Genomic DNA, 57,671 nt, shown 5'->3' on the forward strand with positions numbered 1-57,671 from the left:
GGACGCCTTGTTGCAGTCGATGCAAGATGGCATCGAAGGTGCCGTCCTTGCTCCAATTGTTGAAATGATCATAGACGGTCTGCCACTTTCCAAATCGTTCGGGCAAGTCACGCCAAGCCGCTCCGGTACGCAAAATCCAAAAGATCCCATTGAGGATGACACGGCGATCTTTCGGAGGCCGACCGACCGACTTACGTTCAACCATCACTAGATCCGCAATTAGTTCCCATTGATCGTCGGTTAAGCAATGCCGCCCCACCATGATTACCTCCTCCCTTTCGTTCGAACTAACTTACCTCTCATTCGTACGAGATAACGGGCAACATGGTTTTCAGACAGAGCCTAGTGCAGAACTGCGACGTAAATCCCTTTTGTTAGTGGCCACTCCCCGATGACTGACCGCGACGAACGCTGGTTTAAAACTCAATGCGGTCGTGACGTTCAGCTTAATGCAATCCATATTCGCCCCTTCGATCACGGTTTTCTCGAAGGTCGGGCCGAAACCGTTCGTGAACACGTGGCCCCAGAGCTTGCAGACACTGCGCGCGAGTTGATTCGTGGTACCGCTGCCGTGTTCGTTGACACAATCCCGGGGCCTGACGATTCGTATCCCGCGCTTGTCTACTTTTGTGACTTTACCTGCTATAGCGCTGTAAACCCCGCGGCCGATTGTTCTTCGTTGACTGCTGTTTGGTTTGCGGACGACCTATCGAAACCGATTCCGGACTTCTTGCGTTCACGTGTGGCAAAACTTGATTGGGCCAAGCACGCAGCCGACGGTTATTGGTAGTGCACTGTGGTCACTAACTACATAGCCGCTTCGTGGCGAGGATGCCGTCGGGTGTTTGAGCTCGCTCGGTTGACGTCACCAAGTGTTAGTGGAATGTCGCAACAAGTTGCGCTGAGTACTCCTTTGAAATGCTTCGTTGAGGGCTGTGTTATCACGTGGTCAGAAGGAAACAGGAAAATGGGTGACAGAAAAATGCGGATGCTGGATGTCGGGGGCTGACCATTTTCCTGTCCCACAGTTTCCTGTAAATTCAACATTGCTTGAGTGGTGAGTGGAGCGACGCATCGCGAAGCCAAATTTTGGGTCGACTCAACTGTGTAGCAACCTGCGGTACCTCGTCTCACAACATCGCCTAAGATCCGATGTCCAACGAGCGAGTCTCCAGCATCGAGCTTGGCAATTCTAGAGCACGACGGCGAGTCGTTCATGATCCCGTTGCCGGATCGAGTTCAATTTCTCGCATCGGCGTAGGGCCGCGGATCACGACATCGAACCTGCAGAGTCACAAGACTTGTGGCGACGTCGAAAGGAATGATCTATTCGGTATTTCCCGTCGACAGATGATGCGACGCCAGCCAAATGTCACGCCAGCCAACATGGCACGGCTGTCGAGCGAAGGCCGCTGTATCGTCTTTTTCCGCCTTGCGCGTCTTTTATTTCGGGGCGTGGCGGATTCGTGTGAGGGTCGAACATTACCTACCCTGCGGGCGGCGCGGCAGACGCATGCTGGTGTCAAAGTAATGGTGTGACCGTCTCGCGTGCCAGCGCCCGTGACTGTAGGTGGTGTCCTGCCCCGCAGTTCCCGCTTTGGGTTGCTCATCCTGCCAAACAGTGTCGTTCGGATGCGTTTTCTGGTTTGGGGGGCGAGCGTCATGAAAGGGGGGGTGAATTGAGATCCGATGCCAGTGGTTGGATCTGTTAGCGATGGCGGGGGGGAGTGTCCATCCCGTTGCATCGAGCTGTATCGTAATTATGGTTTTGGAACCAATGGTTCGCACCGAGCCGGTTCGTTTATGAATCAACGTCGATCCGCTGCTGGGATCGGGAATCGATCTTTCCCTGTCCGGTCGTGTCGATCGGCGAAAAACAATGAGACAAGTGAACTTGAACATCCCACCCACTATGACAGTCCGAGATCCCCTGCCCCGCGTTGGACTGCTGCCCGCCCACTTCGGTCTTGGCATGACACTGCTGTTGTGTGGTGCGCTGTTAGGCTGCAAGGAAACGAGTTCCGGCCCCCCCGAAATGCCTCCGCCGACGGTCACCGTTGCCAAGCCGGTGACCAAGAAGATTGTCGAATGGGACGCGTACACCGGACGGCTAGAGGCGGTGGATTTTGTCGAAGTCCGGGCACGCGTCAGCGGTTACCTCAAGTCGATTCATTTCAAAGAAGGCCAAATTGTTGATGTCGGCGATTTGTTGTTTGTCATCGACCCACGCCCCTTTGAAGCGGAGCTTAATGGGGCGGTCGCGGCATTGAATCAAGCCCAGTCGCAGTTGAAACAGGCCAGAGCGAGTCTGGAGAACGCGAAAGCCAAACAGCATCAGTCCGAAGCGGGGCTGCAGTTAGCCAAGACGCGAATCGAGCGAGCTCGGGCACTCGAGGCGCAGAACGCGGTGTCGATCGAAGAACTCGATCAGCGTGCCGCCGAGTTCCAGCAAGCCGAAGCGGACTTGGAAGCCAGCAAGGCGGGTATCAGTGCGGCCGAAGCCGAGATTGCGACCGCCGAAGCGGCGATCGAATCCGCCCGCGCTGGGGTCGAAACGGCGGAGTTGAATTTGGACTATACCCAGGTTCGTGCCCCCGTCAGCGGCCGGATCAGCCGCCAATACGTGACCGAAGGCAACCTCGTCAGCGGTGGCACGGCGACGTCCACTCTGTTGACAACAATCACGTCGGTCGACCCGATCTACTGTACGTTTGATGTCAACGAACAAGACGTGTTGAAGTACATTCGCTTGGCCCAAATCGGCGAACGAAAAAGTTCTCGCGAGGCCAAGAATCCCGTGTTTCTCGGTTTGGTCGACGAGTCCGGATTTCCTCACGAGGGGCATATGGACTTTGTCGATAACCATTTCGATGTGAACACCGCAAGCATGCGTGCACGCGGTGTGATTCCCAATCATGACCGAGTGCTGCTGCCGGGAATGTTCGCACGGATTCGGATTCCTGGTAGTGCCGCACACCAAGGCGTGCTGGTGCCCGATTCGGCAATCGGCACCGACCAATCATCTCAATACGTCTATATCGTGGTGGACAATGTAATCCAACGACGCGGCGTCAAGCTTGGTCCGATGGTTGATGGACTTCGTGTCGTGCGTGAGGGATTAAGTGGTAGTGAGACGCTTGTCATTCAAGGTTTGCTGCAGTCACGACCCGAGATGACCGTGCAAGTCAAACCAGGGAAGATCGAAGCCATTGAGGATGGATTGCCTGATGACTATCAACCGTTGCCACCAGAGAAGTGGATGTCGCGTGTTCCCGACCCGCAGCCCGTTTCCAGTACAATCCAGGCCAATGCGATGATCGGCTTGGACTCGCCGCCGCAGCCGACGGGGGAAGCACGATGAAGTTTCCTCACTTCTTTATTGAGCGGCCGATCTTTGCCACCGTGCTTTCGTTTGTGATTGTACTGGTCGGCGGAATCACCTATTTCTCGCTGCCGGTTTCACAGTATCCTCCGGTGGCTCCGCCGCAGATTGTTGTCCGTGCCAGTTTTCCTGGAGCAACACCTGACGTCATCGCGGATACGGTCGCGACCCCGATCGAACAAGAGATGAACGGCGTCGACGACATGCTCTATATGGAGTCGTCCTCGAGTGCCGATGGCACGATGCAGTTGACGGTGACGTTCAAATTGGGCACCGATCTCGATGATGCTCAGGTGTTGGTCCAAAACCGCGTCGCGATCGCCGAGTCTCGTCTGCCTGAACAGGTGCGTCAGATTGGGGTGACCACCACAAAGCTGATCCCGGACATGTTGATGGTGGTGCATCTAATCTCGCCGGACGATAGTCGCGATCAGCTTTACATCAGTAACTATGCGTTCTTGAATGTTCGCGATGCCTTGATGCGACTCGATGGCGTTGGTGACATTCGGATTGCCGGCGGCAACGAATATGCGATGCGGATCTGGTTGGACATCGAAAAGATGACCCACGTCGATCTGACCGCCGGAGACGTGATCCAGGCGATCCGTCAACAAAACGTCCAGGTCGCAGCAGGGGTGATTGGTCAACCACCGATCGATCAAACCGGGGCCTTTCAGTTGAACGTGACGACGCAGGGACGTTTGCGTGAAACGGACGAATTCGGCGAGATCATCGTCAAACGCGGTAGCGATGGGCGGGTCACTCGGCTTAGCGATGTGGCGCGGATCGAGTTGGGGGCCCAGGACTATTCGCGGCTCAGTTACCTCGATGGTCAACCGGCGATCGCGGTGCTGGTGTACCAAAGACCAGGAACCAACGCGGTCGATACCGCCGAGGAAGTAAAGCGGACGATGCAGGAAATCGCTGCCGATTTTCCTCAAGGCATTGGCTACGAGATCGCCTACAACCCAACCGATTTTGTCGAAGAATCCATCTCGGAAGTTTTTAATACGCTGTTCATCACGACCGTGTTTGTGGTGTTAACGGTGTTCCTGTTCTTGCATGGATGGCGGCCGACGATCATTCCCGTGATCGCGATTCCGATTTCGTTGATCGGCACGTTTGCCGCGATGCAGAGTCTCGGCGTCACCCTGAATACGTTGTCGTTGTTTGGGTTGGTGTTGGCGATCGGCATTGTGGTGGACGATGCGATTGTCGTGGTGGAAAACGTCGAACGACTGATTGCCGAAGGATTGTCGCCTCGCCAAGCGACGCACAAGGCGATGGACGAAGTGGGCTCGGCGTTGATCGCGACAACGTTGGTGTTGATTGCGGTTTTTGTGCCGACCATTTTCGTCCCAAGCATCAGTGGGCAATTTTACCAACAGTTTGCGCTCACGATCGCAATCTCGACCGCGTTTTCCACCTTCGTTTCGCTCACGCTCAGCCCCGCGTTGTGTGCGTTGTTGTTGAAGCCCAAAGGGGCAGAGAAGCATGGGGTCGCGCGACTGGGCGACGTTCTGTTCGGTTGGTTCTTTCGGCTGTTCAACCGCTTTTTCGATGTGACCAGCAATATCTATGCAGGGATTGTCGCTCGCATTGTACGGATGACCGCGGTGTCGCTGCTGCTGTACGCCGGGCTGTTGGTGTGTACGTGGTATAGCTTCGGAATGGTTCCCAAAGGTTTCATTCCTCAACAGGACCAAGGCTATTTGATCGTCAGTATTCGTTTGCCCGACGGCGCGTCGTTGGCGCGAACCGATGAAGTGACTCGTCATGTCGCCGAGCTTGGCGGCAGCATTGATGGTGTGGCCCACGCGGTCGGAATCGCGGGGCTCTCAGGGGCGACCTTTACGATCAGCCCCAATGCCGCCGTGACGTTCCTGCCGTTAGAGGATGCCAAGGAACGTGCGGCACGCGGTCGTGGGATCGATGAGATCATCGCCGATTTGCGAGCGAAGGTTGCTGATATCAACGAGGCTCAGGTCTTTGTGATCCCTCCGCCCCCGGTTCGCGGAATCGGTCGCGGTGGCGGATTCAAAATGTATGTGCAAGACCGCCGAGGTGCCGGCACCGAGGTGTTGAATGATGTGATTGAAACGATGGTCGCGCAGGCCAATCAGCAACCTGGAATCACACAGGCATTTTCCAATTTGCGAATCAATGTGCCGCAGATTTTTACCGACGTGGATCGCGACAAGTCGGAAATGCTCGACGTGCCGGTGAACAACGTGTTCGAAGCGCTGCAGGTCTATTTGGGATCGCTGTACGTCAACGATTTCAATTTTCTTGGGCGTACCTATCGCGTCACTGCGCAGGCTGAACCTGAGTTTCGAGATGAGCCGAGTGATATTTTGCGTTTACGGACTCGCAGTGCTCGCGGGGCGTCGGTTTCACTCGGTTCGATCGTCGAGCTGAAGCAGATTGCCGGTCCAGACCGATTGGTGCGTTACAATCTGTATCCGGCAGCCGACATCAACGGCACCACCGTCCCGGGATTCAGTACCGGCCAATCGTTGACGACGATGGAGGATTTGGCGGCAATCAATCTTCCTCCGGGGTTTGGTTTTGAGTGGACCGAGCTGGCGTTCCAGGAGCGTCAGGCCGGAAACACGATCATGTTTCTGTTCCCGCTCGCCGTGTTGTTTGTGTTTCTCGCGTTGGCGGCGCAATACGAAAGCTGGCTATTGCCGCTTGCGATCATCTTGATCGTCCCATTGTGTCTGTTGTTTGCCATTCTCGGCGTCTGGTTCCGAGGCATGGAAAACAACATTTTGACACAGATTGGTTTTATCGTGCTGGTTGGTTTGGCGTGTAAGAATGCGATTTTGATCGTGGAATTTGCCAAAGCCGAAGAGGATGCGGGTAAGGATCGATTTCAAGCCGCGATCGACGCGTGTCGATTGCGACTGCGTCCGATTCTGATGACCGCATTCTCGTTCATCTTGGGAGTCATTCCCTTGTTGGTTGCCACCGGGGCCGGATTTGAGATGCGTCGCGTTCTAGGCACCGCCGTGTTTAGTGGCATGCTGGGCGTGACGGTTTTCGGTCTTTTCTTGACCCCGGTGTTCTACGTCGTGTTGCGTGGTTTCACTCGTAAAGCCTCGCTGGCATTGCCTGACGGTGATGCCGTAGCGGTAGCGGCCAACGGTGAAGCATCGCTGCTTGATTCACAGACGACAATCATTGATGCCGATTCGACCGCCGCCGCGGTGGTCGCGACGAAGTCAGGTGTAACCGATTCAGAGGACCCGGAATCAACCGATGCTGCGATCGAGGCTACGGAGCCAAACGAAAGTTCCGCTTCGTCCGGCCAAGCGTAGAGGTGGCGTCGCTTCTAGTCTCGAGTCTGAAAGGGACTGAACCCGAGGTCGACGTAGGGCAACACCTTGAAGCACTAAGAGCCAGCAACTTTTTCTGCAGCTACGCTCGTCAGGGCGTGGACGAGCGTTGAGGAGCATGAATCATTGCTGTCGACATGCGAATCAGCACTTCCCAGTGAAGATCGCTGCCAGGAAATTGCTTCACCGCGTTGAACGCGTGAGGACTCAGCCGGAAAAAGGGGCACGCGTTGTTTGTCGCGTCTCCGCTTTCAGCAAAATTTTTTTTGGCAGATGCGCCGGGAGACCCAGCCGATTGTCACTGGAACACCGTTTTTTCCGTGCTTTGACTGGTGGAACGGGGATGATCCCTTTCTTATTTGCAATCTAGGGCAAAGTTCATTACAATCCCCCCGGTAGGGTCGGCTAATGCGGCGCCTCCGAACCCCTATCGTGGGGCTTTTCAATGCGGATTCTAAACTTATCAATCAGGCGGCAATGTAGACAAGGCAGGGAAGCATCACTTTGACAGTGATCTGCGGAACCTCGGGCAAAAAAAAGCGTTGTCACCTTCGAGGGCTCAAGCTTCCTGCTTCTCTATCAGGATCGCGGTCGCGTCCTCCGGTAAACGGTCCGCGACCCACTTATCTGACTGCGAATAGGAGTCAAACTTCATGCGAAAAACCAAGAGCGAACCTTGGATGCTGGGGCGTGTTCCGCACGGTTTCTGGGACCTTGCCGAGAACCGACTCGCCTACATGAGTTGGCTCGGAGAGCGGCTTGGTTACACAAAGCCCGAGGATTGGTACGGAATTCAGCAGAAGCATTTCAAGCAGAATTATGGAGGTGGTTTGCTGGCGGCTCACTACAGCGATTCGCCTCAGAATGCGGTGCGTGAATTCATGCCAAGACGGAAATGGCATTCGTGGTTGTTTTCGCGTGCAACAAATGGCTATTGGCAGAAACCCGAGAACCGTCGCGAGTTCATGTTGTGGCTGGAAAAACAGTTGGGGATTCAGGGCAAAGAAGACTGGTATCGTGTGACCAAGAATGACTTTACTCGTCACGGAGGGCTCGGGCTGCTGAATAATTATTACGGCTGCAGTGTCGCAGCGGCACTCCAGGAATTCAAGCCTCTGATGCAATTGGATGAGTGGAGGTTCGAAACCGTGCCGCAGGGTTTTTGGAACTCCCATGAAAACCGACGTCGCTACATGGATTGGCTAGGATTCAAGCTAAAGATTCGTACGCCTGAGTTATGGTATGGCGTTACGGTGCATGACATCCGAGAGAACTATGGGACCACGCTGTTGACGATGTGTGGTGGATCGATCTATCGGATGGTCAGTGAGTATTTGCCAAAATTCCAGTGGAAACCTTGGCTGTTCCATTACACGCCGAGCGGGTATTGGGAAGACGACAAGAATCGCAAAGAATACTTGCAGTGGTTGGGCAAGGAATTGGAGTTTCGCACTCCCAAAGATTGGTACCAATTGCGCGAGCATCACTTTTTGCGGTCCGGCGGCAGTTGGTTGTTTGCCAAGTACTACGGTTACTCGCCGCTACGCGCTGCGGAAGAGCGGTATCCGAAATACAAATGGAATCCAGATCGATTCCGCTCGGCCGGTAAGGCACACGCGAACGAGAAGACGCTTGCCGCCGAAGAGTCCAGCGAACTCGAGCAACCTAGCGAATCTCGCAAAAACGGTGTGAGCAAGAAAACCAGTGCGTCGGTGAAAAGCCGTAAGACTCGAAAAACAACGACGAGGAAGAAGACACGTCGCAATTCTGCAGCCAGCTTTGTCGCCTAGCCAGCTGTGTCGCCTAGCCCGTGGTGTCGCTTGGCTCGCTTGTGTCATGCGGCACTTGTCCGCATCGCCATAGGCGTGACCAAGCCACAACGGACGCGTCATGACGATGTTGCGTGAGTACTGGGCCGCGTAAGTACTGGGCTTTGTAAGTACTGCGCCGTATGAACCCAGACTGTCATCCCCAACAACAATCGCCGCTGTCGACTTGGCGGCGGCAGTCGCGAATCAGGTGGCCATCTTCAGCGACTTGCTCGACCGAGACTGGCTCGACCGCGATTCGTACGATCGCTACTGGCTCGATAGGTCCAATGAGCTGCCGCGGGTCGACATCGATTGGGCTGATTGAGCGTAGCTTCGGTTGGCCTGTTTGGCACCATCGCTGCGGCGGATTTGTTCCTCGATCTCGCCACGATTCTTGGTCAACTGCTGCTCGCAATCGCTTTCGATTTTCATCAGTTCCATCAGCATCGTTTCGGTGGCTTCATGCTGTGCTCGGCACTCGCTTCGCATTTCGCGGGACGCCCACTGCCGCGTTTCTGGATCGTCTCCGATCGCGGTATGCAGTCGTTTCGACAGTTCGCTGAGAACGCCCAGCGGTTTCTGTTTCTGCGATAACAGTTGCATCAGCTCATTCATGCGGCCCGACTGCACTGCCGCCAATTGGGCATGTCCAAGTTCGACCAATTCCAACGCAGCGGCGTGGCGTTGTTGAACGAGGCTAGAGAGTTCATCACTGTTCATCGTATCGACGCTCGAGGTGACTGGTTTTGGAGGTGTACGGAGACGTGGCAACGGTTCATGCGGTTGATGGATGGCAAGGAGTGCGTCGTTCGGGACGCCACCGATGACGACGATTAGACGCCACCGCCGGGATCACGCATGCCGGCGGTCATCCAGGCAATCATTTCTTCCCATCCCGCGCGATCGTAACGCGTGGTTCGTTTGAATTCGTCATCCAATTTCGGAGGAATTTGTTTCAGCACCACACTTGCTTGGCGAATCAGCAGATCGGCTTCGCGACGACGTCCAAGTTCGCGGACACAGCGTGCTTGGCCAAGGATCGCTTCTAACGCGGGCGGTTGGTTCATGTAGCGCAGCGATACGGTGCGGTACGCGGTAGCGGCTTCTTCGAACAGCCCCATTTCCTTGAGCGTATCAGCTTCGGCCATCATGCAATTTCGCAGCAGAGCTTGGGCATCGTTCGTCAATTTCTGTTCTTCTTCGCGGCGCAGAATCCGCTCCTTTAGTTCGCGGAATCCTACCAACGCGGCATTCAATTCGGATTCGACTTTGGTTCGCAAGGCGCGTCTCGCGGCATCGAGAATGTCAGTCGATTGTGCCTCGAGCCGCGGCCACTGCGCTGCCAAGATATGCGATCGTGCTGCCAAGTAGGCGGCGGCATCGGCGCGAGGCGCGGGTTGATAACGCAACACCGCTTCGTCTAGTCGACGAATGGCGGCATCGAGAATCGGTTGGTTTTCTTGCAGCAGTTTTGCTCGCTCCGGTGGATCCGCGTGCTCTGCGATCAAGTGATTCTTGTAGCTTTTTTGATAGAGAACTTCGGCTAGCGTGAACAGCGAATCACGCCATGCCGGGCTTTGAGGCGTCAATTCCCCGTCTTGCAGATTGTCGATCAGGTAGCCACGGGCTTTTTCAATGTCGCCGGTTTCCGAATACGCCAGCGCCATCAGCAGTCGTGCATCGTAGCGAAGCGGGTCGCGTGGGTATTCCGCAATCACCGTTTCCAACGCTTCGATCGCGTCATCGGGTTGGTTTTCTGCTAACAGCGCACGACCTAGGGCGATCAACCCCCGCGGTTGACGTTGCCGTTCTTCGTAACGGAGGTAGGAACGCAACAGGCGAATGCTTCGTTCAAAATGACGACCCTGTTGGTACGAATCGATCGCCGCCCACTGGGTTTTGATGTAACGTGGGGTATCAAAGTCAAGCTCGGCGGCTCGGGTAAACGCATCGCCAGCTTGGCGAAAGCGACGCCGAGCGAGCGAAGCAGCCGCCGAAGAAATCTCGCCGTTTAGCTGGGTGCCTGCGCGCAGTGTGCTGGCCGCCCACTCGCGAAAAGCAATGCCTTCTTGCATTAACGCCGCTGAACGTGTGAAGATCGGCGGCAAGCTGCGGGCCACATCAATCGTTTCTTGGTAAGCCGATTGATCGCGTAGTTTTTCGAGGGCGGCGATCAAACGGCGACGAAATTCGACTAACGAGACCATGGTTGGGTCGAAGCCTCGCAAATCGCCCATCTCACGCATCATGTAGCGGATCGTTTGGACGAGCTCGACGCCGAGTCCAAGCGCGGCGAGCTGTTCGATCTCTTCCAGACCGCTGATGATCGCGGCGCCACCGAATGGGCGTTGTTGCCGTGTGGCACTCCACTGCGTTAGTGCTTGATTGGGCATGCCTTGGCATTGATAGGCCCGGCCTGCCCAAATTCTCGCCTCCGATGCAATCTGCGGCGAAGCTTCACGCTGCAAATCAAAAAGTGCCTTCATCGTGGGGGCCAATTCCGCGATGACTTCTTCGCGGCTATCGGACGGATTGTCTGGTTGTTTGCCATATCGCCCAATCGCTTTGCGGATTTGCACCACGCCATGGGCAAGTTTAAAACGATGTTGGAATCCGATGTACGAAGCTTGTTTGGTCACATCGGCTGCTTCGATCGCTTGTTTTCCTCGCTGGATTGCTGCTTCAGCCTCGGCGTAGCGGCCCAGCCGCGTCAACGCGTCGATTTGGATCAAGTTGGCTTCGAACCGTTGTTGCGGTCGGAGCGTTTGGTCGGCCAGGATGACTTGAATCGTCTCCAGTGCAAGTTCGGGTTGAGGGTCGCGGGTGCGAAGCAGGGTTTCGGCCAGTAACGGCAATAGCTCCCGTCGCAACGTCGGGTCCAGCACGATCAGCTCTTCGAACAAGGCTGCCGCTCGGTCGAATTCCCCCAATTGGAAATAGGATTCGGCGAGCAGCCGTTTGCCCTCGACCTCGCGGCCGACCGGCAATCCTTTTTCCACCGCCGCTTTGAAATCGGGGATGGCGGCGATCAAGATTTCGCGGCGTTCGCGATTGTCATCGGTTTCGCGAGCCCGCACCACCTCGCCCGCGCTGATAAGGAATTGACGCAGTTTTCGCCACTCCGCAAGCGGATCTTCGTTTTCATCCGTTCCCTTGGCCGCTTTCCCGCTTGCGTCATCCTCCGGCAACTCTTCGCCCAAATCGACGGATTTAGCCAGCCGGCCGGCGACGATGGCATTGCCAGCAATGTATTCTCGCGAGGCAATTTTTAGCGTCTCGATGGCATCGGGCGGGCCATTACCAAGCCAAACCGAAAACACCGTCCCAAACCCCAAAATCGCGATCGCGGCAGCAAGCACCAAAAGCGACGTGGTGATCTTGTCACGACTTACCGCCGGTTGGCTTTCGTCGGTTGGATCTGCCTGTTTTTTAGCCACCTTTGACTCAGAACCGTTTGCTTGGTTTGGATGTGTTGGGGGGACACGATGCCATTTCGCGTGGAAACATTCGAAATGGACTGTTAGAGACGGACCATTTGACACGTTGGGAATTAGCAGAAAACGGCCTTGGCGGTCAAGTTGTTCTGTCCCCCGCCCCCCTGAACGCGTTGCGATCGCGTTCGCCTAGCGTCCAAAAACGCTCGCTCCCTCGCGAATCGCGATTCGCCGAGGCACCACCGAAACCGAATCGACTTGGGCGCAGCGAAGCAAATCGGCCTCGTAACCCGCTCGAATCAAATTTTTGCCCCCGCGCGACTGTGACAGCCGGCTGGCCAACGCCGCCGCATGCTCCGTGGACAATTCCGCCGATTCAGATGGGCCCGCGGCTTCGGTTGAGCCCGCAGGCTCGGATACACGAGCCTGCGATTCCCCAGCATCGGGGGCAAACCAGGACCGCCACATCTCGCAGGCGATCTGTGATTCGTCATTCAGTTCCAACGAAGCAAGCTGACGTTGGTCAAGCCGCGACTGAAAATGACTGACCAACGCCCCGGCAAACAAAACATCTTCCAACGTGACGAAACCATCGGTACCGGCACAAACCAAGGCAACGCATGCATCCGGATCCAAGGATTCGGCCACCGCCCGCTGATTGACAAAGCTGCCCAATAGAACCTGTTTTGCTAGCGAAGCGGCTTGAATCGCCTTGGTCCCGTTGGTGGTGGTGACAATCAAATGCCGGCCGGCGACTCGCGAGGGCGAGTACTCTGCAGGCGAATTACCGCAATCAAAGCCTTCGATCGGCACGCAGCTGCGTTCGCCGCACAGCAGCGGTGGTGGGGAAAGGTTGTTTGCGATTTCGCGTGCGGTTTGGACATCGCATGTCGTCGTGATTTCTTCGGCACCATTGGCAATGGCCACCGACATCACGGTCGTCGCCCGCAAAATGTCGATCACGACCGCAACATCGGTCGTTTCGTCGATCGGATTGGTAGAGGGAAGAAACGAGGTCGCCAATCGCATTGAGAAAAAGTTCCTAAAAATGATCTTGTTCGGGTTCTGCCCACACCCGAGCTTCGTCCTCGAGCCAATCGACGTGGATCACGTTTGGATTGCAACAGACCGGGCAATCTTCGACATATTCTTGCCGGGTGCCGGACGAAGGGTCCAGCGGAATGACAATTTCTTCACCACAAGAATCGCAGACGTAAGAGGATTCGCTATCCATTTTGACAATCCTGACAGGTAAAAAGGGTGTCTGATGGTAAAAAGGCGGAACGTGTGCAAACGGCTTTGGGCGTTCTCGATGAAGTGCCGATGCTACCCTATAATCAAGCCGACGATGAGTATCCCCCCGTTCTTTTCTTGAGTGCCATGCCCGGACCCGCAATCTCACGATCCGTTTCGTCCGGTAACACCGCAGCGGGGCATCACGTGGATCCGACCGTCTTGCTGGCTCGGTTTGGATTAACACAATTTCGGCCTGGCCAACGCGATGTGGTCGATGCGGTTGCCGACGGGCACGACGTGATGTGCGTGATGCCAACCGGGGGTGGTAAAAGTCTGTGTTACCAACTGCCGAGTCTCGGTCGGCCTGGGACGACCATTGTCGTGTCACCGTTGATCGCGTTGATGAAGGACCAAGTCGACACGCTGCAGTCGTTGAACATCAAAGCAAAATTGCTCAACAGCACCCTTAGCATGTCCGAGCAAGTCGACGTGATGCAGCAGATGTCGCGGGGCGAGTTGGACTTGGTCTACGTGGCTCCCGAGCGACTTCGCAACACGCGTTTTCTCGAGGCGGTGACGACAGCCGAGGTGACGTTGTTGGCGGTGGATGAAGCCCACTGTGTCAGCGAGTGGGGGCACGATTTTCGCCCGGATTATTCACGGCTGGGACGGTTCCGCGATCGTTACTTGTCGAATGTGCAAACGATCGCGTTGACCGCGACGGCGACTCCGGCGGTGCGGCAAGACATCATCGATTTGTTGCGATTGCGAGAACCGAAGACGTTCGTCACCGGTTTTGCACGCACTAATTTGCGATTTAGTGTTCAGCATTCCAAAAGCGATCGCGAAAAAGACGAGCAACTGGTCAAATACGTCAACCAATGTGAAGGCACCGGGATTATCTACGCTGCGACGCGCAAACGCTGTGAAGAAATTGCCAGCTGGTTGCCTGAGAAGACACGACGTCCCATCGGAGCCTATCATGCGGGCTTGGAACCGATGCAGCGGCAACGGATTCAAGACGACTTTATGTCGGGCAAACTGTCTGCGATCGTGGCGACCAATGCGTTTGGAATGGGGATCGATAAATCCGACATTCGCTACGTGATCCACTACAACATGCCCGGCACCTTGGAGGCGTATTACCAAGAAGCCGGACGCGCCGGGCGGGACGCAAAAGACAGCGATTGTTTGATGTTGTTTTCTTACAACGATCGCTATATCCAAGAGTTCTTTATCGAAAACCGCTACCCTTCGCGCGAAACCGTGTCGAAGGTCTACGAGTTTTTGCTGTCCCGCGAAGAAGACCCAATCGAATTGACGCTCGATCAAGTGCGTGCGGCGATTGACGTCAAAGACGGCAGCGAAGCGATCGGCACCTCGCAAACCTTGTTGGCCAAGGCGGGGGTGCTGAAGCGGTTGGATAGTTCGGCAAACAATGCGATTGTTCGCATCGACAGTAACGCCGCGACGATGTTGGATTTTCTGCCACGCGAAGCCAAAGTTCGCAGACGCGTGATGATGGCGGTCGAAAAGGTCGTGGGCAAACGACGTGGCGAAGACGTCTATGTGACGGTCAAACGATTGACCGAACTGGCCAACGTCGATCGCGATCAACTCGCTCGCACGCTTCGAGAGCTGCGACGATTGAAAGGATTCGATTACGTGCCGCCGTTCCGCGGTCGCGCTGTCCATCTCGTTGAACGCGACATCCCTTTTGATTCGCTTGAAATCGATTTCGAAGAACTCGAGCGACGTCGCCAAGCCGAACATGCCAAGCTGGATGCCGTAATCGGATTTGCGCGTAGCAATGGTTGTCGTCAACGTGTGATCTTGGATTACTTTGGCGACCCTGCAAGCAAGAATTGTGGCAATTGTGATCGCTGCAATCCCGAAGGACGCCGCGCCAACGCGGCCGTGGATCCAGCGAAGATCGCCGAGGCGTTTGCCGGAGTCGATCGCGATGGATTTGTGCGAGGGGTGCGAGTCGTGCTCAGCGGCGTGTTCCGCATGCATGCACGGTTTGGCAAGAATCTTGTGGCCCAGATGCTGTGCGGTTCCAAAAACAAAAAGTTGCAACAGTGGAAACTGCACCGGCTCAGCACGTACGGGTTGCTGTCGCCATTGAAGCAGTCCGAAGTGGTCGCCGTGATGGATGCGTTGATCGAACGCGGGCTGCTGATTCAACGCGAAGTTGATGACCGCCGCCCCACCGTCGATCTGAGCGACTATGGCAGCTTGGTGATGCACGCCAAAGAACCGATCAATGACACGCTGGGGATCAAGTTTCCACTGGTCAAACGGTTGTCGGCCGCAGCGAAAAACTTGGAAGCTGCCGATGTTCATGAAAAATCGAACCCGACGCTCAATGAACCCGAACCGGCCGCGGATGCAGCGCCGCCATCTGCGTCGGACGAATTGAAATCCGAATTGAAGGATCGGCTGAAGCGTTGGCGTCAAAAATCATCCGCCGCGCTCGCGATTCCGGCTTATCGCATTCTCAGCAACGCGACGATTGACCGCATCCTCGATGCGATTCCTCGTTCGACCAGTGAACTCGAAAAAATTTCGGGGGTCGGGCCCGCCACGATCGAGCAGTTTGGTTACGACATTATCCAATTGATCGAAGCGGTCGTGGTCGAGCATGAAGGTGCCGCCGAACCCGATTCCGAGACTGAATCCGAAACTCAGTCCGAGATCACCACCGTCGCCACGCCGGCATCCAACCCGGTCGACCAGGATGGAACGCAAGCCGACGCGGGTGAGAATCATCAGAGAGGTCGCGAGAACGATCCAAGCGATTCGCCAATCGCGGCTTCGACCGACGCGGAACAACGCGGCGAGCCGACCCGCAGCCAAAATGCTAGCAGCCAAACTGGTCGTAACCCAAATGCTAGCAGTCATTCGATCGGTGATAATTCGATTGGCGGTCATTCGAGTGGGGATGAAAAGGACGTCCGCGAGCGTGGCGACAGCAACGTGACTGGCCGCGAGAAGCCGCAGGTCGATTCGGACGCTTCGTATTGTCAAACCGAGCTTTTTGAAGCCGAAGATGCCGAAGTGCGGCCCGAGGCGACGAAGGATCGCCGGCTTCCTGAGATTTTGGAACTCGATTCGGCGGGACCGCTTGCTCCCGATCCTGCGTTGGTGGACCCGTCGACCGACGAGGCAGCGGACGCTTATTGGACATGGCGGCTCTTTCGTGACGGGTACACGGTATCGCAGGTGTCGCTCATTCGTCGCTGTTCCGCCGCGGTCTTGGCTCGCCAATTGGAGATCGCTGCCGCCGTGGGGCACCCGGTCGAAAGCGGTTGGCTCGAGGCGGCGCGTGCGGTGAAGTCTTAAGCGGGGTGACCAGAGAGCGTCGTCACCAGATGTGGCTCGTCCCCCCCGCGACAACGATTTGAGCAATCGGCTTGGCTTGCCGCTCACTTTACTGGCAGACTTGACGCTGGCGAGAAACTACTGCGAGTGGCACGGTTTGCATTTTTGGTCGGTTAGTCATCCAGCGTTACAGTCGATACAATCGGGCCGGGCTACTCGTGATGCAGCGAACCTTGGGGTAAGAAACGATTGCCCAATTGGCTTCTTGAGCAAGCATTTACAGTAAAAGGGTGTGCCGAGTGTGAGCAATCGGCATGCAACGTGCATCCCAGGCGAATGGGGCTGCAAGTATGACATTTTTAACAACAAAAACGCTCGTTAGGCCTCGATTTGGCGTGATTGCCAAAATCGAGCCGGGTGACGAGTAAGTAAGAGAATAAACCTCCGGGTGAAGGCTGACAAAGGAAACCGATGGATAAAAGGTCCGACGAGAAAGATTCGGAAAAGAGTGGCGGCGCGAACAAGCGTGGCAACAACACGTTTCTGATTGCGTTGGTGGTCGCTGGATTGATCGCCATGCTGTTCATGAATCGTGGTGCGAATGTTGCCGAGGTGTCGACCAGTTTCTTTTTGGATCAGCTGGAAAAAAACAACATCGAAGCGGTCCAGATCGGCGATCAACGTGTTTATGGAACGTTCAAGGTCCGTCCCGAAGCGCCGCCGGTATTGGAAGATGGCAAGTTAAAGCCTCAGGTCGACGAGGACGGCAAACCGGTCAAATTGGCCAAAGAGTTCGTTTTTCGCCAATCCAACGATGCCGGAGCAACGGTCCGATTGCAGGAGCGTTTGGAGGCGGCGGACGTCGATTTCCGTGTTTTGCCTCCCGATAATTCGCAGCAGATCATCAGCATCATTGCGTTTATCATTCTGCCCTTGGGAATCGTTTTCTTTCTGTTCATGATGCTCCGCCGCACGCGAAGCGACATGATGGGGGGCGGCTTTTTGTCGGGCTTCAGCAAGAGTCCTGCCAAGCTGTTTGAAGCCTCTGACAAAATGATCACCTTCAACGAGGTGGCCGGACTCGAAGGGGTCAAGGCGGATCTGCAGGAGATCGTCGAATACCTGAAAACGCCTGAAAAGTTTCAGCGGCTCGGTGGGTTTGTTCCCAAGGGTGTGCTGTTAAATGGGCCTCCGGGTACCGGGAAAACTTTGTTGGCTCGCGCTGTGGCTGGCGAAGCCGGGGTGCCGTTCTTTTCGGTCAACGGTAGCGAATTCATTCAAATGTTCGTCGGCGTGGGGGCAAGCCGCGTACGTGACCTGTTTCGCACCGCCAAAGAAAACAGTCCGTCGATCATTTTTATCGACGAAATTGATGCTGTCGGTCGTCAACGTGGTGCCGGCGTCGGCGGCGGGCATGATGAACGAGAGCAGACGCTGAACCAGATCCTTGGCGAAATGGATGGCTTCACGCAGAGCCAGACGGTGATTGTGATTGCTGCGACCAACCGACCGGATGTTTTGGACCCGGCACTGTTGCGCCCAGGCCGTTTTGACCGTCACGTCACCGTGGGGCGTCCGACGATGAAGGGACGGGAAGAGATTTTCAAGGTTCATGTTCGCGATGTACCGCTTGGTGACGATGTGGATCTCAAGCGGCTCGCGGCGGGAACGGTCGGTTTGACCGGTGCCGACATTCGCAACATGGTCAACGAGGCGGCGTTGTGGGCCGCTCGGCAAGATAAAAAGCTTGTCGAGATGAGTGATTTTGATTTCGCCCGCGACAAGATCCTGATGGGAGCCAAGCGTGAAGAGGTTCTGCAGGAGAGCGAGAAGGAAAAGACCGCCTATCACGAGGCCGGGCATACGTTGACCGCATGGCATCTCGATGGAGCCCATGTGGTTCATAAGGTCACGATCATTCCACGTGGCCGCGCCCTGGGCGTGACGCAGTACGTCCCTAGCGAAGATCGTTTGAGCATCAGCAAGCGAGAGCTCGAGCATCAATTGATCGTGCTCTTGGGAGGCCGTGCCGCCGAAAAAATCGTTTACAACGAAACCTGTGTCGGGGCCGAAAACGATCTCGAACGGGCCACCAGTATCGCGCGGCGAATGGTCACGCACTGGGGCATGAGTCCCAAGGTCGGCCCGGTCAGCTACAAGACCAGCGACGAAGATCCATTTTTGGGGCGTGAAATTCATCAATCGCGTCAATTCAGCGAGCATACGCAGGAATTGATTGACGAAGAGGTGGCACGGATTCTGTTGGAAGCCGACCAGAAGGCCGAGCAGTTGCTGCGTGAACGTCGCAGTGAACTCGAGACAATCACACGTGCCCTGTTAGAGCACGAAGAGCTGGGCGAAGCGGAATTGACCGATCTGATCGGCGTTTCGATTCAAGTTCGCAATCGCAAGAAGGGCGATCCGCCACCGGTCGAGCAAACGCTTGCTCCGGAAAGTGGCGCCGACCATAGTCCCGGTTCGGCCGTCGGGGGTCATTCCAATTCGTCACCGCAAGAGAGTTAGCGGATGGCGTCTTGATGGCCAAAAAGAAACGCGGAAAACAACGCACCGACTTTCGTAAGAAGTACCAAGGGCGTGTTCGCCAAGGCGACGTCACGCGAACGTTCCGACAAGGCGACGTGGAAAAGCTTGCCGATGTTGTGCATGGAGAACGCGTCAGCGGCAAAGGTGAGCTGACGCGAAAGCGGACCGTCAACAGTCCAACGATCCAGCAAGACGAGGACGGCGTGACCTCGTCACCCGATCAATCGCTGATCAAGGGACGCGTGATCAGCGTTCATGGGTTGCGGAGCAAAGTGCTTGGCGAAGACGGCGTGTTCTATGAATGCGCGATCCGCCAAGTGCTGAAATCGCTCAGCATCGAACAACGCGGGGTGATCGTTGCGGGCGACCGCGTCTTTTTTCGCGCCGAATCACCGGCGGACGGAATGATCGAAAGCATCGATCCCCGCAGCGGCGTGATTAGCCGCACCAGCCGGGGACGGCAACATGTGATTGCAGCCAACGTCGATTACCTGCTGATCATCACGAGTGCGGCCCAACCAGGATTGAAACCGGCACTCATTGATCGGTTTTTGTTGACGGCGGAACATTGTGGCGTCGAGCCGGTGATTGTGATCAACAAATTGGATCTGATCGATCCAGTGCCGCTGCAACCGATGATCGGGGTGTTTGCTTCGATGGGTTATCGCGTGCTCGTCACCTCGGCCGAAGATGGCACCAATGTCGCCTATTTGCGAGCTTTGTTGGCGGGGAAACAGACGGCGCTGGCGGGTCAAAGCGGCGTTGGAAAAAGCAGTCTGCTCAACGCGATTGAGCCTGGACTCGGATTGGCAGTTTCCGCCGTCAGCCAGGACAATGATAAAGGTCGCCACACCACGACAGCCACCACCTTGATCCCCTTGAAAGGGGGCGGGGCGGTGTTTGACACCCCGGGAATTCGTCAATTCCAGTTATGGGACATCGGTTCGAGCGAGGTTTCGGCGTTAATGCCCGATCTGAGGCCCTACGTGAGCGGCTGTCGCTATCCGAATTGCTTGCATCTAAGCGAGGACGGATGTGCGGTCAAAGACGCAGTGGCCGATTCTCGTATCGACGCACGCCGTTACGATTCCTATTGCCATCTGATCGAAGAATTGCTTAGCGAAGAAGAAGCAACGTTTCGTTGACCAAGTTAGCTAGTCTGACTAGACTAGCGCAGGTCGCGAAAGCAGACAAAAACACGCAAAATACGCAAAATTCATCGAGACGGGCTGAAGGAGACGGCTTGATCGAAGGCACCTTTTCTCTCTTTTCCTGCGTTGCATCAGTCGTTGTTTGATGGCATGGGACGCATCCGCGTTGGTGATCTTTTATGGCTGATGAATCAATTCGAACGGATGCATCGACCATTCGTCGTGGCAAGGACGACGAATTGAGCGCCGGGGATGCGTCGCCCGAATCGAGTTTGATCAAGTCAGCAGAGATTCAAGAGATCGCCGAAGCGAGAACGGTCATCCGTGGCTCTTCGCGTGCTCACGCCGACGAATCGGCTTGGAATAAACTCGACCGAACGCCTGCCTCGGTCGCCAACGTCTTGCTTGGCAAGCGGTTAAACCACTTTTTGTTAGAAGACTTTATCGGCGGTGGTGGGATGGGGGCGGTGTTTCGCGCCCATGACGAACAGTTGGACCGGACCGTCGCGATCAAGGTGATCCCGTTTGTCGGAGATGACCCCGATCTGAAGCGTCGCTTTCGCAACGAGGCGCAAAGCGCGGCAAAGTTGGATCATCCGCGAATCGCCAAGGTATTCGATGTCGGTACCTACGATGATTGGCACTACATCGTTTTCGAATACATCCAAGGCACCAACATTCGCGACTTGGTTCATCGCGAAGGGGTGATGTCGGCCGATCAAGCGGTTTTCTATACCTGCCAACTTGCCGACGCGATCCAGCATGCTTCGGATCGCGGTATCGTGCATCGCGACATCAAGCCATCAAATGTGTTGATCGGCGATGGGCAAACCATCAAACTTGTGGACATGGGGTTGGCTCGGTCGGATAACTTCGAATTGAGCGAAGACATGACCGCCAGCGGTGTGACGCTGGGGACATTCGATTACATTTCGCCCGAACAAGCCAACGACCCGCGAGATGCCGACTTGCGAAGCGACATCTATTCGCTTGGCTGCACGCTCTATTTCATGCTGACCGGTCAACCGCCTTACCCGGGCGGCACGATGCTGCAAAAGCTACTGAACCATGGCAAAACGCCGCCGCCGGATGTGCGTCAATTGCGTAGCGAGGTGAGTGGTGATTTAGCGGCAGTGCTGCAGAAAATGTTGGCCAAGCGGCCCGAAGACCGCTATCAGACCGCGATCGATTTGATTGCCGATTTGCAAGAGGTGGCTCGTCGCGAAGGTTACGAGCGAGTGCAAACGTTGGGGCCAGTCACGGTCAATCAAAGTGGTCCACTGGTTCAACTGATCGAGCAACATGCGCCGTGGTTGGTTGCGTTTGCGTTGTTGTTGATCACCGCGGCGTGGTTGTATGTGGCATCGGATTTGGCACGAGACGATTTTGCGATCGTGGTGCCACAGCGAAATAGCGTGGTCAGTTTGTCGGTCCAGCGTCCGCCCGACGCGTTGCCCGAAAACGGGGCATTCCGACCGGCAACCCCGGCAGCCGGACAAAATGCGATTGGAAGTGACAACGCCGAGAACGCGGCTCAATCGTCCAAAGGTGCCGCGGCGGCGACGCCAAGTGCAGCCAACCGTGACGGAAGTACGATGGCGGTTGCATCCGATCGTGCGGCTGCCGATCCGCCTCGGATGCGAGACTTGCCGGTCCCCGAAGAACTCGGCGGTCCGGTGAGATCCGTCAACAGTACGAATGAAATGCTTGGCCCGGCGTCATCGGTGTCGGTGGGCGATCGGGCTGCGAGCGATCGTTCGCCTGGGGAGCGTCCAACCGAAGAACGTTCGTCCGGAGAGCTTCCCGCGGGGGAACGACCGGCGACGACACCAACCACGATCCGAACCGAGTCCAACGATCCGCCGGTAAGCGCGGTGCCCAGCACGGCCAATCCGCGAGCGATTCGGGTGAGTCTATCGATCTCGGGGTTGATTTCCGACGAGTATGACGGCGAAGACTATGCCTACGTTTCTTCGTTAGCAAAGGCGATCGAGTTGTCTGAGGAACTTGGCGTCGATCGTATTGAAATCGCAGAACCGATGATCCGCAGTGCTCCGGTCCAAATCGATCGCGATGGATTGGTGATCAGCTCGAGTGTAGGCGGCAGCATCGTGATGTTTGATTCATCCGATTTGCCGTCGATTCACTCGGTAACCTTGTTCGATATCGGATCCAATCGTATCGATTTGGAAGACTTGCACTTGGTGTGGTCGGTTCCCGTTTCATCGATGGGTGGGGGATGTTTGTTGTCGGTCAATGACAATCGACTCGTTCGTTTGACCGATTGCAGTTTGACGATCAAAAATCCAGTGCGTCATCCCGACGTCTACGCGATCAACGTGAGCACGCATTCCGAGGCAGCGGCGTATCAATCGTTGGGCCGAAGCCCCATGCTTGCCGGCCCACCCGAGTCCGCGGTTGCACCGTTTGCCAACGGAGACGCACTGTCGAGTGCCGTTGCGGCTACGGTGACCTCGGGACCGTTGCCGTTGGTTTCGATCGAGATGTACAACGTCTGCATTCGTGGCGAGATGACAATGCTGCACATGGATGTGGCCGCCGAGCTACAGATGCGATGGGAGAACGGGCTGTTGGCAGTCACCGGGCGGATGATTGATACGGCCGGGGCGGTCCGCCAACCGCCGCCATCGGCACGCCCGATTCAATTGTTGTTGGACCAAGTCATCGCGATGGCACCGCGAGGGTTGCTGCGGATGCGGTTGACGGCCACGGGCCCCTACCCGTTACCTGTGGATCGTGACGCGCGTAACTGTGTGTTCATCGTCAGCCCCGATGTCGCGGCGGTCGAAATCACGGGGCTGGATTCGCTTGAAAACGACCCGTCGCTGTTGATTTTGCGGGGAGAAGCGAACGCCTACGATACGCAGCCCGATTTGTCAGATCCCATGTTGCGGTTGATCGATTCGCAAGGCAACCAAGAGGTGGTGCGAATGGTCGATTTAAAGACCCAGTCACCAGACTGGGCGGAGGAGCGTTCCCCACGATGGGCGGTGGATTGGGCTTCGGGAAGCCTCAATACGCAGCCCACCAGCAGCTTGATGCCCAGCGATTTTCGTCAATATGGCTCGGTTATTAGTGGCTTTGACGAGCGGTCGTTGACGATTATGAGCCCTGCAGAAGTGGTCGAATTAGGCGAAGAAAATTGAGTTTGATTTGACTTTTGGTCCGATCTAGGACTTAATAGTGCATTGTGTGGCTGTATCAGCGGTCGCACATCCTGCCTCGCTCCATGCTAGAGCCTACCTTAAATATCAAATTCGCGGAGAAAATGAATGAAACGTTTGGCAATCTGTCTCGGTTTTTTGTGCTTGCTCATGACGCCAGCCATGGCGATTAGCGAATTTGGAAAGCAGTGGAAAAGCGAGTACCTCGGTGAAGGTGCCGATCCAGATTTCGTGAAAACGGGTAAGAAAGCCAATTGCTACGTTTGCCACGTGAAGGGTGAAAAGAAAGAAGAAGCCCGCAACGAGTACGGCAAGGCGATTCACGAGTACTTGAAAGCCGAAGATTTCCCCAAAGAGTACATCAAAGACAATCCTGAAGAAGCCAAGAAAAAGATCCTCGAAGGATTCAAGAAGGCTGCTGAACACAAGAGCAAGGACGGCAAGAAGTTTGGCGAAAAGATTAAAGAAAACAAGCTTCCCGCGACCGACGCCGGTCTGTAATCGCTACTGAAATCGTAGCCCTACCATTGATTGAGTTTTTCGCTTGCCGACCGTTTAAGTTGGCAAGCGTTTTTTTTTTGCTTCCCAACCATCACAAAAGTACACCATGAATCGGATGAAAAAGACGCTCGTCTCTCGATCGCTCAGCCTCGCAGTTGCCAACCTTGCAATCACCAGCCTGGTCTTGGCCAACCTTCTATTCACCAGCCATCTGGTCGCCGACGACGCGGTGACGGCGGACTCATCGGCTGCGGAAACCGAAACCGGTTTTGTTTCTCTATTTGACGGTCACTCGTTCGATGGATGGAAAAAGGCCGAAGAGAATCCCGAGGCGTGGGTGATCGAAGATGGCAAACTGGTTTGCAAGGGCAAACGTTGCCATCTGTTTTATGTCGGTGAGCAAGCGCCCTTCAAAAACTTTCATTTCAAAGCGGAGGTCATGACCACGCCCGGCAGCAACGCGGGCATTTACTTCCACACCAAATACCAGCCCACGGGATGGCCCAAGTACGGGTACGAGTGTCAGGTCAACGTGTCCCACCGCGACCCTAAAAAGACCAGCAGTTTGTACTCGGTCCAAGACGTTGCCGATCCTGGGGTGAAAGACAATCAGTGGTACACCCAAGAGATCATCGTCAAAGGTCGGCACATCGAATTGAAGGTCAACGGGCGGACGATGGTGGATTACACCGAGCCGGAGGACAAAGCCGCATTCTCAGGCGATTTTGAGCGGCGTTTGAATGACGCAGGAACGTTCGCCCTGCAAGCTCACGATCCTGAAAGTGTCGTCTATTTCCGCAACCTGCGAGTCAAAAAACTAGACGACTAGGTGTCGCAGTCGGACTGCGGCGAGTCGAGCCGCGGCCGGTGCAACATAAACGCTGATCAACAACTGCTGCGTTTACAGACTGCTGCTATCGAAGACTTCTTTGTCCGCCCGCGAACCGATCGCGTGGCGGACTTTGTCATCCAGGCTGTCGGTTAAAAATTTCACCGATCCGTCACAAAACAGCGTGACCACGCCACCGACATGAAAACTGCCCGCCGAAATCTCGAGCTCTTGTTTGGGGGCGATGTCGAGGTTCAATCGATGGTGCAGCGACATCAATGCCTCCGAGAAATCCGATCCGTTCGCTTTCCCTCTGCGGCGGTCAAATTGGGGATGGTAGACGGCAAAGTGGCTGCAAATATCGCACTTTGGTTCGTCGATAAAGCGTGTTTCGGCGCACAGGACCGTGTTGCTTAGCCCATCCAGAATCGCGGAAAACTTGATCGGGCCTGGCCAAGGCAATTTCGCCGGAACGTTCGGAGGATCGAGCGGGTGCCGTTCGAATTGCCCCACCTGCAGCACGCCGTTGCCCCGTTCCATCCCCAGGGACGACGAGGTCGAATAGCTGTCACGCACCACGTCGCTTCCGGAATTTCCCAGGTAGCTGTTCATCGCTCGGCCGACGTCGCTGCCATCGATTGCCAATCCATTGTTGTCAAACAAGAACGTCGGACCGGGCTCGGTGGGACATCGGTACATCGGCACCAACGTCGTCGCGAGTGTGATCATGTTTTTGCGATCTTCGAACGTCACCGCACCATTACGCATCGGCGGCACGATGTCCCACAACGCGTTTTGCTCGGCGAACGGCAAAATGTCGGTGGTCCAACTGTAGCCGTGACCTCCCTTGGCTCCCCACGGCAACGACTTGTACGCCGATTCATAGTTGTGGCATGCCAAGCCAATTTGTTTCAAGTTGTTCTGACACTGCATCCGCCTCGCCGCCTCGCGAGCCGCTTGGACCGCTGGCAATAACAATGCCACCAAGATCCCGATGATCGCAATCACCACTAGCAGTTCGATCAGCGTGAAACCGGTGGACGCAATCCACCCTGATCGCATCGATCTGTGTTTCCGCAGCGGTAGGGGGCGATTGGCTAACATTGCAGAATGGTAGGCAGAATGATTCGGTGGTTGTTAGGGGGGGATGCGACTCAGCTTGTAGTTTAACCAGATCCGTTGATTTAGGAGCCTGGCGAAACTTTTTTCACGTCTCGGCAGCGCGACGCCCGCCGGATTAGAACGCGTGATTGGCCCCAAAAGTCCCCTCTCTTTTTTTCGCGTGTGGGGTGGCAAGGGGAAGAGGCGGGTTAAGGGTCGCGTCGGAGGTCGCCGCTGCTACGCCCGAGTTTTGCCGCAAAGTACTTTCGCCACGCCAATTTGTCGTAGCCAAAATCGACATCGGGTTCGATCATTTTCAGTAGCGTCAAAACCGGAGGGTTCTCGAGATAGCGGGTGATCACCTTGGGTTTGCCTCCCATCGATAACCCGCCACCCCCACTGCTGCTCGATCCGACCTGCATCCCTGGTCCGGCGGCACTGGTTTCGGTGTGTTTGGTCACCAATGCATCAATGTAGGTTTGTGCCAATTCGGGTCTGGGAAAGTAGCTGAGTGCTCGCGCCGCCCGCAATACATCGCCATTGTCGGAACTGCCCAGCATGTTGACGTAGGTCGCCACGGCGGAACCGCTGCCGTATTGCTGCAGTTCCTCCATCGCGGCTTCGCGGATGACGTTGTCCGATTCTTGCACGCCCACCCGGACCAACGCTTCGACCGAGACCGAATTGCGGAAACGACCGAGGATTTCGACCCACAGCCGTTTAAAACGCTGGTTATGCTTGCCCTGCAGCAATTGTTTGGCGATCGCCGATGCAGCCAAGGGATCGTCGATCGCTTTGAGCGCCGCGATGGCTTCGTCCCCCTTGCTGCCGCCACGCACCGCGACGCGAATCAGCCGGTCGACCTCTTTGATCCACTTTTTTGAGTCGACGTTGCTGGCGTCTTGGATCTCTTCGATCGCCGCCGCCTCAGGCAACATCCACTTTCCCGCCACCGAGATCATGCCTCGCGATCGTTGCAGGTCGCTGTAGCGAATCCACTTTCCATCCTCGTCTTTGACATAATCCAATGCCGCGCGTGCCTTGCTATGCTCGGGATCAAAACGAATTGCCAACTGCATGTGAAATCGCTTGTAGGCGTCGGTGTTGTCTTTGATATTCGTGGCACACCAAATCGCCAATTTGTATTGCATTTCGGCATCGTCGCCCGCGATCGCCACGTTACGCAGGTATTCCCCTAATTTGTCAGACGAAACCACGCGTCGCACGCGACTTTGGGGGATCGCCACGCTGATTTCATCATCGACTGCGATGATGTCCATCTTTTTGTCATCCAGCCGCCGGACTTTGCCGCTAACGTGCCCCCCACCCGAAATTTCGACCGTGTCACCACGAAGCGACGTGGGCTCTGTCACCAAGCTGAGTGCGGCGATTGTCGCTGCGGCAAGGCTCAGACGCTGCAAGGAGCTCTGACGCTGTTGCAAGGGGCCCTGAGAGCTCGAATCTCGCTTGGTTCGCCGAATGAGTGCATGCATGGGAATTCGGGTGTCAGAAGAGGTTTGCAAAGTCGCCCGGCGTTTCGGGTGCCGGCAAAACAGCCGCGCCGATGTCGGACACATCCAGAGTCCTCCGGCAACTCCAAAGTTATCCGGTGAAATCGGCCGATGCCCCATTCTACACGCATGAAAGCATGCAGAGACGGCAATTTGTGCAGGTTCCCCGGGTTAGCGAAGCCTCGACCTCTGCTGCGGACGTGGTCGGACGCCACGAACCCGCAGAATCGTTCAATTCTGAACCCGCAAACGCCGACAATCATACTTGACTAAATAGATCATGTTTGTAGTATTTGGAAAACCAAGTCCTCAAAAAGCTGACTGAAATAACGATGTCTGCAGCCCACGCCCAGTCGTTCGGCCCCAAGTCGAGCTCACAAATGACCCAACCCAAAGCCACCGATTCGAGTCCGTTACAGCTCTATTCGCTCGACTCGGGAGAGCCTCGCGGAGCGCTGGCTGCCGATCCGCCGCTTGAGCCAACCGATGCGTTGCTAGCGGAACTGCAGCGGGATAGCGAGTCGTTGGAAAAGGCGACGCCGCAAGAGATTTTGAAGTGGGCGGTCGACCGCTTTGCGCCTCATTTCACCATGGCGACGGCGTTTGGTCCCGAGGGGATGACGATCATTCACATGTTAGCCGAGATCGCTCCGGAAACGCCGATCTTTAATCTCGAGACCGGATACCAGTTTGCCGAAACGCTCGAGCTGCGCGAAACGGTCAAAAAACGCTACGGCATCGAAGTCGAATACAAGTATCCCAAGACCACGGTGCAAGAGTACGAGGCGGCCAACGGCGGGCCGGTCTACAAGACCGATCCAAACCGCTGCTGCTTTGATCGAAAATTAAGTGTGTTGCACGAAGCTGCCAAAGGTTGGCATGCCTGGGCCAGCGCGATTCGGCGTGACCAGAGCCCCGATCGTGCCAAGGCACCGATTGTCGGCTGGGATCGCAAGTTCCAATTGGTGAAGATCAGCCCGTTGGCGAATTGGACCAAGAAAGAAGTGTGGTCATTGATCACATCGGAAAACATTCCTTACAACCCGCTGCACGACCAAGGGTATCCGAGTGTCGGATGTCAACCTTGCACCCGAGCGGTGTTGGCTGGCGAAGACGAGCGTGCGGGACGTTGGGCAGGTTTTCAGAAAACCGAATGTGGTTTGCATTCGTCGTAAGTCGGAGGCCGGGAATATGGTTATTTCAGCACGTGTCCATTACGCCTGTCTCGCCATGCTCGAGCTCGCGATGCGAACCGAGGATTCCGCGCCGGTAGCGGTTCGCGAGATCACGGACTTGCATAACATTCCCGGTCCCTTTCTTGTCCAGATTCTGCGGACCTTGCGGACCGCCGGCTGGGTGCAAAGCGTTCGTGGCAGCCAAGGCGGGTATCGGTTGTCGGTCGATCCCAAGCAGATCACGCTGTTGGATGTGGCCGAAGCGATGGGATGTCAGGAAGGCCACAGCTGTGGTGCCGAGCATGCCACCGCGACTGATGAGGCGCTGCAGCAAGTTTGGGACAAGGCAAGCGAAGCATCCCGGAACATGCTCAGCAGCGTTCGATTGAGCGATCTGGTCGAGCAGTGTCGTCACGGCGAAGCAACGATGTTCTACATCTAAGCCGCTTCGCTAGGAAAACCACCCCGGACGACTTGATCGTCGCTGTGCTACTCGCTGGGCTGCGTCGTATCGGACTTGGACGCCGATTCCTCTTCGTCCATCTCGTCATGATGGTCGTCGCGGAAGTAGGTTCGCATTGAATGCGGCAACGGATCGATCGCCAATTGGTCCACCAAGAACCCTTTCTGTTTGGCTTCTCGCAGCACGGCGACCACATCGCCGTAACCGCCGCCGACTTCGGCGATGCCTTCGATCACCATCGCTAGCGAACTTGGAACGATCAAGCGACGATCATCCTGGCCGGCTTGAAAACGGCTGATGCGAATGTGTCCCGGTTTCTCGTCGTCATTCTTTAAGATCAATCCTGACGGACCCATCAGGAACGATTTGAGTTTCAGAGGTTGTGGGCGTCCCATCAGGACAATTTCAGGTTTCTCGCGTAGCGAAACGATCACGGCCGCCGGACCGTCGGGGGCGACTTCATAGATCCGGAACGTCGTGCCAACGACTCGGCCATTTAGATGTTGTCGACCATCAGGGCGGCGGCGAATGCTACAGAATGCACCGTAGCGTGTTTCCAGACTGCTTTCGTTCATCAAGCGAGCCAATCCGTCGATCGCTAGCTGTTGTTCCATCCCTTGCAGTGCCAACAGCGCCGGATGGCGAAACGCACTGGTTTGTATGGCCGCTTCGATCAGTGGATCAATCGCTTCGGGGCGATCGAGATAGGCCAACGCTTCGGCGGCATAGAAGCGGAGTTCGGGGTTGGTTGATTCAATGCCTTGCAGCAGCGTTGGGATCGCGCTGTCCCCCAAGCCTTCGAGTTGAAGTGCCGCGTCGGATGAGGTGGCGGGTTCGGACAATCGTTTGCCCAGGTTCACCAATCGAGTTTGTGTCGCCGAGGACTCAGGGGCGACTCCCAACGCGCGGACCACTGCCATCATGCGGCCGATGTTGTCGCGATAACGCGGATGCACTTCGACTTCGATGTAGTCGTCTTCGATCGCTTTGGCGATACCACGACGTGTGGTGCCATCGAAAAAGTAGAAACGTCGGTTGATGGCGTCGGTGATCGCCGAAGCCATTTTGACGTGCTGGAATTCAGGTCGCAGGATCAAACCGAGTTTGCGGCTGATCTGGATGCGGCCGCCGCCCAGGACTCGGCCTTCGAGACGGTAGGCGGCGTCGGTGGCCGGATCATGATCGGCACGCGTGAGCACCGGTCCGGTGCCAACGATCATCACCTCGCTCTGGCGTACGCTGCTCTGCAGGACTTGTTGATGACGCAGTCGCGATTCGAGCATCCAGCCGCCATGCAGGTCCGTCACTTCGGTTCGCGGAGGCGAGGTGATTTTGAGGTCGACGGGATCGCCACGACGGGCGCCCGGTGGGACGTAAGCACGCACGCGGACCAAGGCGGTTTCGTCGAGTTCGAGAAAATGGTTCGGGTCTTGGACCTCATGGCGACGCATCTCTTCGAGCAATTGATCGCGATAGATCGACGGGATCGCCGGAGCCCCCGTGCCCGCGAGTCCATTGATCGCGGCCACGCCATCGACTTGGATCGTGTTCATCCCCTGCACAATCGAAGCGTCGCGGATCAAATCCGGCGGCTTGGGGACCTTCATCAATTCCTTCAGACGCGCGTCCTTGTCGCTTTCGTCTGCACCGTTGGGCCAAAACGACGTGCATCCGCCCGCCGCAATCAAGGCACTGCAGAGGGTCATCAAGACGTGGATGCGAACACGCCCTGTGACGGAATTGGTAATGATTTTTGGCTTCCTGCCTTGCATCAGCTTACCCGGTGACAATCGAGAAATGAACTAGATGTGGTGGGTGATAGCTGACGATGCCACTTAGAAGCAATAGAAATGTGCCAAGGGCCGCTTCTCGGCTGAAAAAATGAAGGCCTCGCGTCGTCGTAGTGGAAGCCGTCAACGGCTTGTTGATTGAGTGACGTTTCCTGCGGCCAAGGGGTGTACGATGGACTTCCTAGTCCGTCGTATGACTATATCAACAGTCCGTCAGGACTTTCGATTTCCGCCATCCCACCGCCGCATTCTCGCGTTAGGACTGCAATTTCGGGTTGTCACGGTGTCGTGTCGCATCCCGCTGCGTCTTCTTGTCCAAATTACGCTGCAGAGCCTGGCTTAAATCGATCCCCGACTGATTGGCCAAGCAAATCGTGACAAACAGCACGTCAGCCAATTCGTCGCCAAGATCGCCCAACTCCGTCCCCGGTTTGCGAGATTGCTCGCCGCAGGTACGCGACAGGATGCGAGCCACCTCGCCCACCTCTTCGACAAGCTGGGCTAGATTCGTCATCTCATCAAAATAACGAACCCCAATCGTTTGAATCCACTGATCCACCTGCTGCTGCGCCTGGCGGATCGTGATCGAAGGCGTCTCGGGAAAATCCGACTCCGCAGACGAAGGGGCGGCCGAGGAGGGAGGGACAGGGCTCATCTTGTTGGGCTCAATTTATTGGGCTCACTTTGCTAGCAATACATAGGTACCACTTTTACCGGCGACCGCGATGTCAGTTTTGTCATCGTCGTTCAGCTTCGCGGTCACGATCTGCAGCCCGCACCCGACATGCCCTTCTTCGATCGTGTACCGCGTGAACGTCTTCGCTTTGGGGTTCCAGCGGTAGTAATACAAGCAAGGCATTTCGTTTCCACCTGGGTCGTTCCCATTGTGGCCGTAGTAGCGTTTGCCAGTGATCAGTTCGGCAGCACCATCGCCATCCAAATCGGCCCAAGCGAGCGTATGCGGTTGGCTGAAGCTGCGGTCGATTTCATGTTCGGTGAACTGGATCGTGCCATCGTCGTTAACGCCGGTGTTTTCTTTCCACTGCAATCCGTAGTTGTGTCCGTTGCCGTAGATCAAATCGTTGTCGCCGTCGTCATCCAAATCGACGACGATCATCGGGATGCTGGCGTGCAGTTCCCAGTTCTCGTGAAAAGTCCACTCGGTTTCCCAAATCGCAGATTCGGGCTGCTCGTACCATCCTTTGCCTGTCAGCACATCGAGACGCCCATCGCCATTGATGTCGCCGATGCCCATGCCGTGCGAATTGCCGTGGGGAGCCAACTGATGAGGGACGAACTCGTAGGCGGCTGGGGCTTCTTTGCTGGCTGGCTTGGATTTCTTGACCAATCGCCAAACCATCGTCGGCGCGTCTTTGGCCCAGCTGTTGACGATCCATTCGGGCACGCCATCCCCATCGAGATCGTGCATCAACTGCGCTTCGTTCTTCGAATTTTCGGTGTCGGCCAGCAGATGTTTGGGCCACATTTTTCCGAGTCGCAGCGCTTCGGGACCGGGATTTTCGTACCAATACACCTCGCTGGGCACAAACGAGCCGGCGATCACATCGAGTCGTCCATCGTCGTTGACGTCGAACAGGAAATCGCCGTTGCTTTGCACGTAGCCATTCCAGTCGTCAATTTGACGCAGCGGGCGTGCGGCCCAATCGACGGCAGAGAACCAGTATCGGCCCGCGACCAGATCGGTCTTGCCATCACCATCGATGTCACCGGCGGCGATTCCTTCGTTGGCATCCAACGCAATGCGTCGAGCTTGGAAGGTCGCTGCGGGGGATTCGGCCGCTGCGAAGCGAGGAAACGCGAACAAAACCGAGCCGAGAGCCGCGATTTTGAGTGCCACGAGCATGCTGGAAGCGACCGGGACGTGTTTTTTCAGGGGGAGCAATGGAAACACTTCTTCTCCGCAGATGGGTTGGGTTGGACAAGGGGTGGGGGTACGCTAGGAGGGATCGTCATCAAAAGAACGAATCGGAAGGGGGGATTTTAGCAGGCGAATTTGGGTTCCCATCCTGGGGACGAATAGTTTTCTCACCTGCTGTAATCCGATCGTCTTCCGCTGTAAAAGCGAGTTTTATTGTAATTGCTGCAAAGACGTCTTTTGAATTCGGTCATTTCACGGCATGATTATACGTTCATTCAACCCATGTGTGTGGGACCACCGCCCATGCAGGAACCCCTCAAGCCACATTCGAGCGATCGTTGAATCACATCACCGACACTAAGCCGTTATTTCTTGAGGACATGAAAATTGGCGACCGTTGGTCAAGCCCTTGGCGTGAAATCACAGCAGACGACGTTGCCGACTTTGCCCGTTTGACCGGTGATCACGATTCGTTGCATTGCAGCAACAGTTCGGCTTCGCCGTTTGGCGAACCGGTCGCTCACGGATTGCTAGGTTTGAGTGTGCTGGCCGGTCTAGGCAGCGATCATCCCAACGCCGCCACTTTGGCTTTGGTGGGGATTTCGGATTGGCAATTCGAAGCACCGATCTTCTTTGCCGACCGGGTCCAAGTGATCACCGAGGTGGTGCAGATCCAACAGCATGGGCGGCGAGCTGGTCGCGTGACCTGGCTGCGACAATTGGTCAACCAACACGGCCGAGTCGTCCAGCGTGGTAACTTCGTCACCCTGGTGGCGACCCGTTCACGGGCCCGCCACTTGAGCAGCGGAGAACACACCCAACGCGGTTCGCTGCCACCACGCTAGGCTCGCGATCGCTGGATCGCCCCCTTTCGACGGACATCAAGTTACTGCGGACCCTTCACGCCGCGAACCAAGCCATTCGTCCGTGCCACCTCTGCCAAGGGCAGCGTGGGAGCGGTATTTCAGCAGACATTAAACCACCGCGTACTTCGTTTGCACGAACCCGCAATCGAAAATCTTGGTGGTGAGCTGAATTAGCTTGATGTCTTTTTCAAGCGGACCAAACAGTGGGATGCCGTCGCCTATCAGTACCGGGACGACGGTAAGGGTGATCTCGTTGATCAAACCTGCATTGAGGAAACGCTGCACGGTGTTGCCGCCATCGATATAGAGATGCTTGGCACCTTCGACGGACAATCGGCGATGGAGATCCGCGGGGGTTTCTGACGAGTGGGTAACGCATTTGGTGAACTCGGCAGGAAACGCAACCGCGGTTCGGCTCATCACAACCACTTTGGTATCGCCGTAGGGCCAATCGCCGAAGGAGCGAACCTTCTCAAAGGTCTTGCGGCCCATCACCAGCACGTCCACCGAATTCATGAACGCTGCGTAACCACAATCTTCTCCGGCGGGAACAGTGCGGTTCGCTTCGTCGAGCCAATCCAAATTGCCATCGCGACGGGCGATAAACCCATCGAGGCTGGTGGCGATGAAAACAGATGCTTTCGCGGACATTGAGTTTCCTTGAATCGATGACGGTCGCCTTGGGCTAAGCCAACGCTGCGTTGGGAGGGCTCAGCGGCTTCGCAACATTGTATTAGCTCATGCTAAACAACGTCACCTGAGCGATCGTCGATCTGTTCATGCATGTCCGCAGATGGGGACGCGGATTTGGTAGCGGCCTCTTGCCTTGGTTAGCGAAACGTCTCACCACGTTCCAGCATGGCGATGAACTCGAGAATCTTTCTTGCTTTTGTTTCGGGCTTCTTGGCGCTGTGAAGCCGGTGATAGAAGCCGTAGCGTTTGGCCTTTGTGAGTGTCGCGTAGAACTTGCTGGCCTGCTTGGACTGTTGCAATGCGGCAAGAAAATCGGCGGACTCTTCGAACGTGGAACTCGATGCGTAGGCGGCATCCCAGCGACCATCGGCCTTGGCCAGTTCGACTGCGGCGTGACCTGCGGGCTTCATCAGGCCAGCACGCTCGAGTCGCGCGATGTGAGTCTTGTTGATTTGGGACCAGGAACTCCGTTTCCTTCGAGGTGTGAACTTGTGAATCCAGCAGACGTCATCCCCTTTCCGCACCGGGCCATCGATCCATCCGTGGCACAATGCGATGTCGAGTGCTTCCGCGTAAGTGATGCTTTTGTACCCGCTGTCCTTCTTAAAGAACTGGATCCATAGCCCGGCGTGATCGGTGTGGTGTTTGCCGAGCCATCGATCAAACAAGGAAGGCGTCGCAAAGGCGATGACAGGTTTTCCGTCAGGAGAGGCAACTTCCGGTGTCGTGCGATCCACTTTGGTCTTTTTCTTGGCCACGACGAAACGGCAGCGAGAGTGATCGGACGGCCAAAACAACGGAAAACATCGATACCGCAAACCAGGGCGGCAAGCAAACAGTCCCGACGCCACGGTGGCACTAAAACAGTGGGGCACTAAAGCAGTGGTCGGGACGGAGATCGAAAATGAGCCTCTCAAGCATAACGCTGCGAGTCATTTTAAGGCAGCAAACTACGGCATTTGCGTTTTGTAGCTACGTTCGCCCGAGCGTGGATGGTGGCCACGCGATTCGCGTCACCACCTTCTGGCGACGGTTGCTACCAGAAAATCCTTCACCGTGTCGCCTCAAGCGGTGAGCCGCTTGAAGGCTCACCACTTGTTTAGCGTATTGGTCCGCCGCTTTAAGCGACTGGCTTTTTCATGAATTCGCGTTCGACGGCGATCTTGCTGCCATCGGGCGTGGCATCGTTGTCGATATCGAACCACTCTTCCTTGAACTCCAGGTAGCCGCCCTTGCCCGCGTTGGCATTCTTCAACGCCACATTGGTGCCCAGCGCGATCACCGCGTCGCCCATAGCAACTGCGGGGTAACAACGTGGTCGGTTCTCTTTGTCGGGGTTGCGGATGCAGTAGGCCCAGTGCTCGATCTCTTCGCGGTAACCACGGCTGACCGGTCCCGAGTCGGCAGCTTTGGCCACGGGGGCGGCAAAGTCGCCACTCGCACTGGTGTCCAGTGCGTAGCCGCCGCTCTTCTTGGCGATCCCAACTTTGCTGCTGGTGTCGCTGTTGCGGTACAGCATGACGTCGGTTTCTTTGTCCAAGATCAGCGTCCCCTTGCTGCCCAGCACGACTTCGCCCCAGCCGCCGAAACCGTTGCCGTTGATCGACGAATAGGTGACAACGACCTTCTTGTTGGGGTCGGTATCGTAGCCAGGAACCGGACCGTTGCCGGGGTTCTTTTCGTTCGGATACTTTTCAACGCGATCGTAGTAGCCGACGTCGAAGGTTTCGGAGTACTCAGGACCAGGGAATTCGTACATGCAGTAGACATGGTCACCGACTTCGCGATCGAGCGGCATGATGTGGCGGCCGCCGACGGCGTGCACGCTAAGCGGATGCACCTTTTTGCCATCGTCACGCAGCGAGCTCAGGAAGATGCTGACGGCGTCGAGTTGGTGGCTGCCAAGTTCGGCCATCAAACCGGCTCCGGTGCGGTCAAACAGACGCCAGCGATGCAGTTCTTCCATCGCGGTGAAGATCTTGCCTTGCAGCGTGAAGTCTTGATAACCGAACTCCTTGGGGTCAACGTTCTTGTCTTGGTCCCAAGCGGTCCAGAGCGCGATTTCGTTCTGCAATCGCACGATCTCGTCTGGATCCTTTTCGTTTTTCAATTGATTGACGCGGTGCGCCAAGTCGCGAGCGATGCGATCAAATTTTTTGTCGCTACCGACGATCTTTTCGCCGCCGGGAATCGGCATCGACCAGCTGTCGCCGCCAGGCAGGTTGCCACGGTGCCACTGGGCACGGATGTGGTGCAGTTGTCCGAGCAGACCCCAGCGAATCAGGTTGATTGCGTTGTCGTATTTGACGTTGTAATGGCGTTGGTGCCCGGTGGCCAAATGCAGCGGGTTGCCGTTTTGGTCCTTCAATTCGCCAGCCATTCGCGACATGACTTTGCACTGCGCGACGTTGTGTGCCATCAATTTTTCGGTCAGCACGTGCAGCCCTTTTTCCATCGCCAAAGCGGCCACGGGGGCGTGCAGCCAAAGCGGCAACGCGATGATCACCGCTTCGATGTCTGGATCCTTCAGACACTCCATGATGCCGCCGTTTTCCGCGTTGTAAACTTTGACGTTGCGGCGAGCTTCGGCTTCGTCCTTGTAGCCTGCGACGCTGATCAATCCCGGACGCCGCGCCAATGCCGAAGAACTGGACCAATCGCCGTGAAATGCGCGGTGTTCGCTGTAGGGGCGGATGTCACAGATCGCTTTGACCTGGACGTAATCGGGGTTACAGCCGCCAATCAAGACATTGCCTTCGTCACCGGTTCCGATCACCGCGACGCGGACAGGATCGTTGACCTTGCCGTAGCCAAAGTAGGCCGCGCCAAGTCCGGCACCGCTGACGGCACCTGCAGCTACAATCCCACGCAGGAAGTCACGACGGTTGACGTCGTAGTAACTTCCCACGGCTTCGTAATAGTTGTCTTCGCCAACTTTTCGTTCTTCAGCAGAAAGTTTGTCGACCATCGTTCTGTACCTTGTCGCTATTGTTGAGTCGTTGTTTTGAAAGAGTAGAAATGCAGATCCGGTTGCCGAGGACCTGGATTAGGCTTCGGCGGTTTGCGGACTGCAAAATTTGCGTACGACCAAATGAAGGAAATAATCCAATCCGGCGAAGCGTCCTGCACCCGTGCCCGCAAGAACCAAGCACGCCATCGCTTCGATCAATTGGTAATAAGTCGATCCAGGGCCCGCAGTCGGCGGGTATTGGCTAAGGAAGACCGAAGCGAGGAAACCAGCGGCCGCTAACGCCGCGACCGGAGTGAACAGTCCAAACAACAGGCACAGCCCCACGGCGATGTCAAAATAAGGCACCATCGCGTCAATCACGCTGGTGTCGATTCGAGCCGAACGAGGCAGTGTCGGTTTGTAGACACGATGCGTCTGGATCTGCTCGGCCGTCGCAATCCCCATCAGCGAGGATGTGTAGTTCGTCCAGATTTTCTCGATTTCGTCCATCGCGCCAGCACCTTTGCTTGTCCACTCTTTTCGAATGGTTTCGCGCTGTCCGCCTAAACTCGAGACTCCGCTACGCACGGGATCCCGATCCATTTTAACTTGGCGTTCTTTTCCAAGCTCGTATTCTTCTAGATCGTTGGCGTGCTCTTCGATCGCCCAGTCGTATTGCTGCAACGCACTTTCGAAGGCGTCTTGGGCTAGGCGATTCTGTTTTCCGTCGAATTTGTAGTGGTCGCTGATGAGCGCCCACTGCCATTTCCATTCCTTTTCCACACGATCGCGGTCTAATCGAATTTTACCGTCATTATCCCAAACAAGTCCACGATAATGTTCGGCAAAAGGGCCTTTTGCATTGGCAAAAAAGGGTTTGGCGGTCCAGTTACCCGAAGAGTACTTTTCCATCCCTTCGGTGTAAAAATGCCATCCAACGCTCAGTCGTAGAAGCACCAACATGGTGACGCCGATCAATCCCAGCAGTCTTGGAGAAAGCCCCCAGCCAACGGCCAAACGCAGCGGCAACAAAACAAGCTTTCTCACGGAAGGCAGACTCCAAACTAGGGGCGATCAAAGACGCGTTGGGAGGGTATCCACAACGGGAAAGGTGGGTTGGTAGGGGGGGGGATTCTATCAAAAACCCAGCCACGCTGGGGGCTATTATGGCAAATCGACCCTAAATCGCCAAGGATAAGGGCTGCAAAATTACAGCCGCGGCTTTTGCCCCCCGATCCGATGCCAACGATCCGATGCCAACGATGATCAGGTGCCAACGATCAGGCTCGCTGCAGAGTTGATCCCGCTGCCCTGCATTGACCTGCCCCGCACGGACCTACCCCGAACTGACCTGCTCTGCCCGTAGCGCGATAGCGAGCTACTTGACCAGCTCGGGCTTGGCAGCGTTGACCGAACGAGTTTCTTTCAGCCCGGTGGTATCGCGAGTGTAGCCGAGCACTTCATGCAATTGAGAAAACTTGTTCACCCCGGTGCTGAACTCAATCTCCTTGCCACTAAATTGGCAAGGATGTTGATAGCCGCACGCGTAGGACAACGACAGCAGTTCTTTGCGGAAGCTTTTGATGAATCTTGCCATCCGTTCCGCCTTCTCGTCCACGTTCAATCCGGCCTGCAGCCAACGGTTCTGAGTGGCGACCCCGGCGGGACAATGGTCGGTGTGGCATTTGAGCGATTGGATGCATCCGATCGCCATCATCGATTCACGGGCAATTTGGATGGCGTCACAGCCCATCGCAAACGCGATCACCGCGCGATCGGGAAACCCCAACTTGCCACTGCCGATCCAGACGATGTCGTTGGAAATGCCCGCTTCTTGAAAAATCGGATAAACCCGCGAGAAGCCAATTTTAAACGGCAGCGAGACGTGGTCCGCGAACGCCAGCGGTGCGGCTCCGGTGCCCCCTTCGCCACCGTCGATTGTGATGAAATCGGGGCCTTGCCGTCGCTCTCGCATCCGTTGGGCCAGTTCTTTCCAGAAACCACCGTTGCCGATCGCGCTTTTGATGCCCACGGGAAGTCCGGTGCGATCGGCGATCATCTCGATCCAGTCGATTAATTCATCGACGGTGTCGAATTCCGAGTGGGCGTTGGGGGAAATGCAATCGACACCGACCGGGACGTCGCGAGCCAAGGCGATCTCGGCAGTGACCTTTTTGCCCGGCAAAATGCCTCCTTTGCCAGGCTTGGCTCCTTGCGAAAGTTTGATTTCAATGCAACGGATCGATGCGTTTTGCTCGACCTTGGTCGCGACGACATCGATCGAAAAGCGGCCGTTGCGGTCGCGAGCCCCGAAGTATCCGGTCCCCAATTGCCACATGATGTCGGCGCCATGGCAATGGTAGGGGCTGACGCCGCCTTCGCCGGTGTTGTGAAAACAGTTTGCTTTCTTGGCACCGATATTCATCGCCGCGACAGCCTTGGATCCCAGCGAACCAAAGGACATCGCCGAGATGTTGATCACCGATTGCGGCTGAAAGGGGCGAGCTCGGCCATGGGATTCACCCATTACCTTCAGACACGGAATGTACGTCGGGTCATCGCCAACATGTTCCGCCTTGCTCTCGGGAAACGGAAAGACCGCGTGTTTGATGATCGGGTAACCGATCCCGTAGATCTGTTCGGTGGTGCCAAAGCCGAAGTTGTTGTTCTCTCCTTTGGCCGAAGCGTAGATCCAGCTCCGCTCGTCTCGATTAAACGGCATTTCCTCTTTGTCGTTGGCGACCCAGTACTGTCGCATCTCGGGCCCCACCGTTTCCAACCAATAGCGAATGTGACCCACGATCGGAAAGTTGTGCATGATCGTGTGCTTCTTCTGAATGAAAACGTCAAACACGAACACCAACGCCAAGAATCCGGCAACGCAACCGAGCGAAAGCATCAGCCAGTGGTTGCTCATCGCGTCAAACATGGTGAAGACCTTGCAGAGGTAAAGCAGACGAAAAGAAGAGCAGTTACATCGATTCCGGAGCGAATGTTCACGCGAATCGGTGTTTCAATCATCGTAGCATGCCCCCCGGTTCGTGTGGCAGTGAGGCATCGGGCCCGGGTGCCGAAAAATACGGGGGGAGGAAAGCGTGCAGGATCATCTCGCCGAAAATGACAACAGCTGAAAAACGGCGGAAATTTACAGATCGAGCGTTTTGAGTGAGAAAATTCCGTTGTCAAGTCGATGACCGAAGAAGACGGGATTGCTAGGCTAACCTAGAGCCGAGTCTTGCCCTGGCACAAAGGAAATGGAGCCCCCCACTATGAACGCATCAATCATCACCGATTTGAGCGAAGCTGCTTCGCCGCAACCCAAGCCGTTCGTCCATCTGCATTGCCACAGTCATTACAGTCTGCTCGACGGAGCCGGCGATATCGGCCGGCTCGTTGATCGCTGTGTCAGCCATGGCATGAACGCGATGGCGCTGACCGATCACGGAAACTTGCACGGTGCGTTGGAATTCTATCGCAAGGCAAAAGGGGCCGGTATCAATCCGATTATCGGTTACGAAGCTTATATCGCGCCGGGCAGTCGCTTCGATAAAGGGGGCGCTAGCAGCAGCAAGGACGCCAGCTATCACTTGACGCTGTTGGCAAAAAACCGGGTCGGTTTCGGAAACCTTGTCAAACTGGCCTCGGCCGCCTCGCTCGAAGGCTTCTACTTCAAACCGCGAATCGACAAAGAGATTCTGGAAAAGTACAGCGAGGGGCTGATCTGTTTGTCGGGCTGTGTCAGCAGTGAATTCAGCCGCGCCGTGATGAAGGGGGTGGATACCGCCGAGCATGAAAAGGAAGCACGCGATATCGCGGGTTGGTTCCACAACGTCTTCGGTGATCGCTACTTCATCGAGATCATGAACAACGACGTGCAGATCCAAAAAATGCAATTGGAAGGCGCCGTCGATATCGCTAATCGGATGGGATTACCGTTGGTCGCGACAAGCGATTGTCACTACGTCGATCAAGAGGATTCCGAAGCCCAAGACATCATGTTGTGTATCAACACGGGGCGTTTTCGAACCGACACGTCGCGGTTCAAGATGGAGAACGATCAGTTCTTCCTGCGTAGCCCCGAGCAGATGTATGAAAAATTTCCGGGGCTCGAGGACGCGGTCGCGCGCAGCCAAGAGATTGCCAATACGGTCGATATCGAAATCGAATTTGGGAAGCACTTCTTCCCGAACTTCGAGTGCCCCAATGATATGGCGCCGATCGACTACCTTCGCGAGCTGTGCATCGAAGGGTTGCTCAATCGCTACGAAGGCGACCCCGAGCGAATCGTCGATGGCAAGCTGTCCGACGAAGTGATGGCACGTTTGGACCGTGAGCTCGGGGTGATCGAGAAACTCGGTTTCCCGACTTACTTTTTGATCGTATGGGACTTCGTCAACTATGCTCGTGACCAAGGGATCGCTGCGACCGCTCGTGGTAGCGGTGTGGGGGCGATCGTGTGTTACGCACTCTACATGTCGCACGTCTGTCCGCTGCGCTACGACTTGCTGTTTGAACGGTTCTTGGACGAAAGTCGTACCGAGCCGCCGGATATCGATATCGACTTTGAAAAAGAACGTCGAACCGAAGTCATCGATTATGTGAAGCGGCGGTATGGCAGCGAGATGGTTTGCCAAATTGGTACCTTCGGAACGTTGGCGGCGCGCGCGGCAATCAAAGACACCGGCCGCGCCCTGGGGATGCCGCTGGGCCGTGTCAACCAGATCACCGAAATGGTGCCCGACGAACTGAAGATCACGATCAAGAAAGCACTTGAAAAGAGTGCCGACTTGAAAATGACCTACGACGGTGATCCCGAGGTTCGTGAAATGTTGGACCTGGCGATGAAGATCGAAGGTTTGGCGCGGAACGTCGGAACGCATGCCGCCGCGGTGGTGATCGCCGACAAACCGCTTCCCGAATACGTGCCGCTGACCCGCGTGCCGGGGAAACAGGACGTGATCACGCAGTGGTCCATGAACGACGTCGAAGCGTCGGGGCTGCTGAAGATGGACTTCCTCGGGCTTCGCAACCTGACGATCATGAGCCGCACGGTCAAGCTGATCGAACAGACCACGGGCAAGGTCGTCGATCCGCTTAAGTTTCCCCTGGATGACAAAGCCTCGTACGCATTGCTGCAGCGTGGTGAGACCAAGGGCGTTTTCCAGCTCGAGTCCGGCGGGATTCGCGACCTGTTGACGCGGATGAAGCCTGACCAATTCAGCGACATCATCGCAACCGCCGCGCTGTATCGACCGGGACCGCTCGAAGGCGGGATGGTTGACGATTACGTGAACATCAAACACGGTCGTCAAGAGCCCGAGTACAAGCACCCGGTGCTCAAAGAAATTCTTGAAGAGACCAACTCGATCATGGTCTATCAAGAACAAGTGATGCGGATTCTAAACCGCTTGGGGAATGTGCCTCTCTCCAAAGCTTACACCTGTATTAAGGCGATCAGTAAGAAGAAAGAGGCGTTGATCAATCAGAACCATGATGTGTTCATCGTCGGATGTGTCGAAAATGGACTGGCCGAAAAAGACGCTGAAGACATTTGGAATCTGATCGTCAAGTTTGCGGGTTACGGTTTTAACAAATCGCACAGTACGGCGTACGCATTGATCGCGTTCCAAACCGCCTACTTGAAAGCCCATTACCCGGTCGAGTTCATGGCCGCGTTGTTGTCGAGTGATATCGCGGGACGAAACTTTAAACGCAAGGATGCGTTGATCGAGCACATCGAGGATTGCGAACGGATGAACATCGAGGTCGTTAACCCCGATGTGAACCTAAGCGATTCGGACTTCTCCGTTGCCGATGGCAAAATCTTTTTCGCGCTTTCGGCGATCAAGGGCTGTGGCGGAGCAACCGCAATTTCGGTGGCCGAAGAACGCAAAAAGAATGGGCCCTATAAAGATATCTATGACTTCTGTGAACGCGTTGACCAATCGGCTTGTAACAAGTCCGCGATCGAAACGTTGATCAAGGCCGGCGCGATGGATTGCTTTGGCGCCAAACGAAGCCAATTGGTTGCGGTGATCGAACGCGCGTTGCAATCCGGAGCCGCGATCCAAGCGGATAAAAAGAGTGGTCAAGCCAGTTTGTTTGGTGCCTTTGATGACGAAGAGGAGGAAGAAGACGTGAAGGCTGCGGCGCCGCTTCCCGAAATGGAAGAGTGGCCCGAACGCGAAAAGTTGATCTACGAAAAGGAAGTCCTCGGTTACTATCGCGATAGTCATCCGTTGGCCGAGTTCGAGCCCAAACTGGCCACCTTCCGAACGCACACGACCGATAAACTAGGTGATATCAAAGATCGAGGCGAAGTCACGCTTGGCGGGATGATCAGTTCGATCAAAATTGCCCATACCAAGAATCCCAAGCCAGGGGCTCCGTCAAAGTACGCCAACTTTGACCTCGAAGACATGCAAGGCGCAATCCGCTGTATCGTGTGGCCCAAAGGTTTTGCCGATATCGGGCACCACGTCGTCCCCGATGCCGTGGTGCTGGCGAAAGGGAAAGTCGATCGCCGCGGCGGTGGAGACGAAGCCAACTTGATCGTCGACGAACTGATTCCACTCGAAGGCCTCGGCCAGCGGTATACGCATGGCATGCGGTTGCGACTCGACGAAGCAACTCATACGCCCGAGACGATGGCGCGGCTCCGTGAGATCTTGCGAGGCTATCCGGGCAAGCAAGAGATGATGTTTAGTTTGGAGCTAAACGAAGGCGAGGTCGTGCATCTAAAGAGTGAAAAGTACCGTGTCGAGATCACCGAGGAACTTCGCACTCGCGTTGACGACTTGCTCGGCGCCGGGCACTACAAATTGATGATGACCAAACCCTCGAGGTAAACCAAAAGTGCGCCGCGAACCTGCTGAGCCGCGACGCGTAAGCGGCCGGGTCTCTCGCTCGCACGTAACGACCCATCACGTCGAAAAAGATCACGTAGAAAAAGATCACGTAGCGAAACTCGCCAAGAGTTTCGTTGGGGCTACGTCAAACAAACGAAAGTCACGCACGACTTTCACTACGCAAAATTAGCCCATTTCTATAGGGAAAATACTTCACCGCGTTGGCAAGAACGCAACGCTGTGAAGTATTCAGAGACGGCAAATTACGGCATTTGCGTTCCGTAGCTACGCTCGCCAGAGGGTGGATGGTTGCCGGCCAATACGAATCACCACCTTCTGGCGAAGGTAGCTACGAGAAAATGCTTCATAGCGTTGGCAAAAACGCAACGCTGTGAAGCATTCAGAGGCGGCAAATTACGGCTTTTTCGTTCCGTAGCTACGCTCGCCAGAGCGTGGATGGTTGCTGGCCAACACGAATCACCACCTTCTGGCGAAGGTAGCGACGAGAAAAGACTTCACCGCGTTGGCAAAAACGGCGAACTCAAACCACCGCATCCGAAGATGCTACTGCTTGCCGGTCTTCCTACAGGTACTCGCGTTTCTTGACCAACCCTGGCATCGGGATGCTATAGCGGCCGTCGGCGTTGGCTTGCAGCGGTGATTCCGAATCAAGTGTCAAGTCGGCGATGTTCGGGGCGAATTCGTGATCGTGGCTCATGAACTGCTCCAGTGTGATCTCTTGACCCGTATGAGCCGCCATGCGTCCCATCGAGGTCACTGCGCTGGCCATCACGCCACGCTCGACTTCGTTATAAGGCGTGTCGTTGCGAATCGCCGCGATCAGATCGTCCCATTCCAATTGGTACGGGTTCTCTTCTCGCTCAGGCCAATCCCATAGCAATTTGTCTTTGTCCATGTTGTGCCCGTCGTAAATTCGGCTCTCCGCCGGCGTGTGCGATGCCGACGAGATCACGGCCAATCCCTTGCTGCCGTGGGCGTAACTGGCGAACTCTTGTTTGCAGCCCGCAATCGTGCGTCCGTCGACCAACAACTTGGCGCCATCGGCAAACGTGTATTCCATCCCGTAGGAATCAAAGTTCTGGTCGATCATGTCGCCGCGATAATGACGGCCGCCGACCGAATGGACGCGAACGGGCCAATCGTTTTTCATCCAACAAGCTTCGTCGATGTTGTGGATCAAGAAATCGCTGACCGCACCACCGCTGAGCCACAGGAAACCGTGGAAGTTTTTGATTTGGTATTGCAGTTCACTTAGGTCGGTGGTGTTAGGCGGCACCGCTGCCGATGCGGTGGGACCAGCCATCCGGTAGGCTCGCAACAGCGACACGTCACCGATTTCGCCATTCTGAATACGATCAAACAACTCTTGGCGAACTTTGCAGTGACGGCACATCAATCCGACGCCGACCTTCAAGTTTTTGTCCAACGCCTTTTTGTTGATCTCTAACATTCGCGCCGAGGTGGGGGCGTCGATCGTGACCGGTTTTTCCATGAACACGTTCAACCCCTTTTCAATCGCGTAGGTGTAATGCACCCAGCGGAATCCAGGAGGCGTCGCGAAGATCACCACGTCGCCGGGACGCAGGCAATCGATCGCCTTTTTGTAGCCATCAAAGCCAATGAATTGACGTTCTTCGGGGACATCGACTTTGCTGCCGACACGTTTGTGCTTCGATAGCGAGGTATGCGTGCTGCGTAGATTCTTTTCAAAGACGTCCGCAAGGGCCACCAGTTGAATCGGCCCGTTTTCAACCGACAACGCATTTAACGCCGCACCGGTACCACGGCCTCCACAGCCGACCAAGGCGACGCGGATCGTATTGTCTTCGGCGGCATGCACGTGCTGGGCCGACGCAGCTACCAAGGTCGTCGCGGCAGCCACTTGGCTACTGCTTTTTAGAAATTCGCGGCGGGATGAACCGGGGGACTTGTTCTCTAATTTCATATCAGCGTTCCGGAGGAAGGGGGGAGAGAGAGAGGAATGAGGGTGAGTGGGGATGACTATTCTTCAGGATCTAATTGTACTGGGGCGGTTTTGTCCCATTTGTTGGCTTTTTCATCCGCCGTAGGCTCGACCAACGGCCGGACCACACGGAAACCCACGCCCTGTGCATCGGTCAGATACCAGATGCTTTGCGGCAACTGCGGATCCTGCTCTTTCCACTCTTCGCTGGATCCTTCGCGAACACCGCTGCGAAGCATGTCGGGATCATCGTCCCAACCGCCACCGCGTACGATGCGTGGATACAGCGTGCTGGGGATCGCCAGTGGGTTTTTGATTTTGGGGTTCTGCGAATAGAAGTCGGCGACGTATTGATCGAGCACCCATTCGGCAACGTTGCCGTGCATGTCGTACAGGCCCCATGGGTTGGGTTTCTTTTGACCGACCTCGTGGTAGGCATCTTCGCTGTTGTCGAAATACCACGCGTAGTCATCAAGTTGGTCGGGGTCATCGCCGAACGAGTAGGCGGTTTGCGTTCCCGCACGAGCGGCGTACTCCCACTCGGCCTCGGTGGGCAAACGATAGTAACGGCCTGTCTTTGCCGACAACCATTTGCAAAACGTTCGTGCCGCGTGCTGCGTCATGCTGATCGCGGGATAGCGTTCCTTGCCCATCCCAAAGCTCATGTCGGTGTAGGGTTCGGTCGGTTTGGAAATGCCATCGACGAGTTCATCTCGAGGCGTTGCCGGGATCGACAACATTTGACGACGTCGCTGGTCCATCTGCTCGCTCCAGACATCGTATTGGTCCCACGTGATCTCGTACTTGCCCATCCAGAAGGGATCAACTGTGACTTCGCGCTGAGGACCTTCGTCCTCGTTGCGATCCGCTTCGCTCTCGGGCGTCCCCATCGTGAACGTGCCCCCTTTGATCGGAACCATTTCGATCGCCAATTCAGTGTGCTCGATTGGCTCGGCGTAGGGTTTCATCTCCGCTTCGGTTGTTGCGACGGCGTCGGGAACCTCCAGGACTGCGTTGTCCGCAGTGGCAAAAAGAGGGGCAAATGCCACACATAAAGCAGCGGCAGTCGGCAAAAATAAACGGGATTGAGGGGTCGAAAGCATCGTCCGGGAGGGGCTAAGGTGGGAATGAGTGGCGAAACTGTCCAGCAATTATAGCCACCGAGCGGAGCATTGTGTGTGAATTGTCTGGGAGTTTTGCCAAGCGGAACGACGCCCCCGACGACGGGTACCGCTGATTTCGCCAACGCTGTAAATCATCCCGTAGCGGAACTCGTCAAGAGTTTCGGGGGGCATTCGCCAATCGAATGAAAGCCTTGACGACTTGTTGATTTTGTGAGCCGCGACGCGTGAGCGGCCGGGTCCCACGCACGACCCGGTGCCTGACGGCCCACGGCTCAACGTTGTGATTTGCATTTGGATTGAATCAACAAGCCGTTAAGACCTTCGCGGGGCATTCGTCAATCGAATGAAAGCCTTGACGACTTGTCGATTTAATGAAGTTTCCTGCGGCAAGGGGTGTAGGATGGACTTCCTAGTCCGTCAATGGTGGATTCGACGGACTAGGAAGTCCATCGTACGACTAAAACAACAAGCCGTTGACGACTTCCGCTAGAAGGCCACTTGCTCGTTTCAACGTCGACGGCGCTGGTCGCAAGTTCGACTACAAGTCGTTGTCGCGGACTTCGGCTAGCCGGGCGGCGAGTTTGCGCTGGAAGGCTTGGACGACCGGGGCGTAGGCTTCGTCCGACGCCAAATTGGTGTATTGCTGTGGATCGCGGCGGACGTCAAACAACTCGATTCCTGCCGACGCGTCTTCGTTGTACTGGATGTAAGCCCAGTCGTTTTCTCGCAGTAAAAAACCTTTTCGCATTGGAGCGACGCTGAAGGCAGCATCGCGAACCGTGACACTTGGATCGTCCAACATCGCCGAGATGTCTTTGCCTTGTAGTCGCTCGGGAACCGGCATCCCGCAAAGCGCCGCAGTGGTTGGATACAGGTCAATCAGCTCGACAAGGCTGTCGCACACCGCGGGCTTTTTGCCAGGGACGCTGATGATCAGCGGCACGGAAGCCGACTCGTCTCGCAGGCTGACCTTAGCCCAAAAATCGTGTTCGCCAAGATGGTAACCATGATCGCTGGTGAAGATCACAATCGTATTGTCACGCTGGCCCGAAGCATCAAGGGCATCCAGCACCTTGCCGACTTGAGCGTCCATGAACGCGACCGAAGCGTAGTAACCACCGACCGCTTTCTTTTGACGACGAACGTCCATCTGCATGTTCTCGCTGGTTTTGTAGTTGATGCCGGCTTTGGGAATGTCGTCCCAGTCGTCTTCGACTTTTTCCGGTAGCGTCATTGTGTCGAACGGCTTGAAAGGTTCGTAATAAGGACGCGGCGAGACAAACGGGACATGAGGCCGGACAAAACCAACGCCCAACCAAAACGGTTCGTCGCTGTGGTGTTTGATCAACTCGACCGCTTTGGCAGCTGTTTTGCCGTCGCTGTGGACGTCGTCGTCGCCATCGGCTTCGACCACCACAAACGTATTGCCGCCGACCACGGGTTTCTTGCCGTCGGGGTTTCGCTCGAGTGTTTCACCGTCACCTGCGGCCTTCCATTCAGGGCCGGGACTATTGAATCGTTCGGTCCAACAGCGTTCGTCATCGGCTTCGTTTCCCCCTTTTTCGATTCCTCCAGGGACGCCCATGTGAAAGATCTTGCTGACACGCGCCGAGTAGTAACCTTGGTCCTTGAAATACTCGGACCACATCGCACGGTCGCCAATTTGCGGGCGAGGATTCTTGTACCCCAGCACTCCGGTGGCATGAGGGTAATAGCCCGACATGAACGACGCTCGCGAAGGCCCGCAATAAGTGCCTTGGCAATACGCTCGCGTGAAGCGAGTCCCGCGGGCGGCCAACGCGTCAATGTTCGGCGTCTGGCAAACCGTGTTGCCGTAGCAAGACAACGCGGTGGAGGTGAGGTCGTCCGAGATGATGAACAGGACGTTGAACTTGCGAGGCGGCTTCGCCGTCGCTTCGTTCGCATCACTCGCCGGTGGCGCGAACACGAGGCAGGCGATTCCGAGGAAAAGTCCAACGAGGCGACCGAGCGAAACATTCATGGCAAGCGACCGAGAGGGCGAGGTAGGAAGGCGGGCAGAGGCAGGTGGCCAGCGGCAGGGCGGGCTGAAGCGGGGCGGGCTGAAGCGGGGCGGGCTGACGTGGGATGGGCTGACGTGGGATGGGCTGACGTGGGATGGGCTGACGTGGGATGGGCTGACGTGGGATGGGAACGTCACGGCGAAGCCGAGGTTCGCCGCAACGACCGGCCCTGTACGACTGGGCCCCGCGGGCTCCTTCCTAGTGTACATAACCTTGCGGTGAGAGTCGCACGAGTTTCGCGGCCTCGCGTTTCCACAATCCGGTTCGACCCAGGATCGTGCCGATTTGAGTGATCTCGCACTCGTGGTCCATCGCCAACACCTTGTCGGCATCCGCTTGGCTCATGGTCATGATCAGCTCAAAATCTTCGCCGTCGCTCCAGGCGTGTTCAAACGGCGTGCGGCCACTTTTTTCGGCCAACATGATCGCGTCGTCGTGGATCGGAATCGCCGGAATGTTCAATTCGACCCCCACGCCGCTGGCGGCACACAGACGATCGAGGTCCAGCGACAAGCCGTCGCTGATGTCGATCGCCGCGTGCACGTCGACCAATTCTCGTAGTCGATTGGCGAGATCCACACGGGGGGTGGGGCGTAAGTGTCGCCCCAAGATGCTGCCGCCGACAAAACCGGTCACCAGCACCGCATCATTCTCCTGGGCACCGCTTCGCAGCCACGGGTCTCCGGCGGGGACATCGCCAAGCAGCGTGATACTGACACTCAGTGGACCGTTGTAGGTCGAAATGTCACCCCCCGCGATCGCGACCTGGAATTCTGAAGCGGCTTGCAAAATCCCTTCGTACACGTCGCCGGCGATTCGCGTCGCATTCGGTTTCGGTAATGCCAAAGTCACCAATGCCGACTTGGGTACCGCTCCCATCGCCGCAATGTCGCTCAAATTGATCGCCATCGCCTTGTAACCCGCGTCGGCGTAGCCGTGTTCACTCGAATCAAAGTCGACGCCGTCGATGATCTGGTCGGTACAGGCGATCAGGTTGGCTTGAGGAGGCTGAATGACTGCGGCGTCGTCACCGATTCCCACCGCGACTTGGGGCAGCGAGCGGCAGCGACCGCGAAGATAGGCAAGAAAAGAGTGTTCCATGTTGAAATAGCGTGTTTTTAAGGGGAAGTTTGACGTTGGGAACCGCCGAGCGACTCGCAAATCGCCGATTGCGAGCGAGAAAGCGGTGAAATAGACGTCATTTTGGTCCAAATCGAGCATGACGCCCAGAAGTGTCCCCCGTCGATCGGCAACACACAATCCCATCAAGCCTTCTTGCCAGTCACCAGACTCCCCACTCCCCACTCCCCACTCCTCACTCCTCACTTTCCCCTCCCCACTTCCTTCCCCTCCCTTCCCACTTTCCGCTCCTCGCCCGTGGAACATTGGTCGATTTTGTGTGAAACTAGAAAAACAGGGGGCTTATTGCGAAAATTGCTGGACCATCGGTGGTGGACACTCCTATTATTCGGTTGTCCCCAAGCCAAGCCACTGGCCGCATCCCTCTGACTGAGACTCCTCCAAAACACTCAGTCACGAATTGCCAACGAGACACAGGGCTAGGGAGCTACCGGTTATGCCTGATTTTTTTTTCAACACGACCGTACAAGCTGGGCTTTCCGTTCTGGTCTTGTGCATCCTGATTGCCGCAGGATTTTATCTTGTGTCAAGCTATCGGGACTACAACGCCAACGACGGGGAACCAGTTTACGAGACGCTAGCAAATTTGAAAGAAATGCATCTCCGGGGTGAGATTAGCGAAGAAGAATACCGAACTATACAAGCGACAACCCAACGTCAACTAGCAGACCGAATGCAAAACGACCCTTCATCGTCTCCGGACGACAAAGGGACGAACGCCTGAGTGATCTGAACAATCCGATCGAGACTCCTTTCCCGTTGGCAAGTGAAGCAACCGAGTGATGGTTGTCGATTTTGTTAACAATCTCGAACCGGACCGTTCCCGCTGGGGCATTCGCGAAGCCGCAACCTACTTGTGGGTAAAGCTTGTCGAATTGGCTCGGTAGTCTAGTCTTGAATTTGGGACAACCTTTTCGAACGAATGACCCTTCCATATCCATGCGGGCGTTCAATCGGAAAACTATATATTTCGTTTAATTAGAATCAAACCACAATCGGCTCGAGTCTTTCGAGGAAACGGATGGCCTGAGGGTGTCTGTTTTTTTCGACCACATTGCTCTTCGTTACGTAGAACTACGTTGCGGCCTGCAACATTCTGGTCGGCGAAGACGTCACCAAAAGCATTCGAGCCCGTGGCCCTAACCGTTTGACGCGTTGTTGATCTCACGTGGGTGTGATCTACGGCGAGCGCAGAGCACAGGCTCATGAAACGCGCGTTAGTCGTTCCTTTCAGCCCACATTAGACCAACAACACAACCAGGAGCCGTGTATGACCTCGAAAGAAACCCCTACTTCGCGTCGTGGAAGTTCAACCAACAAAAAGAACGCGTTCTGTTCTTTCTGTCGCAAGAGCTACCGGGATGTGGGACCGCTCGTCGAAGGCCCAGGTGACGTTTACATCTGTGGCGAGTGCATCGAGCTGTGCCAGTCGATTCTGGATCAAGAACAGCGTCGACGTGGGCCAAGCAAGTCACTGTTTAGCGACATCCCCGCCCCCAAGGACATTGTCGAACACCTCGACCAATACGTGATTGGTCAAAGTGCTGCCAAACGCGTTCTCGCCGTGGCAGTGCACAATCACTACAAACGCCTCAACAGCGAATGGGAAGGCAACTCGGACGTCGAAATCGAAAAGAGCAACATTCTGTTGGCCGGACCGACCGGTAGCGGAAAAACGTTGCTTGCTCGTTCGCTCGCCCGCATGTTGAATGTGCCCTTCGCTATCGGCGATGCGACCACTCTGACCGAAGCCGGTTACGTGGGCGAAGATGTTGAGAACCTGCTGCTGAAACTGCTGCACGCCGCCGATTTCGACGTCGAAGCCGCCCAGCGTGGGATTCTGTACATCGACGAAGTTGACAAGATCGGTAAGACCAGTGCGAATGTTTCGATCACACGTGACGTTTCGGGCGAAGGGGTTCAGCAAAGCCTCTTGAAGATGCTCGAAGGCACCGTGGCAAACGTTCCACCGCAAGGCGGACGCAAGCATCCCGAGCAGCAGTACATCCAATTGGACACAAGTAACATCTTGTTCATCGTGGGTGGAACGTTTGTCGGGATCGAAGACATCATCCGCAAACGCATGGGACATCGCACCCTCGGGTTCGGTGGAGGTGCGGGACATCGTAACGAGCAAACCGATTCGGAATTGCTCGCCAACGTGCAAACCGAAGACATTTTGCAGTTCGGTTTGATTCCCGAGCTGATCGGACGATTGCCAGTGGTCAGCTACTTGCAGCCGCTCGACGAAGACGGTCTTGTGCGAGTGATGAAGGAGCCCAAGAACGCGTTGGTGAAACAGTATCAAGCACTGTTCCAAATGGAAAATTGCGACTTGAAGTTCACTGACGGTGCACTTCGCATGGTCGCTCAGCGTGCCCTCGAGAAAGGTGTCGGAGCTCGCGGGCTTCGAGGCATTCTCGAAGAGGTGATGTTGGACATCATGTACGATCTGCCAGGCCAAGAGGCGGGCAGCGTCTACACGATCGACGAGACCGTGGTGAGCGGATCACGCAAGTTGTTCCAGATGCCGACGACCAAAAGCGCCTAATCGAGCCGACGCTCGGTAGCCGGCTGAGAAGCACTGCATCACGATTCACAGCGAAGCGAAAACGCCATGGTAGCCTCCAAAGGTTGCCGTGGCGTTTCGTCGTTAAAGGCCCCAAAAAGGCGGCGGATGCCGTGTGCGATTTTGGGGGCGAACGTGTGTTCGGTGGGGCTGTCATTCGGCGGGTTTGCCGAAGGTGGTGGCGAAGTCGATGTCGGTTTCGCTCAGTCGATTCAGCGGGATCCTGATCGTTTGCCCGTTGTCCTTGCGTCGCAGCGTGACTCGGTCATCGGCGTGACTGACCAGCACGGCGTCGACCTTAAAACTGCCGCTCGCATCGCTCCAGGTTCTTGGCATCAGGGTTGCCAGATGACGCAGCGTGTCCCAGCGAGTCGAGAGACTCTTTAGGGCCAAGGTGACCTCGCGAGCCTGTTTGGCCTCTTTGGCATCCTCTGATTTTTCTTTCTCGGCAAAGCGAGCCAGGACTTTGCTGAGCGTTTGCTGAAGCAGCGAATCGTGCGGCGGCGGAGCGGACACGTCGGCTCGCTGTTTGGTTTCGGCGTCGAGTTCCGGCTTTCGGCCGACCAATTGCCGCTGCATCGCCAATTGATGTTGCGATTCGAGTCGAGGTAACACCTCGGCAGACAAAGCTTCGTCGGTGGGTAGGAATCCATTGTCAAAAAACGCTTGCCGCCATTCGCCTAGGTAGTGATAACCAACGCGGACCGAAAACGGACCGGGGGCATCAAAATACGGAGCTCCTTCGAACTTGAAATCGCTGTTACCGCGATAGGGCATCGACAGCTCGGTCGAAAATTCGCCAAACCCGCTTCCCGAGAGCAGGATTTTGATTCCCGCCGTGGTGCCTCCGGCTTGCTCGAACTCGCGGTCAAACGCGACAAGTCCCTCGCCGCTAGCTTTTCGCGGAGTGATGACTGACAACACGGATGCCTCGGTCGTGCGAACATCGTCATTGCCAAAGTTCGCTTTGAACTCAAACGTGTCCTTGTAACTGAACGAAGGCTCGGCGCTACCAGCCGGAGGAAGTCGCATCAGCGGCACCTTGGCGATCTGTCCAAGCAGCAGCGGCATGTTTCCTGGCCCTGCGATTTGGGTGATTTCGCCCTGGGGCGAAACCGAGATTTGGCCTTCGCAGAATTGAAACAGTCCCGGATAGTGATCGACTTTGGTGATGAAGTCTTGATCGGCAAGACGACTACGCAGTCGCATCCGCTTGTGCATTTCTGTGGCGTGTGGAGGCAAGCCGGGGGGCACGGCGATGTCTTCCTCGGGCGATCGAGCTAGTCGCGAGCGTTTTGATTCGATCAAGTCCTGTAGCGACGATCTGCTCCAGGGTTTCGATCCGTAGAAGGGAACGCTGTAGTAGGTCGCCGTCCAGCCGGCAGCGTCCGATTGAGTCACATCGAACTGCAGACGACAGCGTTGGTTCAAGACCGATTTGGGGCCGCGGCTGCCGGACACGTCCACCACACGAACTTCGATTCCGTACAGATAGCTTTCGCCCACCACCGGTCGGTACACTGCGTCTTGAGCGAACGCACTGCGAGCGTTCGCGTCCCCTAACCCGGCTACCCAAGACATCATGCATATCGCAATCGCAATGGGCCGCGTGCGTTTGGTTGTCGCGGATGATGTTCCGCTCATCGAATTTCCTCGGCCAATCGTTCCATGTCGGTTCGCAGCGACCGCATGTATCGCCGCCATTCCAGTTCAAGCGTGGTGCGATCGCCGAAGCACTCGTCAAACGTGCTGACCAACTTCTCGGCTTTTGCTTTGAGCGATTCGCCGTCCGTAACCTCGATGTCGATACTCTGGATCTCGCGATAGAATTTGATCAGCTGATCAAATCGTTCGTGAAACAAGAAATGGGTCAGCGCCCAAGCTTGGCCATAGGCCGGCAATTGATTGCCCAGCATGCCTTCGATGGTAAAACCGAGATCAGAGACAATGAACTCAATGCCACCGCGAATGGGATCGCCCTCGAGAACACGGTAGTATCCAATACGGTCTCGGTCGACGACCCCCACACCGCTCCAGCGTGCCATCTTGGAAGACTCGAAAAACGACGCCAGCCCTTCGTGAACCCAACGCACAAACACGCCATCGCTGGGGAACAGATCGGTATTGCCTGCCAATTGATGGACCGCTTCGTGCGATACGACGCTGATGTCTTCGCTTTCCCGCTCGATGTCAATGAGCAGTTCGATTGTGTTGGCGAACCGGATCAGCTCGCCGCCGCCCTGCACTCGATTTCGGCGGATGTCTTTTTCCATTCCATCAAACATTTCGTTCAACTTTTGCAGCTGTTGAAACATGGGGGTGGTGCCGGAATCGTAAAAGATCGAAATGTTTTCTTTGGGCAGATAGAACCCTGCGACTTGTCGCAATCCCATTCCCAGCCGTTTTTCCATCTGCATGAAATCGGCATGTTGGCTAAACAGCACAACGGCCAACGGGTCGGTCGGTGGACGCAGGAACAAACCCTCAAAAGCAAACGTCAGGAAATACGATTCGTAAACCTTTTCGAGCAGTTCCAATCGCATTTCCGGACGCGTTTTTCGCGTACGAGGATCCTTCTCGTTGTCGCCATCATGCAACAAGAAAAAGTGCTTGCTGCGGGACAGCTGCATCGATTTGCCGCCGACCAATTCGCGAGCACTGGCTTCGATCGTCGAGTTGTTGGTGACCGGACGATTCAGATAGTACATCAATCCCGCGAGTTTGCGGATTTTCGCGTGGCTAGAGTCCAATTTCCAAGCGGCACTGAGCAGCGTTTTGCACTCGTCAAGCAATCCATTGTGCAGCGCCCATTTGGCGGTTTCGAGCATCGTGTCGACATCCTTGCTTTGCGTCGCCTCACGCAGCTTCTTGGCAAACACGGCTTCGGTCGTGGGCAGTTTCAGGACCTGGATGTCTTTGGCGTTAAAGTAAAGCGATCCGCGCGGATGTCGGTGCGTGGCGGTTCCGCCGGGATTGTAAGTCACACTGCCCTCGAGCATGATCGACAGATCGCTGCCGGGAAGTGTGTAGAGTGTGTAATCCGCTCGGCACGGATTTAACGAAAGGAAGAGAGCCGCACAACAAATGAATGCCGCGTGAACGGCAATGTTCGAAAAGAAATGGACGCAGGATCTCATGCGTGATGGCCTCGGAGTGAGCATTTGGTCGCATCCGAGTATGGGGGGCACGCAACGCAAAGTCAAGCAAACAGTGCTTCAACTGCTTGCCCTTTTCCATCTTTGGTCACGTAGAAGGGGCGTGCTTCGATATCAAAGCCAGTTCGCGGGCTAATCCCCATCGCCGTCATGATCGTGGCATGTAAATCTTCGATCGACACGGGATCTTCGATGGCCACCAGCGGACGTTCCGGAGCGGTGGCTCCGTATAGAAAACCTGACTTCATACCACCGCCAAACAGCAACACGCTTGATCCCGCGGTGAAATGCCGGTGTAGTCCATAGTGTTTCATTTCAGCGACGGCATCCACTTTTTCGCGAGCTTGGTCGTTGGCGTTGGATCCGGGTTGACCCTCCATCAACGCATCGCGGCTGAATTCCGAGGCCACGATAACAAGAGTTCGGTCGAGCAGTTTGCGTTGTTCCAAATCAAGGATCAATTGCGCGATCGGTTGATCCACTTCGCTGTGCATACGGGCCATCGTCGTGTGGCCATCATTATGAGTGTCAAAATGCAAAAAGGGGACATATTCCGTGGTGACTTCGACGAATCGCGTTCCGGCTTCGATCAATCGGCGGGCCAACAAGCAGCCTTGGCCAAAGCGAGTGGAGTTGTACTTTTGGGCAACGTCGCTGGGCTCAAGTGAGATGTCAAACGCTTTGCGCTCTTTGGAACTGAGCAGCCGATAGGCGTTGTCAAACGATCGCAGCATCGATTCTTGGTGATAGTCGCTCATGAATTCTCGCTGCGGGCTTTGGTCGACCAATCGTCGAAACAGTTTGTTGCGATTGGCAAACCGCTGAGCATCCATGCCTTTGGGAGGACGAACCGATACCGCCGCGCGATCCGGGTACGGCAAATTCATCGGTCCATATTCACTGCCAAAAAATCCCGCGGTGGTGAATGCTTTTAGTTCTTCGCTCTCACCCACCCCTTCGAGTCGTTGGCCAATATTGACAAACGCCGGCATCACTTCATTACGCGGCCCCAACACACGGGCCATCCACGAACCGATATGGGGCGCGGCAACCGTTTGCGGCGGAACGTAGCCGGTGTGCCAATGGTATTGGTGCCGGGAATGCAGGATGCTGCCAAGGTCCGGTTGCACATGCGAGCGAATCAGCGTCGCGCGGTCCATCACTCCCGCGATATTTTCCAGCCCCTTGCAGATTTTGATATTGTCCACGGCGGTATCGATGGCCGGGAACGTGCTCAGCATATCGGCTACCTTCAAGCCCTTTTCAAATGGATGGTAACGTTTCGGGTCCAATGTGTCCGGCGCCGCCATCCCGCCTGCTAACCAGATCAAGATGCACGCATCGGCGGTCGGTTGCGGATGTTCCACGTGGTCCATTGCCGAGGCGAATTGCCGTGGGGCACCGGATGCCATGGCAGCAAGCGATGCGGCGGAAAGCTGCCGCAAAAAATCGCGACGCACCAAGGGTTCAGGACGCTCGGGATCGTGTTGGAATTGCATCACAGTGACTCGGGGTTGGTTCGGTGGGATCGTGTTTTTTGTGCGAAGCGGGAATGACCATGCCGCGGTGTGCGGTTAACGAATCAGCAGGAATTCAGGCAGCATACAAATGGCCCACAACGCGTCTTGCAGTTGTTCGGTGGT

The 57,671-nt window shown here is 55.9% G+C and carries 38 protein-coding genes (1 of these 38 running past the window's edge); 15 read left to right on the forward strand and 23 right to left on the reverse strand.

What is annotated here, in order from left to right:
• The coding region (locus tag ABEA92_RS16230; protein ID WP_345684896.1) for a transposase at window positions 1-205 on the reverse strand (205 nt) is incomplete at its 3' end.
• Window positions 206-391: 186 nt separating this feature from the next.
• On the opposite strand from ABEA92_RS16230, the gene ABEA92_RS16235 reads away from it, so the two are divergent.
• The 4 genes from ABEA92_RS16235 (at window position 392) to ABEA92_RS16250 (ending at window position 8,513) form a co-directional block, all read left to right on the forward strand.
• Complete coding sequence (locus ABEA92_RS16235; RefSeq protein ID WP_345684897.1) at window positions 392-790, forward strand: hypothetical protein; 399 nt, start codon at window positions 392-394, stop codon at window positions 788-790.
• Window positions 791-1,912: 1,122 nt separating this feature from the next.
• Window positions 1,913-3,361 (forward strand): efflux RND transporter periplasmic adaptor subunit, encoded by a 1,449-nt coding sequence (locus tag ABEA92_RS16240; protein ID WP_425572448.1) that lies wholly within the window; start codon window positions 1,913-1,915, stop codon window positions 3,359-3,361.
• Window positions 3,358-6,705: an efflux RND transporter permease subunit gene (locus ABEA92_RS16245; RefSeq protein WP_345684898.1), complete on the forward strand. Its 3,348-nt coding sequence runs from the start codon at window positions 3,358-3,360 to the stop codon at window positions 6,703-6,705. The genes ABEA92_RS16240 and ABEA92_RS16245 overlap by 4 nt, the downstream gene beginning before the upstream one ends.
• Window positions 6,706-7,376: 671 nt before the next feature.
• Window positions 7,377-8,513 carry a hypothetical protein gene (locus ABEA92_RS16250; RefSeq protein ID WP_345684899.1) on the forward strand — a complete coding sequence of 379 codons (1,137 nt, stop codon included), beginning with the start codon at window positions 7,377-7,379 and terminating at the stop codon, window positions 8,511-8,513.
• Window positions 8,514-8,801: 288 nt separating this feature from the next.
• Here ABEA92_RS16250 and ABEA92_RS16255 read toward each other — a convergent pair whose 3' ends face one another.
• From ABEA92_RS16255 to ABEA92_RS16270, 4 genes are all read right to left on the reverse strand, one after another.
• Window positions 8,802-9,254 (reverse strand): hypothetical protein, encoded by a 453-nt coding sequence (locus tag ABEA92_RS16255; RefSeq protein WP_345684900.1) that lies wholly within the window; start codon window positions 9,252-9,254, stop codon window positions 8,802-8,804.
• A gap of 113 nt (window positions 9,255-9,367) precedes the next feature.
• Complete coding sequence (locus ABEA92_RS16260; protein ID WP_345684901.1) at window positions 9,368-11,971, reverse strand: tetratricopeptide repeat protein; 2,604 nt, start codon at window positions 11,969-11,971, stop codon at window positions 9,368-9,370.
• 186 nt (window positions 11,972-12,157) lie between these two features.
• Window positions 12,158-12,997, reverse strand: a complete 840-nt coding sequence (locus ABEA92_RS16265) for a 2-phosphosulfolactate phosphatase (protein ID WP_345684902.1) — start codon at window positions 12,995-12,997, stop codon at window positions 12,158-12,160.
• A gap of 13 nt (window positions 12,998-13,010) precedes the next feature.
• The gene (locus ABEA92_RS16270) at window positions 13,011-13,202 is read right to left on the reverse strand and encodes a CPXCG motif-containing cysteine-rich protein (RefSeq protein ID WP_008699114.1); all 192 of its coding nucleotides are present in this window, start codon (window positions 13,200-13,202) and stop codon (window positions 13,011-13,013) included.
• A gap of 26 nt (window positions 13,203-13,228) precedes the next feature.
• On the opposite strand from ABEA92_RS16270, the gene ABEA92_RS16275 reads away from it, so the two are divergent.
• The 6 genes from ABEA92_RS16275 (at window position 13,229) to ABEA92_RS16300 (ending at window position 24,738) form a co-directional block, all read left to right on the forward strand.
• On the forward strand, window positions 13,229-16,549 hold the full coding sequence (locus tag ABEA92_RS16275; RefSeq protein ID WP_345684903.1) for a RecQ family ATP-dependent DNA helicase: 3,321 nt from the start codon (window positions 13,229-13,231) through the stop codon (window positions 16,547-16,549).
• Window positions 16,550-16,999: 450 nt separating this feature from the next.
• Window positions 17,000-19,051, forward strand: coding sequence for an ATP-dependent zinc metalloprotease FtsH (gene ftsH, locus ABEA92_RS16280; RefSeq protein WP_345684904.1), 2,052 nt, complete (start codon window positions 17,000-17,002; stop codon window positions 19,049-19,051).
• Window positions 19,052-19,065: 14 nt separating this feature from the next.
• On the forward strand, window positions 19,066-20,217 hold the full coding sequence (gene rsgA / locus ABEA92_RS16285) for a ribosome small subunit-dependent GTPase A (protein WP_345684905.1): 1,152 nt from the start codon (window positions 19,066-19,068) through the stop codon (window positions 20,215-20,217).
• Between the two features lie 185 nt (window positions 20,218-20,402).
• Window positions 20,403-23,390, forward strand: a complete 2,988-nt coding sequence (locus ABEA92_RS16290; RefSeq protein ID WP_345684906.1) for a serine/threonine protein kinase — start codon at window positions 20,403-20,405, stop codon at window positions 23,388-23,390.
• Between the two features lie 126 nt (window positions 23,391-23,516).
• A complete protein-coding gene (locus tag ABEA92_RS16295) occupies window positions 23,517-23,909 on the forward strand; it encodes a hypothetical protein (RefSeq protein ID WP_345684907.1) in 393 nt (130 codons plus the stop codon).
• 106 nt (window positions 23,910-24,015) lie between these two features.
• Entirely contained in the window at window positions 24,016-24,738 is a 723-nt protein-coding gene (locus ABEA92_RS16300) for a 3-keto-disaccharide hydrolase (protein WP_345684908.1), read from the forward strand.
• Window positions 24,739-24,810: 72 nt separating this feature from the next.
• On the opposite strand, the gene ABEA92_RS16305 is transcribed toward ABEA92_RS16300, so the two are convergent.
• Entirely contained in the window at window positions 24,811-25,800 is a 990-nt protein-coding gene (locus tag ABEA92_RS16305) for a DUF1559 family PulG-like putative transporter (RefSeq protein WP_345684909.1), read from the reverse strand.
• 248 nt (window positions 25,801-26,048) lie between these two features.
• Entirely contained in the window at window positions 26,049-27,332 is a 1,284-nt protein-coding gene (locus tag ABEA92_RS16310; RefSeq protein WP_345684910.1) for a HEAT repeat domain-containing protein, read from the reverse strand.
• 311 nt (window positions 27,333-27,643) lie between these two features.
• Between ABEA92_RS16310 and ABEA92_RS16315 the strand changes: the two genes are divergently transcribed.
• Window positions 27,644-28,525, forward strand: a complete 882-nt coding sequence (locus ABEA92_RS16315; RefSeq protein WP_425572449.1) for a phosphoadenylyl-sulfate reductase — start codon at window positions 27,644-27,646, stop codon at window positions 28,523-28,525.
• Window positions 28,526-28,541: 16 nt separating this feature from the next.
• Window positions 28,542-28,967, forward strand: a complete 426-nt coding sequence (locus tag ABEA92_RS16320) for an Rrf2 family transcriptional regulator (RefSeq protein ID WP_345684912.1) — start codon at window positions 28,542-28,544, stop codon at window positions 28,965-28,967.
• Between the two features lie 47 nt (window positions 28,968-29,014).
• Here ABEA92_RS16320 and ABEA92_RS16325 read toward each other — a convergent pair whose 3' ends face one another.
• The 3 genes from ABEA92_RS16325 to ABEA92_RS16335 all read right to left on the reverse strand — a co-directional run bounded on the left by ABEA92_RS16325 (window position 29,015) and on the right by ABEA92_RS16335 (window position 32,690).
• Window positions 29,015-30,760, reverse strand: coding sequence for a flagellar basal body P-ring protein FlgI (locus ABEA92_RS16325; RefSeq protein WP_345684913.1), 1,746 nt, complete (start codon window positions 30,758-30,760; stop codon window positions 29,015-29,017).
• A gap of 274 nt (window positions 30,761-31,034) precedes the next feature.
• The gene (locus tag ABEA92_RS16330) at window positions 31,035-31,433 is read right to left on the reverse strand and encodes a nucleotide pyrophosphohydrolase (RefSeq protein ID WP_345684914.1); all 399 of its coding nucleotides are present in this window, start codon (window positions 31,431-31,433) and stop codon (window positions 31,035-31,037) included.
• A gap of 24 nt (window positions 31,434-31,457) precedes the next feature.
• Window positions 31,458-32,690, reverse strand: coding sequence for an FG-GAP-like repeat-containing protein (locus ABEA92_RS16335; RefSeq protein ID WP_345684915.1), 1,233 nt, complete (start codon window positions 32,688-32,690; stop codon window positions 31,458-31,460).
• Between the two features lie 305 nt (window positions 32,691-32,995).
• On the opposite strand from ABEA92_RS16335, the gene ABEA92_RS16340 reads away from it, so the two are divergent.
• Window positions 32,996-33,502 carry a MaoC family dehydratase gene (locus ABEA92_RS16340; RefSeq protein ID WP_345684916.1) on the forward strand — a complete coding sequence of 169 codons (507 nt, stop codon included), beginning with the start codon at window positions 32,996-32,998 and terminating at the stop codon, window positions 33,500-33,502.
• A 129-nt stretch (window positions 33,503-33,631) separates the two neighbouring features.
• Here ABEA92_RS16340 and ABEA92_RS16345 read toward each other — a convergent pair whose 3' ends face one another.
• The 5 genes from ABEA92_RS16345 to ABEA92_RS16365 form a co-directional block, all read right to left on the reverse strand.
• Complete coding sequence (locus ABEA92_RS16345) at window positions 33,632-34,174, reverse strand: dihydrofolate reductase family protein (RefSeq protein ID WP_345684917.1); 543 nt, start codon at window positions 34,172-34,174, stop codon at window positions 33,632-33,634.
• A 179-nt stretch (window positions 34,175-34,353) separates the two neighbouring features.
• A complete protein-coding gene (locus tag ABEA92_RS16350; RefSeq protein ID WP_345684918.1) occupies window positions 34,354-34,974 on the reverse strand; it encodes a YdeI/OmpD-associated family protein in 621 nt (206 codons plus the stop codon).
• Window positions 34,975-35,336: 362 nt separating this feature from the next.
• A complete protein-coding gene (locus ABEA92_RS16355; protein ID WP_345684919.1) occupies window positions 35,337-37,184 on the reverse strand; it encodes a Gfo/Idh/MocA family protein in 1,848 nt (615 codons plus the stop codon).
• Between the two features lie 78 nt (window positions 37,185-37,262).
• A complete protein-coding gene (locus ABEA92_RS16360) occupies window positions 37,263-38,213 on the reverse strand; it encodes a DoxX family protein (RefSeq protein ID WP_345684920.1) in 951 nt (316 codons plus the stop codon).
• Between the two features lie 331 nt (window positions 38,214-38,544).
• Entirely contained in the window at window positions 38,545-40,083 is a 1,539-nt protein-coding gene (locus ABEA92_RS16365) for an FMN-binding glutamate synthase family protein (protein ID WP_345684921.1), read from the reverse strand.
• A 352-nt stretch (window positions 40,084-40,435) separates the two neighbouring features.
• Here ABEA92_RS16365 and dnaE point away from each other — a divergent pair, with 352 nt between their 5' ends.
• Window positions 40,436-44,014, forward strand: coding sequence for a DNA polymerase III subunit alpha (dnaE, locus tag ABEA92_RS16370; protein WP_345684922.1), 3,579 nt, complete (start codon window positions 40,436-40,438; stop codon window positions 44,012-44,014).
• Window positions 44,015-44,597: 583 nt separating this feature from the next.
• Here dnaE and ABEA92_RS16375 read toward each other — a convergent pair.
• From ABEA92_RS16375 to ABEA92_RS16390, 4 genes are all read right to left on the reverse strand, one after another.
• Window positions 44,598-45,980, reverse strand: a complete 1,383-nt coding sequence (locus ABEA92_RS16375) for a Gfo/Idh/MocA family protein (protein ID WP_345684923.1) — start codon at window positions 45,978-45,980, stop codon at window positions 44,598-44,600.
• A gap of 56 nt (window positions 45,981-46,036) precedes the next feature.
• Window positions 46,037-47,101: a formylglycine-generating enzyme family protein gene (locus ABEA92_RS16380; RefSeq protein WP_345684924.1), complete on the reverse strand. Its 1,065-nt coding sequence runs from the start codon at window positions 47,099-47,101 to the stop codon at window positions 46,037-46,039.
• A gap of 559 nt (window positions 47,102-47,660) precedes the next feature.
• Window positions 47,661-49,124 carry a sulfatase gene (locus ABEA92_RS16385; RefSeq protein ID WP_345684925.1) on the reverse strand — a complete coding sequence of 488 codons (1,464 nt, stop codon included), beginning with the start codon at window positions 49,122-49,124 and terminating at the stop codon, window positions 47,661-47,663.
• 238 nt (window positions 49,125-49,362) lie between these two features.
• Window positions 49,363-50,265 carry a thiamine-phosphate kinase gene (locus ABEA92_RS16390; protein WP_345685101.1) on the reverse strand — a complete coding sequence of 301 codons (903 nt, stop codon included), beginning with the start codon at window positions 50,263-50,265 and terminating at the stop codon, window positions 49,363-49,365.
• 1,309 nt (window positions 50,266-51,574) lie between these two features.
• Here ABEA92_RS16390 and clpX point away from each other — a divergent pair.
• Window positions 51,575-52,855, forward strand: coding sequence for an ATP-dependent Clp protease ATP-binding subunit ClpX (gene clpX / locus ABEA92_RS16395; RefSeq protein WP_345684926.1), 1,281 nt, complete (start codon window positions 51,575-51,577; stop codon window positions 52,853-52,855).
• Between the two features lie 171 nt (window positions 52,856-53,026).
• Here clpX and ABEA92_RS16400 read toward each other — a convergent pair whose 3' ends face one another.
• The 4 genes from ABEA92_RS16400 to ABEA92_RS16415 all read right to left on the reverse strand — a co-directional run.
• Window positions 53,027-54,517 carry an SHD1 domain-containing protein gene (locus tag ABEA92_RS16400; RefSeq protein ID WP_345684927.1) on the reverse strand — a complete coding sequence of 497 codons (1,491 nt, stop codon included), beginning with the start codon at window positions 54,515-54,517 and terminating at the stop codon, window positions 53,027-53,029.
• Window positions 54,514-56,010 carry a DUF1570 domain-containing protein gene (locus tag ABEA92_RS16405; protein WP_345684928.1) on the reverse strand — a complete coding sequence of 499 codons (1,497 nt, stop codon included), beginning with the start codon at window positions 56,008-56,010 and terminating at the stop codon, window positions 54,514-54,516. The genes ABEA92_RS16400 and ABEA92_RS16405 overlap by 4 nt, the downstream gene beginning before the upstream one ends.
• Window positions 56,011-56,072: 62 nt before the next feature.
• Complete coding sequence (locus ABEA92_RS16410) at window positions 56,073-57,527, reverse strand: DUF1501 domain-containing protein (RefSeq protein WP_345684929.1); 1,455 nt, start codon at window positions 57,525-57,527, stop codon at window positions 56,073-56,075.
• Window positions 57,528-57,602: 75 nt separating this feature from the next.
• A protein-coding gene (locus tag ABEA92_RS16415) for a DUF1549 domain-containing protein (protein WP_345684930.1) crosses the window boundary here: on the reverse strand, window positions 57,603-57,671 show its end. Its footprint extends 2,358 nt past the window's final position; only the last 69 of its 2,427 coding nucleotides appear in the window; its start codon lies off the right edge, out of view; it ends in the stop codon at window positions 57,603-57,605.

The organism is Novipirellula caenicola, assembly GCF_039545035.1.
GTDB lineage: Bacteria > Planctomycetota > Planctomycetia > Pirellulales > Pirellulaceae > Novipirellula > Novipirellula caenicola.

Excerpts from the sequence above, each read along its gene's own strand:
- dnaE (WP_345684922.1), top strand. The coding sequence starts at position 40,436 with ATGAACGCATCAATCATCACCGATTTGAGCGAAGCTGCTTCGCCGCAA.
- ftsH (WP_345684904.1), top strand. The coding sequence starts at position 17,000 with ATGGATAAAAGGTCCGACGAGAAAGATTCGGAAAAGAGTGGCGGCGCG.
- clpX (WP_345684926.1), top strand. The coding sequence starts at position 51,575 with ATGACCTCGAAAGAAACCCCTACTTCGCGTCGTGGAAGTTCAACCAAC.
- ABEA92_RS16250 (WP_345684899.1), top strand. The coding sequence starts at position 7,377 with ATGCGAAAAACCAAGAGCGAACCTTGGATGCTGGGGCGTGTTCCGCAC.
- ABEA92_RS16365 (WP_345684921.1), bottom strand. The coding sequence starts at position 40,083 with ATGAGCAACCACTGGCTGATGCTTTCGCTCGGTTGCGTTGCCGGATTC.
- ABEA92_RS16320 (WP_345684912.1), top strand. The coding sequence starts at position 28,542 with ATGGTTATTTCAGCACGTGTCCATTACGCCTGTCTCGCCATGCTCGAG.
- ABEA92_RS16300 (WP_345684908.1), top strand. The coding sequence starts at position 24,016 with ATGAATCGGATGAAAAAGACGCTCGTCTCTCGATCGCTCAGCCTCGCA.
- ABEA92_RS16235 (WP_345684897.1), top strand. The coding sequence starts at position 392 with ATGACTGACCGCGACGAACGCTGGTTTAAAACTCAATGCGGTCGTGAC.
- ABEA92_RS16310 (WP_345684910.1), bottom strand. The coding sequence starts at position 27,332 with ATGCATGCACTCATTCGGCGAACCAAGCGAGATTCGAGCTCTCAGGGC.
- ABEA92_RS16290 (WP_345684906.1), top strand. The coding sequence starts at position 20,403 with ATGGCTGATGAATCAATTCGAACGGATGCATCGACCATTCGTCGTGGC.
- ABEA92_RS16240 (WP_425572448.1), top strand. The coding sequence starts at position 1,913 with ATGACAGTCCGAGATCCCCTGCCCCGCGTTGGACTGCTGCCCGCCCAC.
- ABEA92_RS16390 (WP_345685101.1), bottom strand. The coding sequence starts at position 50,265 with ATGGAACACTCTTTTCTTGCCTATCTTCGCGGTCGCTGCCGCTCGCTG.
- ABEA92_RS16255 (WP_345684900.1), bottom strand. The coding sequence starts at position 9,254 with ATGAACAGTGATGAACTCTCTAGCCTCGTTCAACAACGCCACGCCGCT.
- ABEA92_RS16405 (WP_345684928.1), bottom strand. The coding sequence starts at position 56,010 with ATGAGATCCTGCGTCCATTTCTTTTCGAACATTGCCGTTCACGCGGCA.
- ABEA92_RS16270 (WP_008699114.1), bottom strand. The coding sequence starts at position 13,202 with ATGGATAGCGAATCCTCTTACGTCTGCGATTCTTGTGGTGAAGAAATT.
- ABEA92_RS16355 (WP_345684919.1), bottom strand. The coding sequence starts at position 37,184 with ATGGTCGACAAACTTTCTGCTGAAGAACGAAAAGTTGGCGAAGACAAC.
- ABEA92_RS16265 (WP_345684902.1), bottom strand. The coding sequence starts at position 12,997 with ATGCGATTGGCGACCTCGTTTCTTCCCTCTACCAATCCGATCGACGAA.
- rsgA (WP_345684905.1), top strand. The coding sequence starts at position 19,066 with ATGGCCAAAAAGAAACGCGGAAAACAACGCACCGACTTTCGTAAGAAG.
- ABEA92_RS16380 (WP_345684924.1), bottom strand. The coding sequence starts at position 47,101 with ATGCTTTCGACCCCTCAATCCCGTTTATTTTTGCCGACTGCCGCTGCT.
- ABEA92_RS16345 (WP_345684917.1), bottom strand. The coding sequence starts at position 34,174 with ATGTCCGCGAAAGCATCTGTTTTCATCGCCACCAGCCTCGATGGGTTT.
- ABEA92_RS16245 (WP_345684898.1), top strand. The coding sequence starts at position 3,358 with ATGAAGTTTCCTCACTTCTTTATTGAGCGGCCGATCTTTGCCACCGTG.
- ABEA92_RS16330 (WP_345684914.1), bottom strand. The coding sequence starts at position 31,433 with ATGAGCCCTGTCCCTCCCTCCTCGGCCGCCCCTTCGTCTGCGGAGTCG.
- ABEA92_RS16385 (WP_345684925.1), bottom strand. The coding sequence starts at position 49,124 with ATGAATGTTTCGCTCGGTCGCCTCGTTGGACTTTTCCTCGGAATCGCC.
- ABEA92_RS16295 (WP_345684907.1), top strand. The coding sequence starts at position 23,517 with ATGAAACGTTTGGCAATCTGTCTCGGTTTTTTGTGCTTGCTCATGACG.
- ABEA92_RS16325 (WP_345684913.1), bottom strand. The coding sequence starts at position 30,760 with ATGCAAGGCAGGAAGCCAAAAATCATTACCAATTCCGTCACAGGGCGT.
- ABEA92_RS16305 (WP_345684909.1), bottom strand. The coding sequence starts at position 25,800 with ATGCGATCAGGGTGGATTGCGTCCACCGGTTTCACGCTGATCGAACTG.
- ABEA92_RS16375 (WP_345684923.1), bottom strand. The coding sequence starts at position 45,980 with ATGAAATTAGAGAACAAGTCCCCCGGTTCATCCCGCCGCGAATTTCTA.
- ABEA92_RS16410 (WP_345684929.1), bottom strand. The coding sequence starts at position 57,527 with ATGCAATTCCAACACGATCCCGAGCGTCCTGAACCCTTGGTGCGTCGC.
- ABEA92_RS16400 (WP_345684927.1), bottom strand. The coding sequence starts at position 54,517 with ATGAGCGGAACATCATCCGCGACAACCAAACGCACGCGGCCCATTGCG.